Genomic DNA, 56,437 nt, shown 5'->3' on the forward strand with positions numbered 1-56,437 from the left:
GCAAAGACGCGTAAGGAGGTCTGCGGTGGGGGCGGTCGTCGTCGGGGGGCTCAACCCTTTCCTTCCGGGGGCATCGACGCGGGGGTCCGCCCCCCCCCACACCACCGGGGCACAGACCTTCGGCGTAGTGGTTTTACCAGGAGCTCTTGGTGAGCCCGGGCAGCTCGCCGCGGTGCGCCATCTCACGGACGCAGATGCGGCAGAGGCCGAACTTGCGGTACACGCTGTGCGGACGTCCGCACCGCTGGCACCGGGTGTAGCCGCGCACCTTGAACTTCGGGGTCCCGGCGGCCTTGTTGACCAGGGCGGTCTTCGCCATGTCAGTCCTCCTTGAAGGGGAAGCCGAGACGCTTCAGCAGCGAGCGGCCCTCGTCGTCGGTCGAGGCGGTCGTCACGATCGTGATGTCCATGCCGCGCACGCGGTCGATCTTGTCCTGGTCGATCTCGTGGAACATGGACTGCTCCGTGAGACCGAACGTGTAGTTGCCGTGCCCGTCGAACTGCTTCGGCGACAGCCCGCGGAAGTCGCGGATGCGCGGAAGAGCGGTCGAGAGCAGGCGGTCGAGGAACTCCCAGGCCCGGTCGCCCCGCAGCGTGACGTGCGCGCCGATCGGCATGCCCTCACGCAGCTTGAACTGGGCGATGGACTTGCGAGCCTTCGTGACCTGCGGCTTCTGACCCGTGATGAGGGTCAGGTCGCGGATCGCGCCCTCGATGAGCTTGGAGTCCTTGGCGGCGTCACCGACACCCATGTTCACGACGACCTTGACGATCCGCGCGACCTGGTTGACGTTGGCGTGGCTGAACTCCTCGCGCAGCGCCGGGACGATGTCCTCGGCGTAGCGGAGCTTGAGACGCGGCTTGAGCGGCGCGTCCGGCGTGGTGGTGTCGTCGATCGCGGTCATCAGATGTCCTTACCGGAGCGCTTGGCGACGCGGACCCGGACGTTACGGGTGCGGCCGTCGCGCTCGACCTGCTCGGTGCGGTAGCCGACCCGGGTGCCCTTCTTGGTCTCCGGGTCCACCAGCATCACGTTGCTGATGTGGATGGGGGCCTCGATGGTCTCGATGCCACCCGTGCGGGTGCCGCGCGCCGACTGGCCGGCCTTCGTGTGCTTGGTCACGCGCTGCACGCCCTCGACGACGACGCGCTGCGTCTCCGTCAGGACCTCGAGCACGCGGCCCTGCTGGCCCTTGTCGCGGCCCGAGATGACGACGACGAGGTCGCCCTTCTTGATCTTCGCCATGGTCAGAGCACCTCCGGAGCCAGCGAGATGATCTTCATGAACTTCTTGTCACGCAGCTCCCGGCCCACCGGGCCGAAGATGCGCGTGCCACGAGGCTCACCGTCGTTCTTGAGGATCACGGCCGCGTTCTCGTCGAACTTGATGTACGAGCCGTCGGGACGCCGACGCTCCTTGCGGGTGCGGACGATGACCGCCTTGACGACGTCGCCCTTCTTGACGTTGCCGCCCGGGATCGCGTCCTTGACCGTCGCGACGATCACGTCACCGATGCCGGCGTAGCGACGCCCGGAGCCACCGAGGACGCGGATGCACAGAATCTCCTTGGCACCCGTGTTGTCGGCGACCCGAAGTCGGGACTCCTGCTGAATCATCTACTGAACTCCTGTCGTCTGCCGGTTCTCGCGGGGCGAGCCTGGCCGAACGTGTCGTTGCCGTCGTGCACACGTCGCTCCGGCCGAGGTGACTCGGCCGGAGCCCGTGGGCAACCTTGAGTACTGCGGGACCTACTTGGCTTTCTCGAGGATCTCCACCAGGCGGAACCGCTTGGTGGCCGAGAGGGGACGCGTCTCCATGATCAGGACGAGGTCGCCGACACCGGCGGTGCCGGCCTCGTCGTGCGCCTTGACCTTGCTCGTGCGCCGGATGACCTTGCCGTAGAGCGGGTGCTTGACCCGGTCCTCGACCTCCACCACGACGGTCTTCTCCATCTTGTCGCTCACCACGTACCCGCGGCGGACCTTGCGGTCCGCACGGGCGGCAGCGGCGACGGTGGTCTCCTCGGCAGCCGAGGAGGCCGTTGCCTTGTCGTCAGTCTTCGCGCTCATCGTGACCTCACTCGCTCGCGCTCGGGGCGGTACGGATTCCGAGCTCGCGCTCGCGCAGGATCGTGTAGATCCGGGCGATGTCGCGGCGCACGGCCTTGAGCCGCCCGTGGCTCTCGAGCTGGCCCGTCGCCGACTGGAAGCGGAGGTTGAACAGCTCCTCCTTGGCCTTCTTCAGCTCGGCGACCAGGCGCTCGTCGTCGAAGGCGTCCAGCTCGCTGGGAGCCAGGTCCTTGGTTCCGATAGCCATCAGTTACCACCCTCGCGAACCACGAAACGGGTCTTCATCGGGAGCTTGTGCTGCGCGCGGCGCATGGCCTCGCGAGCCAGCGGCTCCGGGACGCCGGCGAGCTCGAAGAGAACTCGACCCGGCTTGACGTTGGCGATCCACCACTCGGGCGAGCCCTTGCCGGAACCCATGCGGGTCTCGGCGGGCTTCTTCGTGAGCGGACGGTCCGGGTAGATGTTGATCCAGACCTTGCCGCCACGCTTGATGTGGCGGGTCATCGCGATACGAGCAGCCTCGATCTGCCGGTTCGTGACGTAGGCCGGCTCGAGAGCCTGGATGCCGTACTCACCGAACGAGATCGACGTGCCACCGGTCGCGGCGCCGGAGCGCCCCGGGTGATGCTGCTTGCGGTGCTTCAGCCTGCGCGGGATCAGCACGGCTCAGGCCTCCGTTCCGGACTCAGGAGCAGGAGCGGCCGACTCGGTCGCTGCTGCCGGGGCCTCGGCCGCGGCCTCGGCCGGAGCCTCGGTGCGGTCGTTGCGACGCGGCGCGCCGCCACGGGCCGGACGCTCGCCGCCACGGTCCTGACGCGGACCGCGGGCCGGCCGCGGAGCCTGAGTCGCCTGCTCGCGGGCGAACTCCTTCTCCGTCATGTCGCCCTTGTAGACCCAGACCTTGACGCCGATGCGCCCGAAGGTCGTGCGGGCCTCGAAGAAGCCGTAGTCGATGTTCGCGCGCAGCGTGTGCAGCGGCACACGACCCTCGCGGTAGAACTCCGTACGGCTCATCTCCGCGCCACCGAGGCGGCCGGAGACCTGCACCCGGATGCCCTTGGCACCCGCGCGCTGGGCGCTCTGGATGCCCTTGCGCATGGCACGGCGGAACGAGACACGGCTCGCGAGCTGCTCGGCGATGCCCTGGGCGACCAGCTGGGCCTCGATCTCGGCGTTCTTGACCTCGAGGATGTTCAGCTGGACCTGCTTGCCCGTGAGCTTCTCGAGCTCGCCGCGGATGCGGTCGGCCTCCGCGCCGCGACGCCCGATGACGATGCCCGGGCGGGCGGTGTGGATGTCGACGCGGACGCGGTCGCGCGTGCGCTCGATCTCGACCTTGGCGATGCCCGCGCGCTCCAGACCCGTGCTCATGAGCTTGCGGATCTGCACGTCCTCACGGACGTAGTCGCGGTAGCGCTGCCCCGGCTTGGTGGAGTCGGCGAACCAGCGCGAACGGTGGTCTGTCGTGATGCCCAGGCGATACCCGAGCGGGTTGACCTTCTGTCCCACTATCGGGTCCTTCCCTTCGTGCTCTCGCGCTCCGCGACCACGACCGTGATGTGGCTCGTGCGCTTGAGGATCTGGCTGGCACGGCCCTGCGCCCGGGGGCGGAACCGCTTGAGGGTCGGACCCTCGTCGACGTACACCTCGGAGATGTAGAGGTCCTGCTCGTCCAGACGCTCGTTCGCGCGCTTCGCACCCTCACGGGCGTTCGCGATCGCGCTCTCGACCACCTTGAGGACGGTCTCCCCCGCGGCCTGCGGTGCGAACTTCAGCACCGCCACGGCCTCGCCGGCCTGCTTGCCACGGATGAGGTCCACGACGCGCCGGGCCTTCTGGGGCGTGACGCGGACGAACCGCGCCTTCGCCTTGGCTTCCATTGCTGTCCTGCCTTCTGTCTCTGCCGTCAAGGACGTCACCTGTCTGACCCGGGGGTCAGCGGCGACGGCCCTTCCGGTCGTCCTTCTCGTGGCCGCGGAACGTACGCGTGGGGGCGAACTCGCCGAGCTTGTGCCCGACCATCGACTCCGTGACGAACACCGGCGTGTGCTTGCGGCCGTCGTGCACCGCGAACGTGTGACCGAGGAAGTCCGGCGTGATCATCGAACGGCGGGACCAGGTCTTGATGACGGCCTTGGTCCCCTTCTCGTTCTGGACGTCGACCTTCTTCTGCAGGTGGCCGTCGACGAACGGGCCCTTCTTCAGGCTGCGTGGCATCTCAGGCTCCTATCAGCGCTTCTTGCCGGTGCGCCGGCGGCGCACGATGAGCTTGTCGCTCGGCTTGTTCGGACGGCGGGTACGACCCTCGGCCTGCCCCCAGGGGCTGACCGGGTGACGACCACCGGAGGTCTTGCCCTCACCACCACCGTGCGGGTGGTCGATCGGGTTCATCGCGACACCGCGGACGGAGGGGCGCTTGCCCTTCCAGCGCATGCGGCCGGCCTTGCCCCAGTTGATGTTCGACTGCTCGGCGTTGCCCACCTCGCCGACCGTGGCGCGGCAGCGCAGGTCGACGTTGCGGATCTCGCCGGAGGGCATGCGCAGCTGCGCGTACGGACCGTCCTTGGCGACGAGCTGCACGGACGCACCAGCCGAACGGGCGATCTTCGCGCCGCCACCGGGCTTGAGCTCGATGGCGTGGATGACCGTACCGGTCGGGATGTTGCGCAGCGGCAGGTTGTTGCCGGGCTTGATGTCCGCCGTGGCGCCGTTCTCGACGACGTCACCCTGCGACAGCTTGTTCGGCGCGATGATGTAGCGCTTCTCGCCGTCCGCGTAGTGCAGGAGCGCGATGCGCGCGGTGCGGTTGGGGTCGTACTCGATGTGCGCGACCTTGGCCGGGACGCCGTCCTTGTCGTGGCGACGGAAGTCGATGACGCGGTACGCACGCTTGTGACCGCCACCCTGGTGGCGCATGGTCACGCGACCGGTCGAGTTACGACCGCCGGTCTTGTGCAGCGGGCGAACCAGCGACTTCTCCGGCGTGGAGCGCGTGATCTCGACGAAGTCGGCGACGCTGGAGCCACGGCGGCCCGGCGTCGTCGGCTTGTACTTGCGGATTCCCATGGGGATCTGTCCTCAATCTGCTCTCAGGACGGCGTCAGCCGACCGGTCCGCCGAAGATGTCGATGGTGCCCTCGCGGAGGGTCACGATCGCCCGCTTGGTGTCCTTGCGGCGCCCGATGCCGAACTTCGTCCGGCGCGCCTTGCCCTTGCGGTTGATCGTGTTCACCGAGGCGACCTTGACCGAGAAGATCTGCTCGATCGCGATCTTGATCTCGGTCTTGTTCGCGCGCGGGTCCACGATGAACGTGTACTTGCCCTCGTCGAGCAGCCCGTAGCTCTTCTCCGAGACGACCGGAGCGAGCAGGATGTCGCGGGGGTCCTTGGCGACGGCGGTCACTTCGTCTCCTCCTCAGCAGCCTCGGACTCCGTGGCCACCGCAGTTGCGCCCCGACCCTTGGCCGGGCCGGCGAGGAACGCGTCGAGCGCGCCCTGCGTGAAGACGACGTCGTCCGAGATCAGCACGTCGTAGGTGTTGAGCTGGTCGGCGACCAGCAGGTGCACCCGCTCGACGTTGCGCAGCGACTTCCAGGTGATCTCGTCCTGGCGCTCGACCACGACGAGGACGTTCTTGCGGCCCGAGAGGTTCGCGAGAACCTGCAGGGCGGACTTGGTCGACGGCGCGGCGCCCGGCGCGAAGCCGGAGACGACGTGCACGCGACCGGCACGGGCGCGGTCCGAGAGAGCACCGCGGAGCGCCGCGGCCTTCATCTTCTTCGGGGTCCGCTGGGAGTAGTCACGCGGCTGCGGGCCGTGGACGACGCCACCACCGGCGAACTGCGGGGCGCGGGTCGAGCCCTGACGGGCGCGGCCGGTGCCCTTCTGCTTGTAGGGCTTCTTGCCGCCACCACGGACCTCTCCACGAGTCTTCGTGGAGTGCGTGCCCTGGCGCGCCGCAGCGAGCTGCGCGACGACGACCTGGTGGATCAGCGGGACGTTCGTCTGGACGTCGAAGACCTCGGCGGGCAGGTCGGCGGTGCCGGCCTTCTTGCCGTCGGCGTTCAGGACGTCCACGGTGAGGGTCTCAGACATGAGCTCATGCCCCCTTCGCGGCGGAGCGCACGACGACGACGCCACCCTTGGGGCCGGGAACGGCGCCCTTGACGAGCACCAGGCCCCTCTCGGCGTCGATCGCGTGCACGGTGAGGTTCTGGGTCGTCTGACGGTCGACGCCCATGCGGCCGGCCATGCGCATGCCCTTGAAGACGCGCGACGGCGTCGAGGCGCCACCGATCGAGCCGGGCTTGCGGTGGTTCCGGTGCGAGCCGTGGGAGGCCGAGACGCCGTGGAAGCCGTGACGCTTCATGACGCCCGCGGTGCCCTTGCCCTTGGTGGTGCCGATGACGTCGACCTTGGCGCCGGCCTCGAAGGCCGCCGCGGTGATCTCCTGGCCGAGCGTGTACTCGGCGGCGTCCGACGTGCGGATCTCGGCCACGTGCCGGCGCGGGGTGACCCCGGCCTTCTCGAAGTGGCCCTTCAGCGGCTGGCTCACCTTGCGCGGGTCGATCTGGCCGTAGGCCAGCTGGACCGCGGCGTAGCCGTCCGTGTCAGCGGAGCGGACCTGGGTCACGACGTTGGTGCCGACCTGGAGCACGGTGACGGGGACGAGACGCCCGTTGGCGTCCCAGACCTGCGTCATGCCGAGCTTCGTGCCGAGCAGCGCCGTGACGGGGCGCGCGTTCTGCTGGGTAGTCATAGAGATCAGTTCCTTCCCAGCGTCAGAGCTTGATCTCGATGTTCACGTCCGCGGGCAGGTCGAGACGCATGAGCGAGTCGACCGCCTTCGGCGTGGGATCGATGATGTCGATGAGCCGCTTGTGCGTGCGCATCTCGAAGTGCTCGCGGCTGTCCTTGTACTTGTGAGGCGACCGGATGACGCAGAAGACGTTCTTCTCCGTCGGCAGCGGCACCGGACCCACGACCGTCGCACCAGCGCGCGTCACCGTGTCGACGATCTTGCGCGCCGAGCTGTCGATGACCTCGTGGTCGTAGGACTTGAGCCGGATGCGGATCTTCTGTCCCGCCATGGCGTCGTCTACTTCTCTCTCTCGAACCGCTTCTGTCCGACCCCCGCACTCGGGCGTGTCGCTCTGCACGACATACCTTTGCGCTGCGCACCGGCCACTCAGGACCCGTGCGAGGTCGTTGGTTGCTGACTGAGCCCCGCCACCGGGTGACCCCGGGGCCTGCAGGACTCTCAACGTGTCTGCGCCCGGGCGGGTCATGCGCACCCACAGCTGGACCTCCGACGGGGCTGAACCCCGCGCAGATCCGCACACTCTCGTGTGCACAGTGGCGCGCACCCTCACCGGGCAACCTCGCTAGTGTGCCAGATCCCCTGCAGGAACTCCAATCCCTGCCGGCAGTGACGCTGCACACCCGAACGCCCTCTCCCCCGGCGGACCGCCCGGGGGCATGCGAAGGGCCCGGGTGCGAGCACCCGGGCCCTTCGTCAGATCACTTGATGATCTTGATGACGCGACCCGAACCGACGGTCCGGCCACCCTCACGGATGGCGAAGCCGAGGCCCTCCTCCATCGCGATCGGCTGGATCAGCTGGACCGAGATCTCGGTGTTGTCGCCGGGCATGACCATCTCGGTGCCCTCGGGCAGCGTGATGACGCCGGTGACGTCCGTCGTGCGGAAGTAGAACTGGGGGCGGTAGTTCCCGTAGAACGGGTTGTGACGGCCACCCTCGTCCTTCGCCAGGATGTAGACCTGGCCCTCGAACTCGGTGTGCGGCGTGATCGAGCCGGGCTTGACGACGACCTGGCCGCGCTCGACCTCCTCGCGCTTCGTGCCGCGGAGGAGCAGACCGACGTTCTCGCCGGCCTCGGCGTAGTCGAGCAGCTTGCGGAACATCTCGACGCCGGTGACCGTGGTCTTGATCGCCTTCTCCTTGATGCCGACGATCTCCACCTCCTCGTTCACCTTGAGCGAGCCACGCTCGACACGACCGGTGACGACCGTGCCACGGCCCGTGATCGTGAAGACGTCCTCGATCGGCATGAGGAACGGCTTGTCGATGTCGCGGACCGGGTCCGGGACGTTCTCGTCGACCGCGTCCAGCAGGTCCTCGACGGACTTGACCCACTGCGGGTCGCCCTCGAGCGCCTTCAGGCCGGAGACGCGCACGACCGGCACGTCGTCGCCGGCGAAGCCCTGCGCCGTGAGGAGCTCGCGCACCTCCATCTCGACGAGGTCCAGGATCTCCTCGTCGTCGACCATGTCCGTCTTGTTGAGCGCAACGAGCAGGTACGGGACGCCGACCTGACGGGCGAGCAGGACGTGCTCACGCGTCTGGGCCATCGGGCCGTCGGTCGCCGCGACCACGAGGATCGCGCCGTCCATCTGCGCCGCACCCGTGATCATGTTCTTGATGTAGTCGGCGTGACCAGGAGCGTCGACGTGCGCGTAGTGGCGCTTCTCCGTCTGGTACTCGACGTGCGCGATGTTGATCGTGATACCGCGCTGCTTCTCCTCCGGCGCCTTGTCGATCTCGTCGAACGGCGTGAAGGGGTTGAGGTCGGGGTACTTGTCGTGCAGCACCTTCGAGATCGCGGCCGTCAGCGTGGTCTTGCCGTGGTCGACGTGACCGATCGTGCCGATGTTGACGTGCGGCTTGGTGCGCTCGAACTTCGCCTTGCCCACTGTGGGTCCTCCTCAGGACTCTGGTAGAGATTTCCGGATCGCTCCCGACCATGCTGGCACGGTCGGGAGCGTTCGGTCCTACGGGTCGGGTGGTTGGTACTTCAGGTGTCGACCTGTGGGACCTACTCGCCCCGGGTCTTCTTGATGATCTCCTCGGCAACGTTACGAGGAACCTCGGCGTAGCTGTCGAACTGCATCGAGTACACGGCACGACCCTGGGTCTTGGACCGCAGGTCGCCGACGTAGCCGAACATCTCGGAGAGCGGGACCTGGGCCCGGATCACCTTGACGCCGGTCGCGTCCTCCATGGACTGGATCATGCCTCGGCGGGAGTTGATGTCGCCGATGACCTCACCCATGTAGTCCTCGGGCGTGCGCACCTCGACGGCCATGACCGGCTCCAGCAGGACCGGGTCGGCCTTGCGGACGGCTTCCTTGAGGATCATCGAGCCCGCGATCTTGAACGCCATCTCCGAGGAGTCGACGTCGTGCGCAGCGCCGTCGAGCAGGGTGGCCTTGACGCCCACGAGCGGGAAGCCCGCCAGGACGCCGAGCTCCATCGCGCTCTGGATGCCGGCGTCGACCGACGGGATGTACTCCCGCGGGATGCGACCACCGGTGACCTTGTTCTCGAACTCGTACAGCTCGCCCTCGGCAGGGTCCAGGGGCGCGAAGGACATCTGCACCTTGGCGTACTGGCCCGACCCACCGGTCTGCTTCTTGTGGACGTAGTCGATCTTCTCGACGGCCCGACGGATCGTCTCGCGGTACGCGACCTGCGGCTTGCCGACGTTGGCCTCGACCTTGAACTCGCGCCGCATGCGGTCGACGAGGATGTCGAGGTGGAGCTCACCCATGCCGCCGATGACGGTCTGGCCGGTCTCGTCGTCGTGGCGGACCCGGAACGTCGGGTCCTCCTCGGCGAGCTTCTGGATCGCGACGCCCAGCTTCTCCTGGTCGCCCTTCGTCTTCGGCTCGATCGCCACGTCGATGACGGGCTCCGGGAACGTCATCGACTCGAGGACCACCGGTGCGGCGAGGTCGCACAGGGTGTCGCCGGTCGTGACGTCCTTGAGCCCGATGAACGCGTAGATGTGGCCGGCCGTGGCGTCCTCGACCGGGTTCTCCTTGTTGGAGTGCATCTGGAAGAGCTTCCCGATGCGCTCCTTCTTGCCCTTGGTCGCGTTGAGCACCTGGGCGCCCTGCGAGACCTTGCCCGAGTAGACCCGGACGTAGGTCAGCTTCCCGAAGAACGGGTGCGAGGCGACCTTGAACGCGAGGGCCGAGAACGGCTCCGTCGAGTCGGGGTGGCGCTCGACGACGATCTCCTCGTCGCGCACGTCGTGGCCCTGCACGGCAGGCACGTCGAGCGGCGTGGGGAGGTAGTCGATGACGGCGTCGAGCATGGGCTGGACGCCCTTGTTCTTGAACGCCGAGCCGCACAGGACCGGGTAGGCCTCGCTCGCCACGGTGAGCTTGCGGATGCCCGCCTTGATCTCCGCGACCGTGAGCTCCTCGCCGCCGAGGTACTTCTCGAGCAGCGCCTCGTCGGTCTCGGCGACGGCCTCGATGAGCTCGGCGCGGTACTGCTCCGCCTTCTCCACGAGGTCGGCCGGGATCTCCTCGGTCGAGTACTCCTCGCCCAGCGCGGTCTCGCCGCGCCAGACGAGGGCCTTCTGCTCGACCAGGTCGACGACGCCGATGAAGTCGTTCTCGGAGCCGATCGGGAGCTGGATGACGAGCGGCTTGGCCTTCAGGCGGTCGACGATGGTCTTGACCGTGAAGTAGAAGTCGGCGCCGAGCTTGTCCATCTTGTTGACGAAGCAGATGCGCGGGACCTCGTACTTGTCCGCCTGCCGCCACACCGTCTCGGACTGGGGCTCGACCCCCTCCTTGCCGTCGAACACCGCGACCGCACCGTCGAGGACGCGCAGCGAGCGCTCGACCTCGACCGTGAAGTCCACGTGGCCCGGGGTGTCGATGATGTTGATCTGGTTGTTCTTCCAGTAGCAGGTCGTCGCGGCCGACGTGATCGTGATGCCGCGCTCCTGCTCCTGCTCCATCCAGTCCATCGTCGACGCGCCGTCGTGCGTCTCACCGATCTTGTAGTTGACCCCGGTGTAGAACAGGATCCGCTCGGTGGTCGTCGTCTTGCCGGCATCGATGTGCGCCATGATGCCGATGTTGCGGACCTTGTTCAGGTCCGTCAGCACGTCCAGTGCCACGTGTTCAGCCCCTTGTCGGTTGGCTCGGGTTCGCGGAAGCCGGGATTACCAGCGGTAGTGCGCGAACGCCTTGTTGGACTCGGCCATCTTGTGCATGTCCTCGCGACGCTTGACCGCGGCACCGAGGCCGTTGCTGGCGTCGAGGATCTCGTTCATGAGGCGCTCGGTCATCGTCTTCTCGCGGCGAGCGCGCGAGTAGTCGGTGAGCCAGCGCAGGGCCAGCGTCGTCGAGCGCACGGGGCGGACCTCGACGGGGACCTGGTAGGTCGCGCCACCGACGCGGCGCGAGCGGACCTCGAGCGCGGGGCGGACGTTCTCGAGCGCACGCTTGAGCACAACGACCGGGTCGCCCTGCGTCTTCTCGCGGACGCCCTCGAGCGCGCCGTAGACGATGTGCTCGGCGACGGACTTCTTGCCGTCGAGCAGCACCTTGTTGATGAGCTGCGTGACGACCGGCGACCCGTAGACGGGGTCGATGACGAGCGGCCGCTTCGGGGCCGGACCCTTGCGAGGCATGGTCAGCCCACCTTCTTCGCGCCGTAGCGGCTGCGCGCCTGCTTGCGGTTCTTCACGCCCTGCGTGTCGAGGGCGCCACGGACGATCTTGTAGCGGACGCCGGGCAGGTCCTTCACACGACCGCCGCGCACGAGCACGATCGAGTGCTCCTGCAGGTTGTGGCCGACACCCGGGATGTACGCCGTGACCTCGATCTGGCTCGAGAGCTTGACGCGCGCGACCTTGCGGAGAGCCGAGTTCGGCTTCTTCGGGGTGGTCGTGTAGACGCGGGTGCACACACCGCGGCGCTGCGGGCTGCCCTGGAGCGCGGGGGTCTTCGACTTGTTCACTTTCGCCTGCCGGCCCTTGCGGACCAGCTGCTGGATCGTAGGCACTACGTCTCCGAGTCTGTTGGTGGAACTCTGGTCGACCGGGTCCCTGCCCGGTCCGGATGGACCGCCGGCCCGCGACCGGCACCGTGCTGCGCACGGCCCTCGACCTCGTCCCGCCGGCCCGAAGGCCTTTCCTCCTGCACCGACGAACACCGACCCCCGCACCCGGGCGTGTCGCCCTGTCTGCCCGCGGCGGTCCTCGTCGAAGCTGTCATCGACGGGGGTTCGCACGCGGAGAAGAGGTCTCCACCCGGTGCACCCGTCCCCGTCCGGGGATCGAACCCCGGGGACGTCAGGCGGTGTGCACGCACGAGGGCCCGACGGCGCGGGCACGGTGTCCTACGTTACCGGCGAGTGCACAGGACGTCAAAGGGCAGGAGGGCGCACCGAGCGTGACGTCGACGACCCCGGACGGGTCACTCCGGCAGGATCCACACGGTCGTCCCGTCGCCACCGGCCTCGCCGGCCGGCTGCTCCGAGCCGTCGACGTCGACCTCGAGGAGCTCGAACGTCAGGCCGCCCACCGTCGCGCCGTCACCGACGGCGACCTCGGCGCTGTCCGGCGTGCCGCCCGGCTCGCTCACGTCGATGCGCGCGCCCTCGGCGCTCGCCTGGTAGGCGATCACGCGCAGCCCCTCCACGGGCGTCGGCACGTTCACCTGCAGGGCCACGGCCCCCTCGGGTCGCTCCACGGCAGGCTCCTCGTCCGCCCCGCAGGCCGTCACCGTCCCGACGAGCAGCGTCACCCCCGCCAGCGCGGCGAGCAGTGTCCGTCCGGTCGGGCGCATCAGGAGACCTCGTTGACGTAGATGTGGCTGAAGGTCGTGCGGAAGTCACTGTAGGACAGGGTGATCGGCGGGTACGACGACCCCCACGGGTTCACGATCGTCACCGTCCCGGCCTCCGGGTCGACCGACCGGACGTAGTACGCGTGGTTCGAGGGCACCCCGCCCTCCGCCGCCGACCTGTCGTAGATCGGCGGGTTCTCGTCGCGGTCCTCCGGGAACGAGGCGAGCGTGATCGCCCCGCCGTCCCCGAGCACGCTCGCCAGGTCGCCGAGGGAGCGGTCGTCGTCCTCGAGCGACGACGCGGAGCTCTCGCGACCCGTGACCACCTCGAGCCCCAGGCCCGGCGAGTCCCCCTCGATCGTCGCGTAGTCGCCCCAGTGCAGCGCGAGCGCCTTCTCCATCACGAGCGGCCACAGCTCGTAGCCCTTCGTCCTGCCGTCCGCGAGGGTCTGCTTCGGGGCGAAGGTGAAGGCCGGGTCGCCCGCGGCGCTCAGCACCATCTCGGGAGTCACCGTCACGTCGACGGGCCGGCCGTCGTCGTACAGCCGCACGGTGAACGTGCCGTTCGGGTTCTGGGTGATAGCCCGCTCGATCATCCCCGGGTCGGCCTGCGCGACCGCCATGAGCGACGCCATGTACCAGCAGTCGCCGATCTGGCCCTGGGCGATGTCCTCGGGGTCGACCCCGCCCACGACGAGCTGCCCGTCGATCTCGCCGTAGCGCCCCGAGTTCGCGACGCTCTCCGGCTTGTCGCGCGCGCCGTCGCCACCGACCTCGTCGAAGCGCGGCTGCAGCTCGTCGGTGAAGCCCGCGAGCCGGTCCAGCGTCGCCCTGCTCCCCCGTGTCGCCAGCAGCTCCCACAGCTCGCGCCGCTGCTCGCGGTCCCAGCCGCCCTGGAACCAGCCGTCGTCGAGCTCGTCGACCCACTGCTCGAGCTCCTCGTCCGACATGCCCGCGACGAGAGAATCGAGCTCGGCGCCGTTGAGGCCCGCCACCGCGTCACGCGCCTGGTCGAGGTCGCCGCCCCGCACCCCGAGGAAGCCGCCGTCGAGCGCGTCGCGGATCGAGTCCCGCGCGTCGGACACCTTCCCGTCGTCGACCGCCTCCGGGCCGCCGGTCGCGTTCGCGAAGCGGCCGTCGTCGCCCGACACCGGTGCCGCTCCCCCGCCGGAGCCGTCGGGCCGCAGCGCCGACACGCCGTCGTCGCCGTAGCGGGTCGGGACGTCGGTGCCGCCGCACGTCCCCGCCTGCGTGCCCAGCGACCGCAGCTCGCACGCGAGCGCCTGCCCGTACCCCGAACCGAGCACCGCCGCGACGGCCGCCGTCACCAGCAGCGCCGCGATCACCACGTGCCCAGGTACTCGAGGGTGCTCGCGCCCCGGTCCGCCTCGACGCGCCGCCGAAGTTCCGCGCCTGCCCTGCGCTCCGTCTTCACGCGGCGGAGCCTGGCAGGGCGCACGCTCCCGGCGGTGGGCCCACGAGCCCATGTCCGGACCCGGACGCACCGGGCATCCCGCCCTCTCGCGGGTGACCGGCGACGGCCCTCCGGGGGTGGCCGGCCCCGGGAACGCCCGAGGGGGCCCACCTCGCGGTGGACCCCCTCGGGTCGTCGGTCACACGGACCGGGTGGCTCGGCTCAGCGGAACTCGCCGAAGTCGATGTCCTCGAGCGGGATCGCCTCGCCCGAGCCGAGGCCCAGGGCGGGGAAGTCGATCTCGTCGTAGCCGAAGGACGGGTACAGCTCGGCCTTCGCCTCCTCGGTGGGCTCGACCGCCACGTTGCGGTAGCGGGCCAGGCCCGTACCGGCGGGGATGAGCTTGCCGAGGATGACGTTCTCCTTGAGGCCGAGCAGCGGGTCGCTGCGGCCCGACATCGCGGCCTCGGTGAGGACACGCGTCGTCTCCTGGAAGGAGGCCGCGGACAGCCACGAGTCCGTCGCGAGCGACGCCTTCGTGATGCCCATCAGCTCCGGACGACCCGAGGCCGGCTGACCACCCTCGGAGACCGCACGGCGGTTCGCGTCCTCGAAGCGGCCGCGCTCGGCGAGCTCGCCCGGCAGCAGGTCCGTGTCGCCCGAGTCGAGGACCGTGATCCGGCGGAGCATCTGCCGGACGATGACCTCGATGTGCTTGTCGTGGATGTCCACACCCTGCGAGCTGTAGACGACCTGCACCTCGTCGACCAGGTGCTTCTGCGTCGCACGCGGGCCGAGGATGCGCAGGACCTTCTTCGGGTCCACCGCACCCTGGACGAGCTGGGTGCCGACCTCGACGTGGTCGCCGTCCGAGACCAGGAGGCGCGAGCGCTTCGTGATCGGGTAGGCGAGCTCCTCGGAGCCGTCGTCGGGCGTGAGCAGGATGCGACGCACCCGGTCCGACTCGTCGATCGTGATCCGGCCCGAGAACTCCGCGATCGGACCCTCACCCTTGGGGGTGCGAGCCTCGAAGAGCTCCTGGATACGGGGCAGACCCTGCGTGATGTCGTCGGCCGACGCCACACCACCGGTGTGGAACGTACGCATCGTGAGCTGCGTGCCGGGCTCACCGATCGACTGGGCCGCGATGATGCCGACGGCCTCGCCGATGTCGACGAGCTTGCCGGTCGCGAGCGAACGGCCGTAGCACTTGGCGCACGTGCCCACGCGCGACTCGCACGTGAGGACCGAGCGGACCTTGAGGTCCGTCACGCCCGCCGCGAGCAGCGCGTCGATGAGCACGTCGCCGACGTCCTCGCCCGCCTCGCCGATCACGGTGCCGTCGATCTCGACCTCGGTCGCCAGCGTGCGCGAGTACACGCTCGTCTCGACCTTGTCGTGACGGCGCAGCGTGCCGTCGCCCGCCGGGACGCCGACCGTCATGGTCAGGCCACGCTCGGTGCCGCAGTCCTCCTCGCGGACGATGACGTCCTGCGAGACGTCCACCAGACGACGCGTGAGGTAGCCCGAGTCGGCGGTCCGCAGAGCGGTGTCCGCCAGACCCTTGCGGGCACCGTGCGTCGCGATGAAGTACTCGAGGACGGACAGGCCCTCGCGGTAGTTCGCCTTGATCGGGCGCGGGATGATCTCGCCCTTCGGGTTGGCGACCAGACCACGCATGCCGGCGATCTGCCGGACCTGCATCCAATTACCACGCGCCCCGGAGCCCACCATCTTGAAGACGGTGTTCTCCTTCGGGAAGTTCGCGCGCATCGCGTCGGCGACCTTGTCGGTGGCCTGCGTCCAGATCTCGATGAGCTCCTGGCGACGCTCGTCGTCGGTGATGAGGCCCTTCTCGTACTGGCCCTGCACCTTCGCCGCACGCGCCTCGTGCTCCTCGAGGATCTGGGCCTTCGCGGCCGGGGTCGCGACGTCCGAGATGGAGATCGTGACACCGGAGCGGGTGGCCCAGCGGAAGCCGGCCTCCTTGAGCGCGTCGAGGGACGCCGCGACGGCGACCTTCGGGTAGCGCTCGGCGAGGTCGTTGACGATGACCGAGAGGCGCTTCTTGTCGACGACGCCGTTCTCGTACGGGTAGTCGACCGGGAGCAGCTCGTTGAACAGCGCGCGACCCAGGGTCGTGTCGAAGACGAGCGCGTCGCCCTCCGTCCAGCCCTCCGGCCCCTCGCCCTCGGCGAGGACGAGCTCCTCGAGACGGATCTTGATCTTCGCGTTCAGGTCGAGCGAGCCCTGGTCGAACGCCATGATCGCCTCGGAGACCGAGGAGAACTGTCGACCCTCGCCCAGCGCGCCGTCCTTGTCGCTCGTCAGGTGGAACAGGCCGATGATCATGTCCTGCGAGGGCATGGTCACCGGACGGCCGTCCGACGGCTTGAGGATGTTGTTGCTCGAGAGCATGAGGATGCGGGCCTCGGCCTGCGCCTCCGCGCTCAGGGGCAGGTGCACGGCCATCTGGTCACCGTCGAAGTCGGCGTTGAACGCCGCGCAGACGAGCGGGTGCAGGTGGATCGCCTTGCCCTCGACGAGCTGCGGCTCGAACGCCTGGATGCCCAGACGGTGCAGCGTGGGCGCACGGTTCAGCAGCACCGGGTGCTCGGTGATGACCTCCTCGAGCACGTCCCACACGACCGGGCGCGCGCGCTCGACCATGCGCTTCGCCGACTTGATGTTCTGCGCGTGGTTGAGGTCCACGAGGCGCTTCATCACGAACGGCTTGAACAGCTCGAGCGCCATCTGCTTGGGCAGACCGCACTGGTGCAGCTTGAGCTGCGGGCCGACGACGATGACCGAGCGGCCCGAGTAGTCGACGCGCTTGCCGAGCAGGTTCTGGCGGAACCGCCCCTGCTTGCCCTTGAGCATGTCCGAGATCGACTTGAGCGGGCGGTTTCCCGGACCCGTCACCGGACGGCCGCGGCGGCCGTTGTCGAACAGCGAGTCCACGGCCTCCTGGAGCATCCGCTTCTCGTTGTTGACGATGATCTCGGGTGCGCCGAGGTCCAGCAGCCGCTTGAGGCGGTTGTTGCGGTTGATGACGCGGCGGTACAGGTCGTTCAGGTCCGACGTGGCGAAGCGGCCACCGTCGAGCTGGACCATCGGGCGCAGGTCCGGCGGGATGACCGGGACCGCGTCGAGGACCATGCCCGTCGGCGAGTTGCTCGTCGTGAGGAACGCGTTGACGACCTTGAGGCGCTTGAGGGCACGCGTCTTGCGCTGGCCCTTGCCGTTCTTGATGATGTCGCGCAGCGACTCGGACTCGGCGTCGAGGTCGAACGCCTCGAGGCGCTTCTGGATCGCCGCGGCGCCCATCGAGCCCTCGAAGTAGTTGCCGTACCGGTCCTGGAGCTGGCGGTAGAGCATCTCGTCGCCCTCGAGGTCCGCGACCTTGAGGTTCTTGAATCGGTCCCAGACCGTGTCGAGGCGCTCGAGCTCGGCGTCCGCACGCTTGCGGATCTGCGCCATCTCGCGCTCGGCGGAGTCGCGGACCTTGCGGCGCGCGTCGGCCTTGGCACCCTCGGCCTCGAGCTCGGCCAGGTCGGCCTCGAGCTTGCCCGCGCGGGTGTTGATGTCGTTGTCGCGGCGGTCCGCGATCTCCTTCTTCTCCAGGTCGATCTCGTTCTGGAGGTTCGGGAGGTCCTCGTGCCGGCCGTCGACGTCGACGTGCGTGATCATGTACGCCGCGAAGTAGATGACCTTCTCGAGGTCCTTCGGGGCGAGGTCCAGCAGGTAGCCGAGGCGCGACGGCACACCCTTGAAGAACCAGATGTGCGTGACGGGCGCGGCGAGCTCGATGTGGCCCATGCGCTCACGGCGGACCTTCGAGCGCGTGACCTCGACGCCGCAGCGCTCGCAGATGATGCCCTTGAAGCGCACGCGCTTGTACTTGCCGCAGTAGCACTCCCAGTCCCGGGTCGGACCGAAGATCTTCTCGCAGAAGAGTCCGTCCTTCTCGGGCTTGAGGGTGCGGTAGTTGATGGTCTCGGGCTTCTTCACCTCGCCGTGCGACCAGGTGCGGATGTCCTCGGCCGTGGCCAGGCCGATGCGCAGCTCATCGAAGACGTTGACGTCGAGCAAGGGGGTCCTACTTCCTTCGCTTGCCGGGACTCAGGCGAGTCCTCCGGCGGATGGAGGGTGTGGCGGTGGTGTCGGCCGGGCCGGGCGCGCGTCGTGCACGCCCGGCCGGCTCGGCGTCAGATCTCTTCGATGCTGCTGGCGTTCGGGCGGCGCGACAGGTCGATGCCGAGCTCTTCCGCGGCGCGGTAGACCTCGTCGTCGTTCTCCTTCATGTCGATCGAGACGCCGTCCGAGGACAGCACCTCGACGTTCAGGCAGAGCGACTGCATCTCCTTGAGGAGCACCTTGAACGACTCCGGGATGCCCGAGTCGGGGATGTTCTCACCCTTGACGATGGCCTCGTACACCTTGACGCGCCCGGGGACGTCGTCCGACTTGATGGTCAGGAGCTCCTGCAGCGTGTAGGCAGCGCCGTACGCCTCGAGGGCCCAGACCTCCATCTCGCCGAACCGCTGACCGCCGAACTGCGCCTTACCACCCAGCGGCTGCTGCGTGATCATCGAGTACGGGCCGGTCGAGCGGGCGTGGATCTTGTCGTCGACCAGGTGGTGCAGCTTGAGGATGTACATGTAGCCGACCGCGACCGGCTCCGGGAACGGCTCGCCCGAGCGGCCGTCGAACAGCCGGGCCTTGCCGGTGCCGTCGACCATGCGCTCGCCGTCACGGTTCGGCAGCGTCGAGGACAGCAGGCCCGTCAGGGTCTGCTCCGGGACACCGTCGAACACCGGGGTGGCGACCGGGTTGCCGGCCGGGGAGCTCGCGGCGATCGCCGGGACGCCCTCGCGCCACGACAGGTCGTCGCCCGCGGCGATCTCGATGTCCCAGCCCTGCTTCGCGACCCACCCGAGGTGCGTCTCGAGGACCTGGCCGACGTTCATGCGGCCCGGGACACCCAGCGGGTTGAGGACCACGTCGACCGCGGTGCCGTCCGGGAGGAACGGCATGTCCTCGACGGGAAGGATCTTCGAGATGACGCCCTTGTTGCCGTGGCGGCCGGCGAGCTTGTCGCCGTCCGTGATCTTGCGGCGCTGGGCGATGTAGACGCGGACCAGCTCGTTGACGCCGGCGGGCAGCTCGTCGCCGTCCTCACGGTTGAACGTGCGGACCTCGATGACCGTGCCGGACTCGCCGTGCGGGACCTTGAGCGACGTGTCGCGGACCTCGCGGGCCTTCTCGCCGAAGATCGCGCGCAGCAGGCGCTCCTCCGGCGTCAGCTCCGTCTCGCCCTTGGGCGTGACCTTGCCGACGAGGATGTCGCCCGCGCCGACCTCGGCGCCGATGCGGATGATCCCGCGCTCGTCGAGGTCCGCGAGGACCTCCTCCGAGACGTTCGGGATGTCGCGCGTGATCTCCTCGGGGCCCAGCTTCGTGTCGCGCGCGTCGACCTCGTGCTCCTCGATGTGGATCGAGGAGAGCACGTCGTCCTGCACGAGACGCTGGCTGAGGATGATCGCGTCCTCGTAGTTGTGGCCCTCCCACGACATGAACGCGACGAGCAGGTTCCGGCCGAGCGCGAGCTCGCCCTCGTCCGTCGCCGGGCCGTCCGCGAGCACCGAGCCGGGCTCGACGCGCGCACCGTGGTCGACGAGCACGCGCTGGTTGTAGCTCGTGCCCTGGTTCGAGCGGCGGAACTTCGCGACCCGGTAGGTCGACGTCGTCGCGTCGTCGTTGGCGACCGTGATCAGGTCGGCCGACACCTCGGTGACGACACCGGCCTTCGTCGCGACGATGACGTCACCTGCGTCGACCGCGGCACGACGCTCCATGCCGGTCCCGACGAGCGGGGCCTCGGAGCGCACGAGCGGCACGGCCTGGCGCTGCATGTTCGCGCCCATGAGGGCACGGTTGGCGTCGTCGTGCTCGAGGAACGGGATCAGGGCCGTCGCGACCGACACCATCTGGCGCGGCGAGATGTCCATGTAGTCGACCTGCGCGCCGGGGACGATCTCGACCTCGCCGCCCTTGGTGCGGACCAGGACACGGTCCTCCGCGAACGCACCGCTCGCCTTGAGCGGCGCGTTGGCCTGCGCGATGACGTAGCGGTCCTCGTCGTCGGCCGTGAGGTAGTGCACCTCGTCGGTGACCTTGCCGTTGATGACCTCGCGGTAGGGCGTCTCGACGAAGCCGAACGGGTTGATCCGCCCGTACGTCGCGAGCGAGCCGATCAGGCCGATGTTCGGGCCCTCAGGGGTCTCGATCGGGCACATGCGGCCGTAGTGCGACGGGTGGACGTCACGGACCTCCATGCCGGCGCGGTCACGGGACAGACCACCCGGGCCGAGGGCCGACAGACGCCGCTTGTGCGTCAGGCCCGCGAGCGGGTTGTTCTGGTCCATGAACTGCGAGAGCTGCGACGTGCCGAAGAACTCCTTGATCGACGCCACGACCGGGCGGATGTTGATCAGGGTCTGCGGCGTGATCGCCTCGACGTCCTGCGTCGTCATGCGCTCGCGCACGACGCGCTCCATCCGCGACAGGCCCGTGCGGACCTGGTTCTGGATGAGCTCGCCGACCGCGCGGATGCGACGGTTGCCGAAGTGGTCGATGTCATCGGTCTCGACGCGGACGTCGACGGGCTCGCCGGCGCGCTGGCCGTTGATCGTCGCGACGTCGGCGTGCAGCGCGGCGAGGTACTTGATCGTCGCGACGATGTCCGCCGTGGACAGCACCGAGTCGCCCAGGGGCACGTCGATGCCGAGCTTCTTGTTGACCTTGTAGCGGCCGACCTTCGCGAGGTCGTAGCGCTTCGGGTTGAAGTAGAAGTTCTCGATGAGCGCGCGGCCGGCCTCGACCGTGGGCGGCTCGCCCGGGCGGATCTTGCGGTACAGGTCGAGCAGGGCCTCGTCCTCGGTCGAGACGTGGTCCTTCTCGAGGGTGTCGATGACGGCGGGGAACTGCGCGAACTCCTCGCGGATCTCCGACTCCGTCATGCCGAGCGCCTTGAGCAGCACCGTGGCGTTCTGCTTGCGCTTGCGGTCGACGCGGACGCCGACGTTGTCGCGCTTGTCGATCTCGAACTCGAGCCACGCGCCACGGCTCGGGATGATCTTGGCGGTGAAGACGTCCTTGTCGGACGTCTTGTCGGCCGTGCGCTCGAAGTAGACGCCCGGGGAGCGGACGAGCTGGGAGACGACGACGCGCTCGGTGCCGTTGATGATGAACGTGCCGCGCTCGGTCATGAGCGGGAAGTCGCCCATGAACACGGTCTGGCTCTTGATCTCACCGGTGGTGTAGTTGACGAACTCGGCCGTGACGAACAGCGGGGCCGCGTAGGTGAAGTCCTTCTCCTTGCACTCCTCGGCCGTGTACTTTGCCGGCTCGAAGCGGTGCTCGCGGAAGGACAGCGACATCGAGCCGCCGAAGTCCTCGATCGGGGAGATCTCCTCGAAGATCTCCTCGAGGCCTGCGGTCTCCGGGACGTCCTGACGGCCGGCCTCGAGCGCGGCGGCCACGCGGGCCTGCCACTTCTCGTTGCCGAGGAGCCAGTCGAAGTTCTCGGTCTGGAGGCCCAGGAGGTCGGGGACCTCGAGCGGCTCGTGGATCTTCGCAAAGCTGATGCGACGGGATGCGGTGCGGTTCGCGATGGCGTCGGCGGACGGTGCAGAAGGGGTGCGCGAGGCAGCCAAGAGGGGTCCTTCCCTGCGGATCGAGTTCACGCTGCGCAGGGCCCGGCGGGTCGCGGTCCCCCGGCCGCGAGCCCGGTCGACGTCGCGCACGACGAAGTCGACAGGCTCGGGTTATACGGGATCGCGGGCACAGGCCAGCGCAAAGCGCTAGCGTAGCCGACGGGCGCACGCCTGTCCAGACGGCCACGCCCGACCGCTCTCGACCCGGGCGAAGGACCCCGGCCCGGGGAGGTGCGGCGAACGCCGTCGGCGCCCATGGTGGCACACCACGGACGCGCGCGCACCACTCGTCCGGTGGACGCCGCTCGACTCCTCCGCCGGACGCGCACCCGGCGCCGTCGACCCCGGTCACCCGGGCCCGGACGGACCGAGGCCCGCACCCCTCGGGGTGCGGGCCTCGGCCTGCGGTGCAGAGCTCTCCTCGTGCGCAGGAGACGCCCGGGCTGGGCTCAGCGCGCAGCGCTCAGCACCCGGGCGGGCGGGTCACTTGACGGTGACGGTCGCGCCCGCGCCCTCGAGCGCGGCGACAGCCTTGTCGGCCGCCTCCTTGCTGACACCCTCGAGCACGGCCTTGGGGGCGGCGTCGACGAGGTCCTTGGCCTCCTTGAGGCCCAGGCTCGTGAGGGCGCGCACCTCCTTGATGACCTGGATCTTCTTGTCGCCGGCAGCCTCGAGGACGACGTCGAACTCCGACTTCTCCTCGACCTCCTCGACCTCGGCGGCCGCGCCGCCGCCGGCAGCGGCAACCGCGACGGGCGCGGCGGCGGTGACCTCGAAGACCTCCTCGAAGGCCTTCACGAACTCGGAGAGCTCGATGAGCGTGAGCTCCTTGAACGCGTCGATGAGCTCGTCGGTGGTGAGCTTCGCCATGATGGCGTGTCCTTCCGTACGGTGCCCGCAGGTCCGGTCAGACCGTCGCGGGGCAGGGGTGGGGAGCGCGTGAGCCGGGTGGCTCAGGCGGCAGCGTCAGCCGACTCCTCGCGCTTGACGCGCAGGGCCTCGACGGTGCGCACGGCCTGGGCCGAGGGCGCGGTGAACAGGTACGCCGCCTTGAACAGCGACGCCTTGAGCACGCCGGCCGTCTTGGCCAGCAGGACCTCACGGGACTCGAGGTCCGCGAGCTTGGTGACCTCCGCAGCGGTCAGGGCGCGTCCGTCGAGGACACCGCCCTTGATGACCAGTGCAGGGTTCGCCTTGGCGAAGTCACGCAGACCCTTGGCAGCCTCGACCGGGTCACCGGTCACGAAGGCGATGGCCGAGGGCCCGGCGAGGCTGGCGTCAGGAACCTCGACGCCTGCCTGCTTGGCCGCGATGGCGGTCAGCGTGTTCTTCACCACGGCGTAGGTTGCGTTGCCGCTGAGCGCGCGCCGCAGCTGCTTGAGCTGGGCGACGGTGAGCCCGCGGTACTCGGTCAGCACGGCAGCGTTCGAGTCGCGGAACTGGTCCGTGAGCTCGGCGACTGCGGCTGCCTTGTCCGGCCTCGCCATGGCAATCCTTCCGATGGTGGTGCCGCCGGTCTGGGACCCCGGGCCCCGGACAGCAAAAGAGCCCCGCGCAGGCGCGGGGCTCTCATCGGGACACGCGCCACGGGGCACCGTCCGTACGGGAACTCTCACCTGCGCTGGCCTCCGCTGCTGCGGAACTTCGGGCGGCCTCCGGGCGCCGAGCAGTGCTCGGGTGAAACCGGGAGCCGACGACCTGCGGTCTTGGGCGGGACCACGATACGTCACGCGCGGCGTGGGACCAAACCGGGTCCGCGGGCCCCGCGGACCACGACCGACCGCGGCGCGTCTCGGGGACCGCGGCACGAGGCAAACGCGCGCGGGCGTCAGACCGGGGCGCCGAGGCAGACCAGCGGGACCAGCGTGCCGTCCGCGGCACTGCCCTCGCTCGTGGCGACCGCGAGCGCGTCCGCCACGGGCACCCCCGCCCGCAGGAGCCCGTGCAGCCGGGTCATCACGCGCAGCGCCGTCTCGTCCGGCAGCGGCGCGATCGCGGCGACGACGCACCCGACACCCGCGCGCAGCAGCACGCTCGCGAGGCCCAGCGCCTCACCGCCGGGGCGCACGCTCGACCGGCCCACCTCGCAGCACGAGAGCACCACGAGCTGTGGGGCCGAGCCGCCCGCGTCGAGCTCGTGCGCGAACAGCGGCCCGTCCGCGAGCCGGACCGACGAGAAGAGCGGGTTGTCGGGCTCGTGGCGCCCGTGGGCCGCGAGGTGCACCACCCCGGGGCTCGCGAGCAGCCGGATCGTCTCGGCGCACGTCGCGTCCTCCCCCGTCAGGACCGTCGACCCGGACCACAGCCGCGCCACCTCCTCGGCCTCGGTCGCCGAGTGCCGCAGCCCGGGCCCCGCCACGGCGCTGACCGCGAGCGGTGCGACCGACGCGGAGCCCGCGTACGTGAGCCAGTGGTGCACCGAGGGGGCCACGACCGTCGCCAGGCCGCGCCGCGCGCCGAGCAGCGACCAGGGCAGCAGGCCGAGCCAGCCGCTCGCGACGACGACGAGTCGCTCCGGGGTGCGCGTCGCCGGGTCGAGCATCACGCCGAGGTCGTCCAGGCCCCGCCCGAGCGAGCGGCCCGCCGCCGCGCGCAGCTCCTGCGGCACCAGCGGGTTCGACACGACCTCGAGGTCGGCGTGCACCCGACGGGTCTGCTCGCGCGCCCGCCCGGCGTCACCCAGGAGCTGCAGCCCGACGTGCTCGCCCTGGACCCGCACGGCGAGCAGCTCGCCGCGGTGCTCGAGCACGTCCAGCACCGTCGTGCCCGGCCGGGCGCGGAGCGCCGCGCGGACCTGGCGCACCGTGCCGACCCGGTCCTCCCCCACGTCGCCGGACCGGTGCCACGAGCGGGCCAGGATCGCCTGCTTGAGGCGCAGCCCCTCGCGGCGCACGCGCGTGCGCTCCCGGTCCGTCGCGGGCCGCGTCATGACCTCCCGGGCACCGTCGATGAGCTGGCGGAGCTCCGCGAGCAGCGCCGCGGAGTCCGGGTCGCTCGGCGGGTTGACCCGCTGCGTCCCGCCGACGACGGCGCGCGTGCGCTCCGCCGCGTCGAGGAGCGCGCCGGGCTGGCCGGACGCCAGCGCGAGGTCGAGGTCCATCCGTGCGAGCTGGGTGCCGTGCACGGCGCCGGCCGTGCGCAGGTCGAGCGACCCGAACCGGGACCGGTGCACGCCCAGGTCACGCTGGCCCTCGCGGACGTGCCGGCCGGCGCGCGCCGGGTCCTGGGCCGCGAGCGCGAGCAGCGCCCGGACGCGGCGGCCGTGCAGCCGCACCGAGATCGGGTCGCCGGCCGCGACCGGGCCCAGCGCCGTGAGGCAGGCCGCCGGGTCCGCGAGCACACCCCGGGCGAGGTCCGCCTCGAGCGCGACGAGCGACGCGGCGTACGCCCACACCGGCCGACCCGAGCGCCGGCACTGCTCCGCGAGGCGCGACGCACGCCCCGACACCGACGCCCACGCGCGCCGGGCCGCCGCGTCGACGACCGGGAGCTCGTCGGGCCGCGCCTCGAGCGCCGCCGTCTCCACCTGCAGCCCCAGCAGGGTCGCGCGCAGGACCCACGCCTCGTCACCGCGCCGCGCGAACCGGCGGCGCGCCGACGCCGCGAACGCCCGGGCCTGCTCGACGTCTCCGCGCAGCATCGCGCACTCGGCGCGCGCGAGCTCGACCTCGGCGAGGTCGTGCGGCAGCCGGTCGGCCGCGAAGATCTCGGCGGCCTCGGCGAGCGTCGAGTCCGCGACCGCGACCAGGCCCGCCTCGAGGAGCACCCGGGCCCGGTCCAGCAGCGCGATCGCCCGCGCCGGGCCCGGCAGCATGCGCGCCGCGGCCTCCATGCGCTCCAGCGCGAGCGGCAGCCGCCCCGCGAGGAACTCCAGGTACCCGAGGTTGTGCTGCGCCTTGAACACGAGCCGCGGGAACCCCGCGTCCGCGGCCCGCCGTGCGCACTCGGCGAGGTCGGTGCGCGCGAGCTCGAGGTCCCCGCGGTCCATGTGCAGCACGCCGCGGTTGAGCAGCGCCCGGCACGCGTCGATCGGGTCGGCAGCCTCGATGGTCCTGACCGCCGCGTCGAGCTCGCGCAACGAGTCCTCGATGCGCCCCGCGCGCAGGTACAGCAGCCCCCGCAGGCCCGCGAGCGCCGGTCCACGCCCCGGCCATGCCGCGCGCACGCCGTCGGTGTCCGCCGCGAGCTGCCCGAGCCGTGCGAGCTGCGCGCCGACGTCCCCGCGCAGCTCGAAGTCGCTCTTGACGAGCTCGATCGCCGCGCGCGACCGCAGGCGCTCGACGTCCGTCCCTCCCGGGAGGTCGTCGAGCGCCCGCAGGACCGGGCGCAGCCGCCGGGCCGCGCGGGCCGGCTGACCGTCGGCGTTCTCCGCGACCGCGCGGTCGACGGCGTCGGCCAGGCTGCTCAGCGCGACCGGCGCGGTGCGCGGGCCGTCGGGCGGGGGCATCGTCCGCTAGAGCTCGATCTGCGGCGTGACGACGGGGACGTCCGGCTGCTCCGGCCGGCGCAGCACGAGCCGGGCCGGGCCGCGACCGAGGTCCGAGAAGGAGAACCGCCCGTCCGCGTCCGACGTGACCCGCTCGATCCGGCCGCCCTGGTGCAGCTCGACGGCGAGCTCCCCTGCGGGCGCCGCCCAGCCGTCGACGCGCACGCGGTCCGCCTCGGCGTGGACCGTGATCATCACCGTGAGCACGTCCGTGGTGAACGTGATCGTCACGGCCTCGATGCTCGCCTCGTCGGACCGGAGGGCGAGCTCGGGGGTGCCGATCATGCGCAGCTCCGCCATCTCGGTGTGCAGCGCGTCGATCGTGAGGGCGAGCCCGATGCGGTCGACCAGCCCGGCGGGCACCGGGTCGACCCGGTCGACGATCACGGCGAGGCGACGCAGGACCTGGAGGTCACCGCCGTCCATGGCCTCCGTCGCGTACCGGGCGACGGCCCGGTCGTCCGCGGTCACCGGGCACCCCACGCGGGGTCCGCGACGAGCGCGAGCCGGAGCTTCGCGAGGCAGCGGCCCCGCGTCGGGCCGATGCTGCCGACCGGCATCCCGAGCGAGCGGGACACCACCGCGTAGTCGGGCCGGTCGACCAGCGCGACCAGCCCCAGCAGCGACCGGCAGCGGTCGGGCAGGGCACGCACGTGGTCCCACAGGATGCGGTCCTGCTCGTCGCGGACCGCGACGACGTCGGGTCGGTCCTCCGTGGGGGCCGCGAGCCAGTCGGTCGCGTGCTCGTCGAGCTCGGCGTGGGCGAGGTCGTCGCGCGACTTGCGCACCGCACGCCACGCCGCCCGCTTCGCCGTCACCAGCATCCACTGCAGCGTAGCCCGGGGGTCCCGGATCGAGTCGATGTCGCGGATCAGCGCGAGCCAGACGCCCTGGACCACGTCCTGGGCCTGCTCGTGCTCGGCGCCCTGGGCACGCACGGTGTGCCACAGCAGGGGGGTCAGCACCTCGACGAGCTGCGCGAGCGGCGCTCGGTCCCCCGCGCGGTAGGAGACGACCGCGTGGGCCGCCTTGTCGACCAGGCTCTCGCCCTGGTGCCGGAGCTCGGAAGCGACCGGCTCGACCAGGTCGTCACTCATCATGGACCCCTCGCACGGGAATCGTCGGGCGGCCGCCCACCGTCACAGTAGGGCGACCAGGACAACCCCGACAAGACGCCCAGGCGCCGTCGGAGTCGAGGGAGAGGGGCGCCGCCGGCCACCCCAGATACACGTCCCGGGAACGTCGTCGGGACGGACGTATCAGGCGGACGGGACCGGTCTCCTCACGGGCGCACCCGCCGCGGGCACGCCACCGACGCGCCCGCTCGACCCCCCGAGGAGACCCCACCCCATGGCTGCAGACGAGAACCGGCCCGCCGGCGACGAGCTCCCGGAGCCGGCGGCCCCGCTGAGCCGCGAGCAGATCCGCCCGGTCAAGCGGCTCGCCGAGGACGACCTCATCTCCCGACCCGGCGTGGTCGCCGTCGACATCGGCGAGAAGTACTCGGGTGGTCTGCCCACGGGGACGCAGTCGATCGTCGTGCACGTGCAGGCCAAGCGGAACGCCGACGAGGTGCCCGCCGACGAGCTGATCCCGCCCACGATCGACGGGGTCCCGACCGACGTCGTCCCGCACCGGATCCGCCTGCAGCACGAGGTGCCCTACGCGCCCGAGCACGCCGCGTCCGGCGAGGACGCGACCCGCTACGCCGCCCTGGTCGGCGGGGCGAGCATCGGCCCGGTGCGTCTCGTGCGCCGCCGCGCCACCCCCACCGGCACGCCCGCACCGCACCTCGTCGCCGGGACGCTCGGTGCGCTCGTCACCGACCGCCGCACCGGGCGCGCGCTCGCGCTGACCAACTTCCACGTCGCCGCCGTCGACACCGGCTGGCGCGCGGGCGACCCGCAGGTCCAGCCGTCGCGCATCGACGGGGCGGTGCCGTCCGACCGGTTCGGCACGCTCCAGCGCGCGGTCGTCGACGAGCACGTCGACGCCGCCGCCGTGCTGCTCGCACGCGGCACCCGGTGGTACCCCGCGGTCCTCGGGATCGGGGAGATCACCGGCCGCGCGAAGGCGAAGGTCGGGCAGTCGGTGCGCAAGCGGGGCCGCACGACCGGGCTGCGTCACGGGACGGTCACATCGGTCGACTTCACCGTGCAGATCGACTTCGGCGGGGAGACCGGGCTCGTGACGCTGCGCGACCAGGTCCGGGTCGACCGCAGCCCCGACGAGGAGCGGTTCTCCGCGGGCGGCGACTCCGGCTCGGTCGTGGTCGACGAGCGCGGGCGCGTCGTCGGGCTCCTGTTCGCCGGCGAGGACGACGGCAGCTTCAGCCTGGCCAACCCCATCGCCGCGGTGCTCGACGCCCTCGACGTCGACATCGCCACGCGGCGGTCGGTCACGAAGCGTGCGCGCCGGGCGCGGTCGGGGGCCGCGCGGGGACGGGTGCCCTCGGGGACGACGGGGGCGCGGGGACCGGTCGCGGCGCCGGTACCGGCTGCGGCGACGAGGGGCGCCGTCGGCCCCGGGGCCGACGGCGCGACGGCTCGGGTCCCGCACGCTGTGCCGGCCGGGCGCGTGGCGGGCTCGGGGGCGGGGGCGCAGCCGTTCACCGAACCGTTCACCGAGCCCTTCACGGAACCGTTCACCGAGGCGTACGCGCGGCAGCCGTTCACCGAGCCGTTCACGGAACCGTTCACCGAGGCGTACGCGGGGCAGCCCTTCACCGAACCGTTCACCGAGGCCTACGCCCGGCAGCCCTTCACGGAACCGTTCACGGAGCCGTTCACGGAGGCGTACGGGCGACAGCCGTTCACGGAGCCCTTCACCGAGGCATACGCCCGGCAGCCCTTCACGGAACCGTTCACGGAACCGTTCACGGAGCCGTTCACCGAGGCATACGCCCGGCAGCCCTTCACGGAACCGTTCACGGAGGCAGCCGGCGCGGGCACACTCGGGCGCCCGACGGCGACGGGCCGGCCGCGCGCCGGGCGTCGCGCGCTCGCCGAGGCGTTCTGGGCCGGCTACCTGACCGCCCGGTACCACCGCGCGCAGGGTCGCTGAGCGGGATGACGGTCACGACCGGGCGGTCCGGAGGCGGGCGCGCGCGTGGCACCGCCTCCCGACGGGGCCTGCACCTGGTGCGCCCGGTCGACGACGCGACCTCGTGCGGACCGGGCGGCGCACGAGTCACCACGCTCGACCCGCGCTCCCCCGGCCACTGCGCCGACGCTGTCGCAGCCGTCGTCGAGGTCACGGGTGGAGGCCGTGGCACGGGTGGGGGGTGGACCACGCTCCCGGGCGTCCCGCACGCGGCGAGGGTCGACCTGGTCCAGGAGCTCGAGGAGCACGTGCTCGGGCTGCGCGCCGACGGTCCGACGGTCGCGCACCGGGCGGCGCTCGCCGACGTGCTCGCCGCCTGGGCCGAGAGCCTCGTCGCGCTGCACCGCACCCCGGTGACGAGCACGGCACCCGCCGTCCCGCTGCCGTGGGTGCTCGTTCCGGACCTGCTGGCGCGCCGTCGCGACGGCTCGCACGCGGTCGCCGGGCGCGCGTGGGCGGTGCGGCAGCACCCGCGGGTCCGGCGCGCGCTCACCGCGGCGAGCGCGGGCTGGGCGGCGGACCGGTGGGTGCACGACGCGGGTCCCGACGCCGTGGTCGTCCTGCGCGGTCACCAGGCGGGCGGCGGTTCGCCGACCACGGGCGGCACCTCGACGACCGTGGCAGACCAGGCTGGCGGCGGGCTCGCGGCGACCGACGAGCGCACGCCCCGCGGCGCGTCGGGGTCCGGGCACCTGCCGACGGACCGCGCGCCCACCTCGTCGCGGCCGGGCGCGGCGACGCCCGGTGGGATGTCGCGACCGCGCTCGACTGGCTCGCGGTGCACCTGGCCCCGACGCTCGACCCGGCATGGGACCTCGACCCCGTCGCAGGTTTCATGCGCGCGTACCGGGTGCACGGCGGTGACGCCGAGCCCGACCGTTCGCTCGCGGTGGCCCGGACCGTGGCGACGGCTGCCGCGTGGAGCGACGCGCTCGACGCGCGGGGCCAGGAGCCCGACGACGACGAGCTCGCCTGGGTCGCCGGGCTCTGGGCGCGCCCGCTCGCGCTCCTCGCACCGAGGTGACCTGAGCCGTCCGGCTCCACGAGACGCGCGCGGGGACGGACCCTGCTGCGCACCCGGTCCGCAGGGGGGACCAGGTGCGCAGCAGGGTCTGCCACCCGCGCGTGCGGGATCGGCGGGTCACGACCTCCACCCGTGCATCCGCGTCCGGCTGGGCGGGACCGCCACGCGCGCCGACGTCTGCCTGGGCAGGACCGTCACCCGCACGGCCACGTCCGGCTAGACAGGACCGTCTGCGAGCAGGTCAGCCCGCCGCGGCCCGGACGCACGAGAGCCCGGTCCGCTGGGGACCGGGCTCTCGGGCGTGCAGTGCGGGGACGGAGGTCAGGCGGCCTCGGTGTCCTCCTCGGTCAGGTTCCGCGTGCGGTTCTGGTCCACGAGGATCCCGGGGCCGTTCGTCGTCGAGAACGTCGCCTTCGCGATGTAGCGGCCCTTCGACGAGGCGGGCTTGAGACGGTTGACCTCCTCGAGCGCAGCCGCGTAGTTCTCGACGAGCTGCACGTCGGAGAACGAGACCTTGCCGATGATGAAGTGCAGGTTCGCGTGCTTGTCGACACGGAACTCGATCTTGCCGCCCTTGATGTCGGTGACAGCCTTCGCCACGTCCATCGTGACCGTGCCGGTCTTCGGGTTCGGCATGAGACCACGCGGGCCCAGGACCTTGCCCAGTCGACCGACCTTGCCCATGAGGTCCGGCGTCGCGACCGCGGAGTCGAAGTCGGTGTACCCGGCCGCGACCTTCTCGATCAGCTCGTCGCCACCGACCTCGTCGGCACCCGCGGCGCGGGCCTGCTCGGCGCGCTCGCCCGTCGCGAACACGATGACGCGGGCCGTCTTGCCCGTGCCGTGCGGCAGGTTGACGGTGCCGCGGACCATCTGGTCCGCCTTGCGGGGGTCGACACCGAGACGGAACGCGACCTCGACGGTCGAGTCGTACTTGGTGGACGCGGTCGCCTGCGCGAGGCGCACGGCCTCGAGCGGGGCGTAGAGGCGGCCGGCCTCGATCTTCTCGGCTGCGGCGCGGTACGCCTTGCTGTGCTTGCTCATCTGCTCTCCTTGACTGGCAGTCGTGGTCGTCGGGCCGCACAGGGCCCTGCCACTGGCACTTCTCGGGTGGTGCTTCGGGGTGGTGCTGCTCCGGCCCGGGGGCCGGGGTGGGTCGAGGTCAGCCCTCGACCTTGATGCCCATGGAGCGGGCGGTGCCGGCGATGATCTTCTCGGCGGCGGCCACGTCGTTCGCGTTGAGGTCGACGAGCTTCGTCTGGGCGATCTCGGTGACCTGCGCGGCCGTCAGGGTCGCGACCTTGACGGTGTGCGGGGTCGGCGAGCCCTTGGCGACGCCGGCGGCCTTCTTGATGAGCTCCGCGGCCGGCGGGGTCTTCGTGATGAAGGTGAAGGAGCGGTCCTCGTAGACGGTGATCTCGACGGGGACCACGTCACCACGCTGCGACTCGGTCGCCGCGTTGTACGCCTTGCAGAACTCCATGATGTTGACGCCGTGCTGACCGAGCGCCGGACCGATCGGCGGCGCAGGGGTGGCCGCGCCGGCCTTGATCTGGAGCTTGATCAGGCCGGTGACCTTCTTCTTGGGGGGCATGATGCCTTCCGTTCGTGTCGTGGGCCGACGCCGTGGGCGATGACCCGGTTGCAGTGCGGCCCGGCGGTGCCGGACCCGCGCGTGTGCCGCTCGGTCAGATCTTGGCGACCTGGCCGAACGACAGCTCGACCGGGGTCTCCCGGCCGAAGATGGAGACGAGCACCTTGAGCTTCTGGCTCTCGGGGTTGATCTCGGAGATCGTCGCGGGCAGCGTGTCGAACGGGCCGTCGGTGACGGTCACGGACTCTCCGACCGTGAAGTCGACCTTGATCTCCGCGGCGGCGGCCTTCGTGCCGGCCTTCGGGGCCGCCGGCGTGAGCGACGGCGCGAGCATCGAGAAGACCTCGTCGAGCGTCAGCGGGACGGGCTGGTGCGTGTGCCCGACGAACCCGGTGACACCGGGCGTGTGCCGCACGGCACCCCACGACTCGTCGGTCAGGTCCATGCGCACGAGGACGTAGCCGGGGATCCGCACGCGGCGCACGACCTTGCGCTGCGCGTTCTTGATCTCCGTCACCTCCTCCATGGGGACCTCCACCTGGTGGATGTAGTCCTCCATGTTGAGGCTCTGCGTGCGGTTCTCGAGGTTTGCCTTCACGCGGTTCTCGTAGCCCGCGTAGGAGTGGATGACGTACCAGTCACCGGGCTGCGTGCGCAGCTGGGCCTTGAAGGCGGCGACGGGGTCCTCGTCGACGTCGGGCTCCTCGTCCTCGACCTCGACGGCGGGCTCGTCGTCCGCCTCGTCGGCAGGCTCGGCGTCGTCCTCGTCGGCGGGCTCGGCGTCGTCCTCGTCGTCAGCGCGCTCGGCGCCGTCCTCGTCGTCAGCGCGCTCGGCGCCGTCCTCGTCGTCAGCGCGCTCGGCGCCGTCGGCGGCACCGGTGGTGGCGGTGTCCTCGTCGGACGCGGGGTCGGCAGTGCCCGCTGCGGGCGCCTCGACCGCCGAGATCGACGCCAGGGCGTCCTCGAGCTCGGTCTCGGCAGCACCCTGCTCGGACTCGTGCGACTCGTACGTCACGTGGAAACCTGCTTTCTCGACTGTCTGTGGTGCGGACCGGCGTGCGCTGCGCGCGGGAGCCGGCGTGCTCCGGCGCGGGGCCGGAGGTGCGGTTGCCTGCGGTCAGGCGCCGAAGACCCAGAAGGTCAGGCGGCCGACCCCGAGGTCGACCAGGGTCACGAACGCCATGACGACGGCGACGAACGCGAGCACGACACCCGTGTAGGTCACGAGCTCCGAGCGTGTCGGGCGCACGACCTTCTTGAGCTCGGCGACGACCTGGCGGAAGAACAGCGCGACGCGGGCGACGAAGCCCCGACGGGCGGTCTCGGTGCTCGCGGGCTTCGGGCGCTCGGTGCGCGGCGCCGAGCCCTCGGCGCCGGACGCCGCTGCCGGTGCGGATTCGCTCACAGCTGTCCCCTACGTGTGTCGTGTGGCACCGACGCCCGTGAGGTGCAGCGCCGGACCGTCGCTTCGCCGGACCCAGCTGGGCGCCGGACCGTGACCATGCGCAGGGCAGGCGAGACTCGAACTCGCAACCGCCGGTTTTGGAGACCGGTGCGCTACCAATTGCGCCACTGCCCTACGGCGTTCTCCGTCGCCACGACGAGCACCTGCGCGCAGCGGACCTGACGGACCACTCGTGGGCACGGCTCATCATGGCGGACGTCAACCGCCGGGGAACCACTGTACGCGACGCACGCCGCAGGGTCGAACCCGGCGGGATCGACGCGTCTGCGCGAGGCCTGCGCGACGGGGGCGCAACGTCTGCGCGACCGGGGCGCGGCGGGGGCGCGACGTGGGCGCGACGTGGGCGCGACGTCGGCGCGGAGCCGACCCGGCGCCCACCGGCGTCGGCCCGGAGTCGCCCCGGCGTCGACGGCCCGCGGCGCACCGGTCGCCAGGACCGCCACGGGCGGCGCGCCCCACCCCCAGCCCGGCCCCCCAGGGGCCCGGACCGGTGGTCGGGACACCCGGCGACCCGGTTGCCGGCGTCTGCCAAGATGGCGCTGTGAGCCAGCACACACCCGCCCAGCCCGCGTCCGCCCGCTCGCGCGTCTCCGCGCGCATCGCCGCCATCGCCCCGTCCGCGACGCTCGCGGTCGACGCGAAGGCGAAGGCGCTCAAGGCCGCCGGGCGCCCGGTCATCGGGTTCGGCGCGGGCGAGCCGGACTTCCCGACGCCCGACTACATCGTCGAGGCCGCCGTCGCCGCCGCGCACGACCCGGTCAACCACCGCTACACGCCCGCCGCCGGCCTGCCCGCGCTGCGTGAGGCGATCGCCGCGAAGACGCTGCGGGACTCGGGCTACGAGGTCGACGCGTCCGCTGTGCTCGTGACCAACGGCGGCAAGCAGGCCGTCTACCAGGCGTTCGCGACCGTCGTCGACCCGGGCGACGAGGTCCTGCTGCCCGCGCCGTACTGGACGACGTACCCCGAGGCCGTCCGGCTCGCGGGCGGGGTGCCGGTCGAGGTGTTCGCGGGCGCCGACCAGGAGTACCTCGTGACGGTCGAGCAGCTCGAGGCCGCGCGCACCGAGCGCACCAAGGTCCTGCTGTTCTGCTCGCCCTCGAACCCGACCGGCGCGGTGTACTCCCCCGAGCAGACCGCGGAGATCGGGCGCTGGGCGCTCGAGCACGGCATCTGGGTCCTGACCGACGAGATCTACGAGCACCTCGTGTACGACGACGCGCAGTTCACGCCGATCGTGCGCGCGGTCCCCGAGCTCGCCGACACGACGATCGTGCTCAACGGTGTCGCCAAGACCTACGCGATGACGGGCTGGCGGGTCGGTTGGATGATCGGGCCGGCCGACGTCATCAAGGCCGCGACCAACCTGCAGTCGCACCTCACGTCGAACGTCGCGAACGTGTCGCAGCGCGCAGCCGTCGCGGCGCTCACGGGCGACCTGTCCGCGGCGCACGCGATGCGCGAGGCGTTCGACCGCCGTCGCCGGACCATGGTCGAGATGCTCGGGCAGATCGACGGCGTGCGGATCCCCGTCCCGAAGGGGGCGTTCTACGCCTACCCCTCGGTCGAGGGCGTGCTCGGCCGCACGATCCGCGGCGTCACCCCGACCACGTCCGCCGAGCTCGCGGCCCTGATCCTCGAGCAGGCCGAGGTCGCGGTCGTGCCCGGTGAGGCGTTCGGGCCCAGCGGGTTCCTGCGCCTGTCGTACGCGCTCGGCGACGACGACCTCGCCGAGGGCGTCGGGCGCATCCAGGCGCTCCTGGCCGACGCGGACTGACCCGCTCGCACCGGTCGGCTGCGGTCGGCGCTGGTCGGCTGCGGTCGGCGCCGCTCGGGGGCACGGTGCCCCTGTCTGCCCGCAGCGGTCCGCGCCTGCCCAGGTCTGGCCGCAGCTGCCCGTGCCTGCGCACGTGTGCCCGCAGCTCCCCGTGCCTGCCCGTGCCTGCCCGTGCCTGCCCGTGCCTGCCCGTGCCTGCCCGTGTCCACCGAGCGGTGGACACGGGCACCGTCGTGCGGTGGCTACCGCCGCCCGCGCCGCCACGCCACGCTGGAGCCATGAACCCCACCGAGCTGGCCCTCGAGGCCCACGGGCTGCGCAAGCGCTACGGCGACAAGCAGGCCGTCGACGGCCTCGACCTCGCCGTGCACCGCGGCGAGATCTTCTCCGTCCTCGGCCCGAACGGCGCCGGCAAGACGACGACCGTCGAGATCCTCGAGGGCTACCGCGACCGTGACGGCGGCGAGGTGCGCGTCCTCGGGGAGGACCCGCAGACCGCCGGACGCGCCTGGCGCTCACGCATCGGGGTCGTGCTGCAGGACACCCGCGACCTCGCCGAGGCCAACGTCGGCGAGCTCGTGCGGCACTTCGCGGCGTACTACCCCCACCCGCAGGACCCCGAGCACGTGATCGACCTCGTGGGGCTCCGCGACAAGGTGCGGACGCGCGTGCGGCAGCTGTCCGGCGGGCAGCGGCGGCGGCTCGACGTCGCCCTCGGCATCGTCGGGCGGCCCGAGCTGCTGTTCCTCGACGAGCCGACCACCGGCTTCGACCCCGAGGCCAGGCGCTCGTTCTGGGACCTCGTCCGCGACCTCCGCGACCAGGGCACGACGATCCTGCTGACGACGCACTACCTCGACGAGGCCGAGCAGCTCGCCGACCGGGTCGCCGTCGTCCAGGACGGGCGCGTCGTGGCGCTCGACCGGCCGTCCGACCTGGGCGGACCCGCGGCGCGGCAGGCCGTCGTCCGGTGGGTCGAGGACGGGGTCACGCGCGAGGTCCGGACGGACGAGCCGACCCGGACGGTCGTCGAGCTCGCCGGCCGCTGGGCCGACGCGCGAGGCTCGGCCGCACCGCTCGAGGTGCCGGGGCTGCAGGTCCTGCACCCGAGCCTCGAGGACGTCTACCTCGCACTGATCGGTGTCGGGTCCCCCGCTGCCGCACCCGTCGTCCCGACCCTGCAGGGGAGCACCCGATGACCGCCGCGACCGCCCCGGCGCCCCGTTCCGCGCTCGCGCGTCCGGCCGCGCTCCCCGGCACGCTGCGCCTCGGCCTGGTGCGCACGCGCCTCGAGCTGCGGCAGTACTTCCGCGAGCGCGACGCGGTCGTGTTCATCTTCCTGTACCCGGTGATCATGCTCGCGATCTTCGCGACGGTGTTCGGCCAGGACGGCGCGCAGGTCGGGCCCGAGGGGGGCACGGTGCCGTTCGCGCAGTACTTCCTGCCCGGGATGGTCGCGACCGGCGTGATGCTCTCGAGCTTCCAGTCGCTCGCGATCACGATCGCCGTGGAGCGCGACGAGGGCGGGCTCAAGCGGCTGCGCGGCACCCCGCTGCCCGCCGCGGCGTACTTCCTCGGCAAGGTCGGGCAGGTGCTCGTCTCCTCGACGGTCCAGCTCGCCCTGCTCCTCGCGGTCGCCGCGCTCGTGTTCGACGTCCCGCTGCCCACGGACCCCGACCGCTGGTTCACGTTCGCGTGGGTGTTCCTGCTCGGGACAGCCGCGGGCTCCGTCTGCGGGGTCGCGTTCTCCTCCGTCCCCCGCACCGGGCGCAGCGCAAGCGCAGTCGTCACGCCCGTCGTGCTCGTGCTGCAGTTCATCTCCGGCGTGTTCTTCATGTACGACGCGCTGCCGACCTGGATGCAGCAGGTCGCGTCCGTGTTCCCGCTCAAGTGGATGGCGCAGGGCATGCGCTCGGTGTTCCTGCCCGACACCTTCCTCCCGATGGAGGTCTCCGGGTCCTGGCAGCACCCCATGACCGCGCTCGTGCTCGCGGTGTGGGCCGTCGTCGGGCTCGTGCTGGGTGTCCGCACGTTCCGCTGGACGCGACGCGATGCCGGCTGACGAGCCGCGCGCCGACCGGCCGGCCGCTGCCCTCTCGGGCGACGACCGGCCCATCGGCGCGCACGGGGCGCTGCACCGGATGGGTCTGGCACGGGCCGACGCCACCGACCCGGCCGACCGGCCCGCGCGGCGTCCCGCGGTCGACCGCGCGGAGTTCTGGACCCGCACGCTGCGCGGGTGGGACGTCGCGTTCTACGTCATGGTCGCGATCGCGTGCGCGTCGTTCCTGACCGGCGGCCACGCCCCGGGTGCGACGGCTGTCTCGTTCGCCGCGATGGCGGTGCTCGCGGCCGCGTACACCGTGATCGGGCGGCGGGCCGCGCTGCGCGGCGACGCCCGGCTCGCGCACATCTATCTCGCGGTGCTGGTCGTGGTCGTGGTGCTCGTCGTGCGCCTCGAGCCGATGGGGACGCTCCTGCTGTTCATCGCCTACTCCCAGATCTGGTTCTTCAGCCACCGCCGCACCACCGCCGCGGCGATCGCGCTCGTGCTCGCCGTCGGCGCCTCGGTCGCGATGGGTCTGCGCGGCTGGGCCGACCGTGAGGCGTGGGTCGAGATCGCCGGGCAGATGGGCATCGGGCTCGTGTTCAGCGTGCTGCTCGGGCTGTGGATCACGCAGATCGCCGAGCAGAGCGAGGAGCGCGCGGGTCTCATCGAGCGGCTCGAGACGGCGCAGGCCGAGCTCGCCGCGACCAACCACGCCGCCGGCGTCCTCGCGGAGCGCGAGCGCCTCGCGCAGGAGATCCACGACACGCTCGCGCAGGGGTTCACGAGCGTCGTGATGCTCGCGCAGGCCGCGGGCGCGGAGCTCGACCGTGCGGCGACCGACGCAGCGCGCGGACGCATGGAGCAGATCGAGGACGTCGCGCGCGAGAACCTCGCCGAGGCCCGCGCGCTCGTCGCCGCGTTCGGGCCCGCCGGGCTGCAGCAGCAGGGTCTGCGCGACGCGCTCACGCGGCTGGCCGAGCGGTTCACCGCGGAGACCGGCGTCGAGGTCGACGTCGACCTCGGGCAGGACGGACCGCTCACGCGCGACACGGAGGTGGTGCTGCTGCGCGGCGCGCAGGAGGCGCTGGCGAACGTGCGCAAGCACGCCGACGCCCGCCGCGTCCGCCTGCGGCTCGGCACCGACGACGGGACGGTCGAGCTCGAGGTGCACGACGACGGCCGCGGGATGCCGCCCGAGGTGGGTCGCGGCGTCGGGCTGCGGGGGATGCACGAGCGCGTGCGCGCGGGCGGCGGGACGCTCGACGTCGGGACCGCGCCGGGAGGCGGCACGCGGGTGCTCGTCCGGATGCCCGCGGCGACGGCCGACGGCGTCGGCCGGGGTGGAGGCGTGGGTGGCAGCGGTGGAGGCGTTGGTGAAGGCGGCGACGCCGGTAGAGGCGTCGGAGGCGGAGGCGATACTGGCGCCGGGTCCGCGAGCGCCGCGATCCCGACCAGCCGACCCGGAGGAGCACCGTGAACCCCGTCCGCGTCCTGGTCGTCGACGACCACCCCGTCGTGCGCTCGGGGCTCACGGGGCTGCTCGCCGCGGAGCCGGACATCGAGGTGGTCGGCGAGGCCGCGGACGGGCAGGCGGCGGTCGACGCCGCGCGCACGCTCGCACCGGACCTCGTGCTGATGGACCTGCGGATGCCGGTGCTCGACGGCGCGGCGGCGACCGCCCGCATCCGCGCCGAGACGCCGTCGGTGCACGTGCTGGTCCTGACGACGTACGAGACCGACACGGACATCCTGCGGGCCGTCGAGGCCGGTGCGACCGGCTACCTGCTCAAGGACACCCCGCGTGAGCAGCTCGTCGCCGGTGTCCGGGCAGCCGCGCGGGGCGAGTCCGCCCTCTCGCCGACGGTCGCCCGCCGGCTCGTCGAGCAGCTCCGGTCCGACCGCGACCGGCTCAGCGCACGCGAGCTCGAGGTGCTCGCGGGCGTCGCGCGCGGGCTGTCGAACGCCGCCATCGGGCGCGAGCTCTTCATCGCCGAGGCGACCGTGAAGACGCACCTGCTCCGGACGTTCACCAAGCTCGGCGTGGACGACCGCACGCGCGCGGTCACGATCGCGATCGAGCGCGGGATCCTGCCCGCACCCTGACCGGCGAGCACGCAGGACCCGCCGGCGCGGGACGACCGATGACCGACGGATGGTGCGCGACACCGAGGCTCCCGGCCGGCGCCTGCGCCCCGGGTGTTCCGTGGACCGGGCCCACGCGGGTTCGGGCGCGGGTTCGGGTTCCGGGTTCGAGTTCGGGTTCCGGGTCCGGGCTCCGGGTTCGGGTTCGGGTTCGGGTTCGGGTTCGGGTTCGGGTTCGGGTTCGGGTTCGGGTTCGGGTTCGGGTTCGGAAGATGCTCGTCGGCGGTTCGGCAGCCGCCGTCGGAGCTGGCGGCCGTCACCCGGACGGGGTCCGGACCCGGCGGCCACCCGTGGTCGGCGTCTCCTGCAGATGTCGCCAGTGCCCCGATACTGTGCGGTATGCCCGAAAGCCTGAGCATCGTCGCCGGCGGCACCGCTGCCGTCGTGCTGCTCGGCGTGGGCGTCTCCGCGATCTTCGCCGAGCCGAACGAGTCCCGCGGTGCGCTCGCCGACCCGATGGTGGTGACCGTCCCGCCCGTGATCGACCCCGCACCGGCGTCCCCGCCCGGCTCCGTCGGCGCACCCGCCGGGACCGGAGAGGCCGGCGGGCTCGACCCGGCCGGGGTTGCGGAGCGAGGCTCTGGTGCGCCGTCGACCACGCTCTCGCCGTCCACCTCGCTCTCGCCATCCATCTCGCGGTCGCCGTCCGTCGCCTTCCCGCCGTCGGCCGCCTCAGCGCCCGGGACGTCGGCGGCGGCACGTCCGGACGACGGGCCACACGCCCGGCTCGCGACGACCGACCCGGCGCGTGTCGGGAGCGCCAGGACCACGTGGTGGACGGGCGGCGTGACGTCCGCACTGCGGTCGAACGGCTCGACAGACCGGGCCGAGCGGTCGGGCGACCTCGTCGACCCCGCCGAGCGATCGGGCGGATCCACCAGCCGGGCGGAGCGGTCGGGCGGCCCCACCGGCCGGGCCGAGCACGGGGTGCCGAACCCGCACCCGGGAGCGGACGACGCACCGAGCGCACGGCACGGGGTCTCCCGCGTCGCGCCGAGCGGCCACCGGGCCCGGGTCGAGGACGAGGGACGGGCCGGACACGCCTCGGTCGGCCACGCCTCGGTCGGCCACACCTCGGTCCGCCACACCTCGGTCCGCCGCGACCTGAGGGTGCGCGACCCCCGGGCTGCGGCCGGTCGGCAGGTTCCGCCGCCCGCAGCGGCCGTGCCCGCACCGGCAGAGCGCCCGTCACCCGCGGCGGCAGCTCCCCCGTCACCCGCAGCGCCCGCCGCGCCCGCGTCCCCCGCCGCGCCCGCACCGCCCCCTTCGCCCGCAGGGCCCCGTGCCCCGGCAGCGCACTCCTCTCCCCCGGCAGCACCGCCGGCCGCCGCGTCTCCCCCGGCAGCACCGCCGGCCCCCGCGCCCGCCGCCTCGCCACCCACCGAGCGCCCCCAGATCCGCCCACCCACCGGCCGCGCGGTCGGACGGGCCGCCGACCCCCGCCCGGCGCGGGAGCACCCGCACGTCACGGCACCGACCCGACTGCAGCCCGTGACGTCGGACCGGCGAGACCAGGGCCCCGGCCCGCACGGCCCGGCCTCCGGGCCTCGCGACTACCGCGGACGCGCCGTGCCCGGCGGGACGTGGTGATGCGCTCGGCCCGACGGCGTCGGGGTCGCGCCCCGCACGACCGGGTGGCGCACCTGACCGTCCGCGCGCGGGTCCTCTCGGCGGTGCTGCTGCTCGCAGCGCTCGCGGTCGTCATCGCGGGCGCGACGGCGTACCTGCTGCAGGCGCAGCGCACCGACAAGCGCATCGACGACTCACTGGTCCGGGCGATCGACGTGCTGCGCTTCGTGACCGCGGAGGGCCCCGACGCCGAGCGCAACCCCGAGCTCGAGTTCACGACCGTGACCGACCTGCTCTACGCGGCCGTGCAGCGCCGCGGCTTCACCGAGCACGAGGGGGTGCTCGCGCTGGTCGACGGCGAACCCCGCTGGCTGGCCTCGACGTCCGTGCCGCTGCGCCTCGAGGCAGACCCGGAGCTGCTGCGCCGGCTCGCGGCGGTGTCCCCCGAGGACCCGGTCGAGCTGCAGACCGTCCGCACGTCCGTGACCGAGTACCGCCTCGTCGCGATGCCCGTCTCGGTCACGGGCGACCCGCACCAGGGGCTGTTCGTCGTCGCGATCGACCGGCGGGCCGAGATCGCGACGATGTCGCGCGTGTACCGCTCGTACGCCTCGGTCGCGCTGGGCTCGCTCGTGGTCATCGCGCTCGTCGCGTGGTTCGTCGTCGGGCGCCTGCTCCGGCCCGTGCGGCTGCTCCGCGACACCGCGCGGCACATCACCGAGTCGGACCTCTCGGAGCGCATCTCGGTCAGCGGCTCCGACGACCTGTCCGACCTCGCCCGCACCGTCAACGCGATGCTCGACCGGCTGCAGAACGCGTTCGGGTCGCAGCGCGAGCTCCTCGACGACGTGGGCCACGAGCTGCGGACGCCGCTGACGATCGTGCGCGGTCACCTCGAGCTGCTGGACCCCGACGACCCCGACGACGTGCGGGCGACCCAGGCGCTCGCGCTCGACGAGCTCGACCGGATGCACCGCCTCGTCAACGACCTCATGACGCTCGCGACCGCCGAGCGGCCCGACTTCGTGCGGGTCGCCCCCACCGACATCGGGCGCCTCACCGACGACGTGCTGGACAAGGCTCGCGGGCTCGGCGACCGGCGCTGGCAGGTCGCCGCCCGGGCCGACGCGACGGTGCTCGTCGACTCCCAGCGCGTCACGCAGGCGTGGCTCCAGCTCATCGCGAACGCCGTGTCGGTCTCCGCGCCGGGGACGTGGATCCGCATCGGAAGCGAGATCCGCTCGCGCCGCGTGCTGTTGTGGGTGCGCGACGAGGGTCCCGGCGTCGCCCCCGAGGAGGAGGCACGGATCTTCGAGCGCTTCCACCGCGGGCGGGCCGACCGCATCGGTCGCCGCGGTGACGGCGCCGGGCTGGGCCTGCCCATCGTCGCCGCGATCGCCGCGGCGCACCACGGCCGCGTGACGCTCGAACGGCCCCCGCGCGGTGCGGGCAGCGGGGCCGTGTTCGTGCTCGACCTCCCCGCGCTGGACCTCGTCGAAGAACCGCGTCTCACCCCCGCCGAGCTGTTGGAGCAGACATGACACAGATCCTCATCGCCGAGGACGAGGAACGCATCGCCGCGTTCATCGCCAAGGGCCTGCGTTCCGAGGGCTTCGCGACCGCCACGGTCGCGACGGGCGCGGAGGCGCTCGCGCTGGCCCGCTCCGGCGAGTACTCCCTCCTGGTGCTCGACCTCGGGCTCGCCGACATGGACGGGTTCGACGTGCTGCGCCAGATCCGCGAGTCCGGGGCGCACCTGCCGGTCATCATCCTGACGGCGCGCAGCTCGGTGACCGACACCGTCACGGGGCTGGAGTCGGGCGCCGACGACTACATGGCCAAGCCGTTCCGGTTCGAGGAGCTGTTGGCGCGCGTCCGGCTCCGGCTGCGCACCCCGCAGGTCGTCGGCGAGGTCGCGACGCTGACCCACGGGCCGCTCCAGCTCGACCTGCGCACGCGACGCATGCGGGTCGGCACGCAGGAGGTCGACCTGTCCGCGCGAGAGTTCGCACTCGCCGAGACGTTCCTGCGCCACCCCGGGCACGTGCTGAGCCGTGAGCAGCTGCTCTCGCAGGTCTGGGGGTACGACTTCGACCCCGGCTCGAACGTCGTCGACGTGTACGTCCGCTACCTGCGCAAGAAGCTCGGCGCGGAGCACTTCGACACCGTGCGCGGGGTGGGCTACCGGCTGGTGGACGCGACCGCCGGCGTCTGACGGCCGCTCGCACGGGCGGTCCGGGCGGTGGGCCGGGCGGTGGGCCGGGCGGCCGACCCTCGCGCGCCCTGGCACACTGTCGGCGTGCGAGACGTGGCCCTGCTCCCCAAGGCCCACCTCCACCTGCACTTCACCGGCTCGATGCGGACCGCGACGCTGGGTGACCTCGCGGAGCGCTCCGGCGTCCGGCTGCCCGCGGCGCTGCTCGACGGCGACCCGTTGCGTGTCCCCGCGGACGAGCGCGGCTGGTTCCGGTTCCAGCGTCTCTACGACGCGGCCCGGGCCTGCGTGCGCACCGAGGCGGCGCTGCGCCGGATCGTCGACGAGGCGGCCGCGGACGACGCCGCCGAGGGCTCCGGCCGGCTCGAGCTGCAGGTGGACCCGACGTCGTACGCGCCCTACGTCGGCGGGCTGTCCGCGGCGCTCGAGATCATCCTCGACGAGGCCCGCGGGGCCAGCGCCCGCCACGGCGTCGAGGTCGCGCTGGTCGTCGCCGCGTCGCGCATGCGCCACCCGCTCGAGGCGCGGACGCTGGCCCGGCTCGCGGCCCGGCACGCCGGCGAGGGGCCGGGCGAGGTCGTCGGGTTCGGGCTGAGCAACGACGAGCGGCGCGGGGACACCGAGGAGTTCGCGCCGGCGTTCGCGATCGCGCGCCGGGCGGGTCTCGCCTCCGTCCCGCACGGCGGCGAGCTCCTGGGACCCGAGCACGTCGCGGACGTCCTCGACCACCTCGCCCCCGACCGGCTCGGCCACGGCGTGCGCACCGCCGAGGACCCGGCGCTGCTCTCGCGCGTCGTCGACCAGGGCGTCGCGCTCGAGCTGTGCCCCGCGTCGAACGTGTCGCTCGGCGTGTACCGGCAGGCGTCGGACGTCCCGCTGCGGGCCCTCGTCGACGCGGGGGCGACCGTGGCGCTCGGCGCCGACGACCCGCTGCTGTTCGGTTCGCGGCTCGCCGAGCAGTACCGGACCGCGCGTGACGTGCACGGCTTCGACGACGCCGACCTCGCCGACCTCGCGCGCGGCTCGATCCGGGCGAGCCGCGCCGGCACGGCGACGCGGGAGCGCCTGCTCGCGGGCGTCGACGCCTGGCTCGCGTCCTCGGCGGAGACCGCTCCGGACGGGACCGCGCCGGACCCGACGACCCGGGACGGCGGCGTCCCGGCGTGAGCGACGCTCAGCCGCTCTCGTCGACCCACGCCCGGGTGAGGTACGCGTCGAAGCCCACGACGGCGGGCGCCGGGACGCCGTAGCCCGCGGACTCGTCGACGAGCACCCGTTCGACGCCGACCAGAGCCCCGTCCGCCGGGTCCACGAGCAGGATCGGCCGCACCGGCGCACCGACCTGCGGCCCGACGGTGATCGCGACCGTGCGCCGCCCCGCCCGGTCGAGGACGGCGCCGAGGGTCACGAGCCGCTCCTCGCCCGCGAGCGCCGACCAGATCGCGCCGTCGACCGCGCCGCTCACGACCGCACGCTCCTGGACCCGCGCCGTCCCCTCGAGGAGGCAGACCGCGGTCTCGTCGGGCGTCGACTCGCGTGCGGCGCACACCGTGCCGTCGAGCAGCCGCTCCCGCAGCACGTCGGGCGCGAGACCGGCGAGGGCGTCGAGCGTGGGGGCGTCGCTCGCACCGGGGCCGAACGTCTGCTCCTCGGGCGGCCCGGGCGCGGCCCCGCCCTGCGGCAGGCGCCCGCCGACCTCGAGCGGCTCCCCCGACCGCTCGACGCTGCGCAGGGACCCGTCGGGCCGGACCCAGGTGTCGACGGTCCCGGGCACGACGGCGGACCACGTCCCGCCGGCGTCGGTCGTGCCCTCGAAGGTCCAGCGGGCGACGTGCACGTACTGGACGTCCCCCGTGCGCGGCGGCTCGACCCGGGCGCGTGCCGCGTCCGCGAACGCCGCCAGCACGGGCGCCGCCTCGTCCCCCGTCGCCTCCGCCAGCTCGGTGTCGACGACGAGCCCGTAGCTGAGCAGCGGTGGGGTGTCGGCGACCGCGCGGGGCGTGCCGAGCGGGTCCGCGAGCACCCCGACGGCCAGTGCGGTGACCGCGGCGACCCCGACGGCCACCCGGAGGGGCAGCCCGCCGCGCGCCCCGCCGGCGCGCGCCCGCACCTCCCGCGGCAGCGGCCGGCGCGCCGGGTCGGGCCGGGTGCGGACGATCCGGTCGAACGCGTCGCGCGCGGCGGGGCGCTCGTGGGCGCGGTCGAGCACGCGCTCCGGCACCGGGTTCGTGCGCCCGAGCAGGACCCGGACCTTCTGGACCTCGTGCTCGTTCATCGGCGCCGTGGCGTGAGCCCCCGGCGCCCCGGGTGCCGGTCGTGGTCCTCGTCCTCCGGCGGGGCGGCGGGCAGCGCGGACGGGCGGGCCGGCACGTCGTCCTCGACGGCGTGCCCGGCCTGGACGAGCCGCTCGAGCCGGTGCCGCGCCCGGTGCAGGCGCATCGCGGCGGTGCCGGGCGAGCAGCCGAGCACGCGCCCGAGGGCGACGAGGTCCAGGCCGTCCCACGCGACGAGCTGGAGGATCTCCTGGTCGCGCGGCGCGAGCTTGCGCATGACGGTCGAGGCGAGCATCCGGTCGGTCACGATCTCGGCGGGGTCGATCTCGACGATCGGCACGCCCGCGGCGAGACCGGCGCGGATCCGGACGTCGAGCCGCGCGGCCCGCAGCCGGGACCGCTGGGAGTTCGCGAGGATGTTGCGCGCGACCACGATCAGCCACGCGGTCCGGGCGTCGGGGTCCGCGGGCAGGACGTCGGCGCGGTGCCAGGCGACGGTGAGCGCCTGGGCGGCGACGTCCTCGGCGACGTGCCAGTCGGTGCGCCGGGCCGCGTACCCGAGCACGACGGGGTACAGCTCGGCGAACATCGCCGCGAACTGGTCCTCGTCCACGTGCAACCCCTTCACGACCTCAGGGGCGAGTGTAGGCACACGACGACGCCCCGAGAACGCCGGGCGCGCGTCAGCAGCTCGTCGCGGTCGCGTTCTGGATCAGGGACCGGGCGCCGGCGAGCCAGCCGCCGACGGACTGGTTGCGGGTCCAGGGCCCCGCACACACGCTGCGGCCCCCGCCGCCGGCCGTCTCGTAGAACGTGGACCGCTTGGACCGCTTGTTGGCGTAGCTGCCGATGGTCACGGCCGGCAGCCCGATCACCGCGCCCGGCTGGTTGAGCTGGAACATCGTCCCGCCGTAGAACGGGCCGGTCCAGATGCACGTGGTGCCGGACGCGCAGTCGCCGTACGAGAGGGTCCCGACCTCGGCGTGCACGACCAGCACGGCGCCGCCCTGCAGGGTCGCCGTCTCGAGGACCCGGTGACCGGGGTCGGCAGCGGGCTCGTCCTCGGGGAGCACCGGCGTCGCGCCCAGCAGGAGCGAGGCGACGCCGAGGAGGGCGGTCAGCACGGTGCGCCGCTCGCGTGCGCTCCCGAGGGAACGGTGCAGCGCGCTCGAGGCGGAGCGTGCCCAGTCCAGGAAGATTCCCATACTTACACCATGTCCGGGATCGCCCGGACTTCACCAGGGGAGTCCGCAGCGACCGCAGCCGTCGTCGCGCTCGTGGCGTCGAGGCTCGCGTTCACGAGCACCGGCTCGGGCTCGAGCTCGATCCCGAACCGGTCGTGCACCCCCTCGCGCACCGAGCGGGCCAGCGCCAGGACGTCCTCGGCGCGCGCCCCGCCGCGGTTCGTCAGCGCCAGCGTGTGCTTCGTGGAGACCGCGGCCGGCCCCGGCAGCCCGTGCCCGCGTCCGAACCCCGCCTGCTCGATGAGCCACGCCGCGCTCGTCTTGGTGCGGCCGTCGCCCGTCGGGTAGCGCGGCGCGCCCTCGGGCAGCAGCGCCGCGACCTCCGCGTCGAGCACGGGGTTGGTGAAGAACGACCCGGCGCTCGCGGTGTCCGGGTCCGCCGGGTCGAGCACCATGCCCTTGCCCGCGCGCAGCGCGAGCACCGCCGCCCGGACGTCGGCGAGCGGGGCCCGCTCCCCCACCTGCACGCCCAGCGTGCGCGCGAGCTCGGCGTACGCGACCGGCTCGGACAGCGGGCCGATGCGGAGCTGGAACGTCACGTCGAGCACCACGTACCGCGGTGTCGGCCCCCACGGCGACCTCGGGTCGCCCTCGACGGGGCGCATCGAGCGCTTGAGCAGCGACGTGCGGTACCCGAAGGCGAGGTCCACGAGCGGCAGCGTCCGCACCCGGGCGCGCCCGCGGTCCCACACGCGCACCGCGGAGACCGTCTGCGCGACCTCCTGGCCGTACGCGCCGACGTTCTGCACGGGAGTCGCACCGGTCGAGCCGGGGATGCCGGAGAGCGCCTCGATCCCGACGAGCCGGTTCGCGACCGCGTGCGCGACCACGTCGTCCCACGGGGTCCCGGCCGGGACCGTGACGGTGACACCCGCGCACGCCGAGGCGTCGGGCGTCTCGACACCGGTCCGCACGTCACGGACGACGACGCCGTCGAACCCGGCGTCGCCGACCAGCAGGTTCGAGCCGCCACCGAGCACGAGCAGCGGCTCGCCGGCGTCGTCCGCGGCGCGCACCGCGGCGACCAGCTCGGCCTCGGTGCTCGTCTCGACGTAGCGGCCGACCGGCCCGCCGACGCCGAGCGTCGTGAGCGCGGCGAGCGTGGGGACCGGAGCCGGGTTCGTCACCGCGCCAGGTTATCGGTCGGCGGTACGTCCGCCGGGGCCGCGTCCGCGGGCTCGTCCTGCCCGGTGACCCGGTGCACGACGGGCTCCACGGGCGCCGCCGCCCGCACCACGAGCAGACCGACGAGCACCGGGACCGCGATCGCCAGCAGCGCCTGCCGGTACCCGATCTCGTCCGCGAGCAGGCCGAGCAGCGGCGGGCCGGCGAGGAACGCCGAGTACCCGACCGTCGAGACGACGCTCACGCGAGCCGCGGCGCGCGCCGGGTCGTCGCTCGCGGCGGACATGCCCACGGGGAACCCGAGCGCGGCGCCCATCCCCCACAGCACCACGCCGACGAGCGCGAGCCACAGCATCGTCTCGGGCACGAGCCCGAAGATCAGGAGCCCGACGAGCGAGAGCGCCGCACACAGGCGGAGCACCGTCACGCGCCCGTACCGGTCGAGCAGGTTCGTGCCGAGGAAGCGCATCACGGTCATCGCCGTGACGAAGACGCCGAAGACCAGGGCGCCGACGGTGTCGTCGGTGCCGAAGCCGTCGACGACCGCGAGCGCGACCCAGTCGTTCGCGGAGCCCTCGGTGAGCGCGGCCGCGAGGACCACGAGCCCGATGAGCAGGGTGCGCGGCTCGAGCCACGCGCCGAACGCCCGGCGCGCGACCGCACCGGTGCTCGCGTCCGCGTGCTCGACGTGGCCGGCGGCGGGGAGGAACCGGCGCACGCACCACGCGACCGCGAGGCACGAGACGACGAGCACCGCGGGCAGGTGCACGTGCACGGGCACGTCGAGCCGGGCGGCGAGGGCCGCGAGGCCGGCTGCGACGACCGTCCCGAGCGAGAAGCCCGCGTGGTACCGGGGCATGACGGTGCGCCCGAGCTTCTGCTCGACGATCGCGCCCTCGAGGTTCATCGCGGCGTCCCAGACGCCGGTGCCGACGCCGAAGACGACGAGCCCGGCGCCGACGACGACGGCGTTGCCCAGTGCGACCCCCGCCGAGGCGATGACGAGGCCGGTCGCGTTGACGATCGCGAACCCGAGCACGGTGCGGGCAGCGCCGAGGCGCGTGACGATGATCCCCGAGAGCGGCAGCGACACGAGCGACCCGACCGAGCCGACGAGCAGCAGCACACCCATCTGCGCGGGCGTCAGGCCCAGCCCGTCGCGCACGGCCGGCAGGCGCGAGGCCCAGCTCGAGAAGTGCGCGCCGTTGAGGACGAACACGAGGAACACCGCGAACGACGCGGCCCGGACGCGGGCCTGGTCGACGGCGGGTGCGCCGGTGGCGTGGGGGGTGCTCGACATGGGTCGGTCGGCTCTCTCGTGGAGGGTGGGGTCGGTGGTCATCGGGCGGCGGGGGCGGCGCACACGGCGTCGAGCCGGGCCGCGGTCTCCCGGTCATCTTCGCCCACGGGTCCGACGATGCGAGAGACGAGTGCCGTGAGCGCCGGGTCGTCGGGCGGGGTCGCGCGCCCGACGGCGGGCTCCGGCGTGACGGGTTGTGGGGTGGCGGGCTGCGGCGTGACGGGCTGTGGGGTGGCGGGCTGCGGCATGGTCGACTCCGGCGTGGTGGGCTGCGCCGCGGGTGTGGCACACGCCGGTGCGGCGACCAGGGGCGGGTCGACGCGTGCGACCCGGCTCGAGAGGCTCACGCTCACGACCATCGCACCCGCGATGAGCACGAGCGCGTGGCGCGCGCCCATGGACTCCGCGGCGAGCCCCAGCAGCGGCGGGGCGGCCAGCGACGCGACCGAGGAGAACGCGGAGACCACGGCGACCCGCCCGGCCGCCAGCATCGGGTCGTCGGACGCCGCGGCGATGCCGAGCGGCACGGCGAGCGCGGCGCCGAGCCCCCACGCGACGACGCCCGCGCCGGCGAGCGGCAGGGTCGGCGCGAAGCCGAAGACGAGCAGGCCGGTGAGCGAGACGACACCGGACGTGCGGAGCACCGCGACGCGGCCGTAGCGGTCGATGAGCCGGGTCCCGAGCAGGCGGACGACCGTCATGGCGGCGACGAACGTCCCGAACACCGTGGCACCGACGGCCTCGGGCTGGTCGAACCCGTCGACGACGGCGAGCGCGAGCCAGTCGTTCGCGGAGCCCTCGGAGAGCGCCGCCGCCATGATGACGACACCGATGAGCACGGTGCGCGGCTCGCGCCACGCGTCGAGCGCCGTGCCGAGGCCGCGGCGGCGCGGGGTGCGCGGGGCCGGCGCGCCGGGCGTCGCGGGTCCGACGTCGACGAGCACGCGCTCCCGCACGGGCCGCGACGCGACCACCACGTGCCGGATCGACGCCAGACGCCACACGGTCCCGACCACGGCGGTGACGAGGAACTGGCCGAGCAGCGGTACGTCGAGGTGCGCGGCGAGCGCGCCGATGCCGGAGCCGGCGACGGCGCCGATCGAGAACGCCGCGTGGAACTGCGGCAGCACGGTGCGGCCCATGCGGCGCTCGACGGAGGCGCTCTCGACGTTGAGCGGGACGTTGCCGACCGCGAAGGAGACGCCGGTGAGGAAGATGCCGACGGCGAGCAGCGGCACGGAGCCGACCGTGGGGCCGGCGCCGATGAGCACGTACGCGAGCGCGAAGCCGACGGTCGAGAGCAGCAGCGCGAGGCGGCCCCCGCGCCGGGTGACGAGCACGCCGGCGACCGTGGCCGTCGCGAGGGCGCCGAGCGAGCCCGCGAGCAGCACCGACCCGAGCTGCCCCGTCGTCAGCTCGAGCGCGTCGCGGACCGCGGGGATCCGGGCGAGCCAGCTCGAGAACGTCAGCCCGTTGAGCGCGAACAGGCCCATGAGGACCCAGCGCGCCCGCGCGAGCGGGAGGGCGGCCGAGGTGCGGGGGGCCGGGCCGGTGGGGGCAGGGCCCCCGAGCGCGGCCGAGGAGCGGGGGGCCGGGCCGGTGGGGGCAGGGCCCCCGAGCGCGGCCGAGGAGCGGGGGGCAGGGCCGGTGGGGGCCGGGCCTTCGAGGGCGGCGCCGGCGGGGGCGGGGGCGGGGGCAGCGACGCGGTCGACGCGGTCGCGCGGGTGAGTCACGGACAGCTCCAGAGCGGGGGTGGGGAGCCCGGCGGTCGGTGGTGGCCGGGTGCATCGAAGACGGGGATCGAATCGATTCGATATCGTCGTGTGGTGAACGGTCGAAACGATCCGAGGATGCCGACCAGTCTGCGGGTACGCTGGCCGCGGCGTCAACCGACGTCGCCCGACGTCACCCCGGATCACCCGGCGACCGCCCCGGCGGCGCTCCTGCAGGAGGCGGTGCACCCTGTCGAACCAGCGACCCACGCTCGCGGACGTGGCCGCCACGGCCGGGGTCTCGGTCTCGACCGCGTCGCTCGCCTTCTCCGGGGCCGGGCCCATCGCCGCGACCACCCGCGACCGCGTGCTCGCCGCCGCGTCCGAGCTCGGCTACAGCGGCCCCAACCCGCTCGGCCGCCAGCTGCGCAGCGGACGCTCGGGCATCGTCGGCGTCGTGATCGGCGACGCCCTGCGGCGCTCGTTCCGCGACCCCGTGTCGATCCAGGTGCTCGACGGCCTGGTCGACACGCTCGGCGTCCTCGGGCTCGGCGTGCTGCTCATCCCCGGCTCGACCGGGCCCGGCGCCCCGCTGGTCGACCCGCTCGTCGAGTCCGCCGCGATGGACGTCGCCGTCATCATGTGGGGCTCGACGCCGCACGACCCCGTGCTCACGACGCTCCGCCGCCGCGGCATCCCGGTCGTGCTCCTCGAGGGGCAGGCGACCGAGGGCGTCGCCGCCGTCGGCATCGACGACCGTGCCGGGATCGCGGTCCTCGCGCAGCACCTGCTCGAGCTCGGCCACCGCCGCATCGCGACCGTCACGCTCCCGTTCGACCAGGCCCGGCGCTCGGGGCCCGTCGACGACGCCCGCCTCGCCGCGATCGAGTGGCAGGTCACCCGCCGGCGTCTCGCGGGCGTCCGGGACGCGGGCGTCGAGCCCGTCGAGACCTGGGAGACGCCGGCGTCCCTCGTCGAGCACGGCGCCGACGCCGGCCGCGCGCTGCTCTCCCGCCCCGACCGCCCGACGGCGGTGATCGCGCAGTCCGACCTGCTCGCGTCGGGCGTGGTGCTCGCCGCCCGCGAGCTCGGGCTCCGCGTGCCGCAGGACGTGTCGGTCGCCGGCTTCGACGGCCTCGACCTGCCCTGGCTCGCGCCCGACGCGCTCACCACCGTCGTGCAGCCCCTCCAGGCGAAGGGCGTCGCGGTCGGCAACGCCGTCGAGGCGCTGCTCGCGGGGTCGCAGCCGGAGTCGGTCGTCCTGCCCGTCGAGCTCCGCGCCGGCACGACGACGGGCCCCGTCCCCGCCTGAGGCGCAACGCGCCACGGCCCGCTGCGACGGGCCACGCCCGCGCTGGTTCCGGGCCGCACGCCGCAGGGTCGTCCCGCGCCCGTTGGTGGACGCGGGACGATCCCGGCGCTCGTGCTCAGTGCCCGTGCAGCCCGTTCTTCTGGAACGGGTTCGCGCCCTCCACGGCCATCAGGTACCAGGACGTCGCGCCGACGTGCTGGACCTGGAAGTAGCCGAAGCCGAAGCCGGTGTCGATCAGGCTCGATGCGGCGACGACCCCGCCCCCGGGCGCGAGCTCGACGCCGCCGAGGTGCTGGCCCGCGCCCAGCTCCGACTGCGCGACGCGCACCTGGTCGAGCAGCGCCTCCGCACGGTCACGGTCCCGACGGCCGCCGCGGTCCGCGTACGACGCCGCGAGCTGCGCGGTGCCCTCGAGCCAGACGCCCTGGGGGTGCACCGTGATGCCGTTGTACTGCGCCGTCGAGGTCAGGCTCGCGGTGCTGAACGTGACTCCCGAGACCGTGACGCCGTCCGGGAGCTGCGACGTCGGGGCGTCGGGCTCGTCCGTGACGGCGAGGGCCGAGCCGGCCCAGTCGAGCGTGCTGGCGTAGCGCCGGTCGCGCAGCGCGATCCAGCTCCACGTCGCCGGGTCGAGCGGCAGCGGGTCGCGGTTGATCTCCACGCCGTCGTTCGTCCCGGTGTAGAACGTGCCGACGGAGGGCTCCCACATGCGGTCGACGAACGCGCGGGCGTGCGCCGCCGCGTCACGCCACCGGCGCTGGCCGGTCGCGCGCGAGAGCAGCGTGAAGAACGCGACGCAGTCGATGTTGTGCTCCGTGGACCCGTTGGGCACGGGCTCGTTCGCGCCGTTCACCCCGAACGAGAACCCGCCGAGCGGCGCCTGCGACCACGTGTTCGTCGTGATCCACTCGCCGATGCGGATCGCGGCGTCGAGGTACCGCCGCTCACGGGAGCGGAAGTACAGCTGGACGAGCGCGACGCCCGGCCACGCCATGTCGCCCACCGCGGTGCCGAGGAAGCCGAACTGCCAGCCGATGTTCGCCGTGCCGTCGGGCAGCACGAAGCCGTAGGGCTGCGGGGTGCCGTCGTAGAACGTGTAGGGGCCGACGTTGTAGCCCTGGCGCAGGCGACCGTCGGAGTAGACCGGGTCGTGCTCCATCGCGTAGACGAGGCCGTCGGCGAGCACACGGGCGTGGTCGGGCACGCCCCGCTCGGACGCGAGGAGCGCGTTGATCGCGAGCGCGTTGTCGTAGACGAACGCGGTGCTGAACAGCCCGAGCTCGTCGGCGTAGCTCTGCGCGAGCCGCGGGCCCGGGTTGACGTCGGGGTAGGCGTCGGTCGCGACACGGATGAACTCGAGCGCCGCGCGCTTCGACTGGCGGACCCCGCCGTACCCGTGCCCGTGCCCGCCGCCGGTCGCGACGGGCCCCTGGGCGGTCGCGCCGCCCGCGGTGCCGAGCACGGCCCAGCCGGCTGCGCCGACCCCGGCGGCGGCGAGGAAGCCACGTCGGGTCAGCGCGGCGCGGTCGAGGACGTGGCGCGAGCTCGGGTCCGAGGGTCCGGCCACGAGCGTCGAGGGCTGCGCGGCGGATGATGCGGTCTCGTGCATGTGGTTTCCCCATCCCGGGGGCCGCGCCGGTGCGACCCCCCGGAGGACACCGTAGTGACACGATTCACGAACCGGAAGAACCGGGCATCCACTCCCCCCGATCGGGTAGTGGTCCGGGCTACCGACCCGACCAGAACGGCTCAGTCGAGCCGGACGACCGCCTGGGCCTTGCCGAGCACGCGCGTGCCGCCGAACGTCACCGTCAGGTCGACGCGGGCCGTGCCCTCGCCGGTGTCGAGCGCCCCGATCGTGGCGACGACCTCGACGACCGCGTGGCCCGGGTCCGGGACCGGGACCGGCCGCGTGAAGCGCACCTGGTAGTCCACGACGGCACCCGGGTCCTGCACCCAGTCGGCGACGACGGTGGCCGCAGCGCCCATGGTCCACATGCCGTGCGCGATGACACCGGGCAGCCCGACCTCCGTCGCCAGGCGCTCGTTCCAGTGGATGGGATTGAAGTCGCCGCTCGCTCCGGCGTACCGGACGAGGCGGGCGCGGTCGACAGTGAGCTCGGCGCGGCCGACCTCCTGGCCGACGGCGAGGTCCGCGAGCACGGGACGGGCGCTCATCAGGAGCCCTCCCCGCGCACCGCGAGGGTCGAGACGACGGTCGCGACCGGCGCACCGTCGGCGTCCGCGATCTCGGCGCGCGTCGTGATCATGGCGAGGCCGGCGCGCTCGGTGATCGAGTCGACGTGCAGGACCGTCACCAGGCGGTCGCCCGCGTGGATCGGCCGGTGGTGCGTGAAGCGCTCGTCGGCGTGCACCACCCGGCTGAAGTCGATCCCGGCGGCCGGGTCGGTGAACAGCTGGGCCTCCGCACGCTGCGCGACGACGACCGCGAAGGTCGGCGGCGCGATGACGTCCGGGTGGCCGAGTGCGCGCGCGGCGTCCACGTCGCTGTGGGCGGGGTGCGTGGCGCACACGGCGTCCGCGAACTCACGGAGCTTCTCGCGTGCGACCTCGTAGGGCGCGTTCGCGGGGTACGTGCGTCCCGCGTACTCGGTGTTGACCGGCACGGCTGGCGTGGGCGCCAGGCGTCAGCGGGTCTCGCGGTGCGCCGTGTGACGACCGTCGCGCGGGCAGAACTTCTTCAGCTCCAGGCGGTCGGGGTCGTTCCGGCGGTTCTTCTTGGTGATGTAGTTCCGCTCCTTGCACTCGGTGCACGCGAGCGTGATCTTGGGGCGGACGTCGGAGCTCTTGCTGGCCATGGTCTTGCCACCTCTCGCGCCCCGGGGCGCAACGTACTGGTCGCACGCGTCGCCGGCCGACGCGCGGTTGTGTTCTTGGCGGTAGCGGGAGCGGGACTCGAACCCGCGACACCACGATTATGAGCCGTGTGCTCTAACCACCTGAGCTACCCCGCCTTCATCGGTGCGCGGGGGCCGCTCCGCCCTTGCGAGCGTCACAGCCCCCGACACACCAACAGAGCCCCGAAAGGGAATCGAACCCTTGACCTTCTCCTTACCATGGAGACGCTCTGCCGACTGAGCTATCGGGGCAGCGCGTGCAAGGCTACACGGGCCGGGCCGTCGCTGCGAAATCGGATCGCACAGCGGCCTCTCGCGGGAGCCGGCGGCGGCCCGGCGAGGCACCGCGGCGCTCCCGTCCGGGGCGTCGGCGCGACGGCGTGGCCCCCGACCTTCCCGCCCGACCGGTGTCGCCCCGACCTTCCCGCCCGACCGGTGTCGCGCACGGCTTCCCCGCCCGACCGGTGTCGCCCCCGACCTTCCCCGCCCGACTCGCCCCGGCCCGTCGTGCACCGCTCGCCGCGGACCCCGTCCGCGCCGCCGCATCGTGAGACCCGGATGACGCCAGGCGGGTGATCTGGGGCCCTCCAGGGGCGGCAAACTCGGGTGAACCCACGGTGAACGGCTGCGGGGCACCTCCGCGTCCGTCAGAGTACGTCCGTGCCCATCGACGATGCCCTCCGTGTGGAGATCACCGACGCCGACGTACGCGCCGCCAAGCGGGACTGGCTCGCGGCGCGCGACGACGGCGAGCCTGCCGTGACCGTCGAGACCGCGTTCTGGCTCTACCGCACGCTCGTGTCGACGCAGGCCCAGCAGCTCGCGGACGACCTGCGCCGCGCACGCCGCGCCGACCACCCCTGACCCACCGCAAGCTCTGCGCCGGCTTCTGGACCCACCGCGCGCTCCGTGACCGCTCCCCTGCCCCACGGCCGTGCGCGCCGCTCGTTCTCGGCACCGAGCCACCTGCACCCACTCGCGCGACCTCGGCCCGTTCCCGCGCCGGACGGCCGCTCCCGGGCGGGTGGCGAATCGTTTAGGGAAGTCGCGGGCGACATATCGGGCGTGCCAGCATCCCGGCCATGTCCACCCGACGGCGCACGTCGCCCGCAGCAGCCCTCGTCCTCGCACTCGGCCTCGCCCTGACGGCCGGGTGCACCGCCTCGTCCGACGAGCCCGACGACGCCGCGGCGTCCGGTGGTGAGCTGACCTGGCCCGAGGCCATCGACGTCGACGAGGCCGAGGGCGACTTCTGGGTCGTGTGGACGGGCGTCGCGGAGTCGGGCGCCGACGTCGAGGCCGCGCTGCAGCCGTCGGTCGACGCGCTCGCCGAGGTCGGCTACGACACGCTGCCCTGGGACCCCAAGTGCCAG

The 56,437-nt window shown here is 72.8% G+C and carries 55 protein-coding genes and 3 tRNA genes (1 of these 58 running past the window's edge); 13 read left to right on the top strand and 45 right to left on the bottom strand.

The window, feature by feature from the left end:
* Positions 1-133: 133 nt before the first annotated feature.
* The 28 genes from ACWFNE_RS05290 to ACWFNE_RS05425 all read right to left on the bottom strand — a co-directional run bounded on the left by ACWFNE_RS05290 (position 134) and on the right by ACWFNE_RS05425 (position 27,399).
* Positions 134-319, bottom strand: coding sequence for a type Z 30S ribosomal protein S14 (locus ACWFNE_RS05290; protein ID WP_034625862.1), 186 nt, complete (start codon positions 317-319; stop codon positions 134-136).
* A gap of 1 nt (position 320) precedes the next feature.
* Positions 321-905, bottom strand: a complete 585-nt coding sequence (rplE, locus tag ACWFNE_RS05295) for a 50S ribosomal protein L5 (protein ID WP_452121406.1) — start codon at positions 903-905, stop codon at positions 321-323.
* A complete protein-coding gene (gene rplX, locus ACWFNE_RS05300) occupies positions 905-1,246 on the bottom strand; it encodes a 50S ribosomal protein L24 (protein WP_452121407.1) in 342 nt (113 codons plus the stop codon). The genes rplE and rplX overlap by 1 nt, the downstream gene beginning before the upstream one ends.
* A 2-nt stretch (positions 1,247-1,248) precedes the next feature.
* Positions 1,249-1,617, bottom strand: coding sequence for a 50S ribosomal protein L14 (gene rplN / locus ACWFNE_RS05305; protein ID WP_034625870.1), 369 nt, complete (start codon positions 1,615-1,617; stop codon positions 1,249-1,251).
* Between the two features lie 132 nt (positions 1,618-1,749).
* The gene (rpsQ, locus tag ACWFNE_RS05310) at positions 1,750-2,070 is read right to left on the bottom strand and encodes a 30S ribosomal protein S17 (RefSeq protein WP_258726087.1); all 321 of its coding nucleotides are present in this window, start codon (positions 2,068-2,070) and stop codon (positions 1,750-1,752) included.
* 7 nt (positions 2,071-2,077) lie between these two features.
* Positions 2,078-2,317, bottom strand: a complete 240-nt coding sequence (gene rpmC, locus ACWFNE_RS05315; protein WP_034625876.1) for a 50S ribosomal protein L29 — start codon at positions 2,315-2,317, stop codon at positions 2,078-2,080.
* On the bottom strand, positions 2,317-2,733 hold the full coding sequence (gene rplP / locus ACWFNE_RS05320) for a 50S ribosomal protein L16 (RefSeq protein WP_123370318.1): 417 nt from the start codon (positions 2,731-2,733) through the stop codon (positions 2,317-2,319). The genes rpmC and rplP overlap by 1 nt, the downstream gene beginning before the upstream one ends.
* A 3-nt stretch (positions 2,734-2,736) precedes the next feature.
* Entirely contained in the window at positions 2,737-3,579 is an 843-nt protein-coding gene (rpsC, locus tag ACWFNE_RS05325; RefSeq protein WP_034625881.1) for a 30S ribosomal protein S3, read from the bottom strand.
* Positions 3,579-3,950 carry a 50S ribosomal protein L22 gene (gene rplV, locus ACWFNE_RS05330; protein ID WP_034625884.1) on the bottom strand — a complete coding sequence of 124 codons (372 nt, stop codon included), beginning with the start codon at positions 3,948-3,950 and terminating at the stop codon, positions 3,579-3,581. The genes rpsC and rplV overlap by 1 nt, the downstream gene beginning before the upstream one ends.
* 55 nt (positions 3,951-4,005) lie before the next feature.
* Positions 4,006-4,287 (bottom strand): 30S ribosomal protein S19, encoded by a 282-nt coding sequence (gene rpsS, locus ACWFNE_RS05335; RefSeq protein WP_034625887.1) that lies wholly within the window; start codon positions 4,285-4,287, stop codon positions 4,006-4,008.
* A gap of 12 nt (positions 4,288-4,299) precedes the next feature.
* Positions 4,300-5,136: a 50S ribosomal protein L2 gene (gene rplB, locus ACWFNE_RS05340; protein WP_412867584.1), complete on the bottom strand. Its 837-nt coding sequence runs from the start codon at positions 5,134-5,136 to the stop codon at positions 4,300-4,302.
* A gap of 34 nt (positions 5,137-5,170) precedes the next feature.
* Positions 5,171-5,473: a 50S ribosomal protein L23 gene (gene rplW / locus ACWFNE_RS05345; protein ID WP_183295452.1), complete on the bottom strand. Its 303-nt coding sequence runs from the start codon at positions 5,471-5,473 to the stop codon at positions 5,171-5,173.
* A complete protein-coding gene (gene rplD / locus ACWFNE_RS05350) occupies positions 5,470-6,165 on the bottom strand; it encodes a 50S ribosomal protein L4 (RefSeq protein WP_258726086.1) in 696 nt (231 codons plus the stop codon). The genes rplW and rplD overlap by 4 nt, the downstream gene beginning before the upstream one ends.
* 4 nt (positions 6,166-6,169) lie before the next feature.
* On the bottom strand, positions 6,170-6,829 hold the full coding sequence (gene rplC, locus ACWFNE_RS05355; RefSeq protein WP_452121408.1) for a 50S ribosomal protein L3: 660 nt from the start codon (positions 6,827-6,829) through the stop codon (positions 6,170-6,172).
* Between the two features lie 22 nt (positions 6,830-6,851).
* A complete protein-coding gene (rpsJ, locus tag ACWFNE_RS05360; protein ID WP_012867945.1) occupies positions 6,852-7,160 on the bottom strand; it encodes a 30S ribosomal protein S10 in 309 nt (102 codons plus the stop codon).
* Positions 7,161-7,590: 430 nt separating this feature from the next.
* Complete coding sequence (gene tuf / locus ACWFNE_RS05365; protein ID WP_452121409.1) at positions 7,591-8,784, bottom strand: elongation factor Tu; 1,194 nt, start codon at positions 8,782-8,784, stop codon at positions 7,591-7,593.
* Between the two features lie 122 nt (positions 8,785-8,906).
* Positions 8,907-11,009 carry an elongation factor G gene (fusA, locus tag ACWFNE_RS05370; protein ID WP_452121410.1) on the bottom strand — a complete coding sequence of 701 codons (2,103 nt, stop codon included), beginning with the start codon at positions 11,007-11,009 and terminating at the stop codon, positions 8,907-8,909.
* A gap of 45 nt (positions 11,010-11,054) precedes the next feature.
* Positions 11,055-11,525 carry a 30S ribosomal protein S7 gene (gene rpsG / locus ACWFNE_RS05375; RefSeq protein WP_034625909.1) on the bottom strand — a complete coding sequence of 157 codons (471 nt, stop codon included), beginning with the start codon at positions 11,523-11,525 and terminating at the stop codon, positions 11,055-11,057.
* Positions 11,526-11,527: 2 nt separating this feature from the next.
* On the bottom strand, positions 11,528-11,899 hold the full coding sequence (gene rpsL / locus ACWFNE_RS05380) for a 30S ribosomal protein S12 (protein WP_452121411.1): 372 nt from the start codon (positions 11,897-11,899) through the stop codon (positions 11,528-11,530).
* A 413-nt stretch (positions 11,900-12,312) separates the two neighbouring features.
* The gene (locus ACWFNE_RS05385; protein ID WP_452121412.1) at positions 12,313-12,684 is read right to left on the bottom strand and encodes a hypothetical protein; all 372 of its coding nucleotides are present in this window, start codon (positions 12,682-12,684) and stop codon (positions 12,313-12,315) included.
* Positions 12,684-14,033 carry a C2 family cysteine protease gene (locus ACWFNE_RS05390; RefSeq protein ID WP_452121413.1) on the bottom strand — a complete coding sequence of 450 codons (1,350 nt, stop codon included), beginning with the start codon at positions 14,031-14,033 and terminating at the stop codon, positions 12,684-12,686. Before ACWFNE_RS05390 ends, ACWFNE_RS05385 begins: the two co-directional genes overlap by 1 nt.
* Positions 14,034-14,320: 287 nt before the next feature.
* Positions 14,321-18,190, bottom strand: coding sequence for a DNA-directed RNA polymerase subunit beta' (locus tag ACWFNE_RS05395; RefSeq protein WP_452121414.1), 3,870 nt, complete (start codon positions 18,188-18,190; stop codon positions 14,321-14,323).
* Positions 18,191-18,306: 116 nt separating this feature from the next.
* On the bottom strand, positions 18,307-21,816 hold the full coding sequence (gene rpoB, locus ACWFNE_RS05400) for a DNA-directed RNA polymerase subunit beta (RefSeq protein WP_452121415.1): 3,510 nt from the start codon (positions 21,814-21,816) through the stop codon (positions 18,307-18,309).
* 483 nt (positions 21,817-22,299) lie between these two features.
* On the bottom strand, positions 22,300-22,686 hold the full coding sequence (rplL, locus tag ACWFNE_RS05405) for a 50S ribosomal protein L7/L12 (RefSeq protein ID WP_141371860.1): 387 nt from the start codon (positions 22,684-22,686) through the stop codon (positions 22,300-22,302).
* Between the two features lie 83 nt (positions 22,687-22,769).
* Positions 22,770-23,303, bottom strand: coding sequence for a 50S ribosomal protein L10 (gene rplJ, locus ACWFNE_RS05410; RefSeq protein ID WP_452121416.1), 534 nt, complete (start codon positions 23,301-23,303; stop codon positions 22,770-22,772).
* Between the two features lie 341 nt (positions 23,304-23,644).
* Entirely contained in the window at positions 23,645-26,263 is a 2,619-nt protein-coding gene (locus tag ACWFNE_RS05415) for a CHAT domain-containing protein (RefSeq protein ID WP_452121417.1), read from the bottom strand.
* A gap of 6 nt (positions 26,264-26,269) precedes the next feature.
* The gene (locus ACWFNE_RS05420) at positions 26,270-26,773 is read right to left on the bottom strand and encodes a carboxypeptidase regulatory-like domain-containing protein (protein ID WP_452121418.1); all 504 of its coding nucleotides are present in this window, start codon (positions 26,771-26,773) and stop codon (positions 26,270-26,272) included.
* Positions 26,770-27,399 (bottom strand): RNA polymerase sigma factor, encoded by a 630-nt coding sequence (locus ACWFNE_RS05425; RefSeq protein WP_452121419.1) that lies wholly within the window; start codon positions 27,397-27,399, stop codon positions 26,770-26,772. The genes ACWFNE_RS05420 and ACWFNE_RS05425 overlap by 4 nt, the downstream gene beginning before the upstream one ends.
* A 253-nt stretch (positions 27,400-27,652) precedes the next feature.
* Between ACWFNE_RS05425 and ACWFNE_RS05430 the strand changes: the two genes are divergently transcribed.
* Together ACWFNE_RS05430 and ACWFNE_RS05435 are read left to right on the top strand one after the other, a co-directional pair.
* Positions 27,653-29,365 (top strand): peptidase S32, encoded by a 1,713-nt coding sequence (locus ACWFNE_RS05430; protein ID WP_452121420.1) that lies wholly within the window; start codon positions 27,653-27,655, stop codon positions 29,363-29,365.
* 817 nt (positions 29,366-30,182) lie between these two features.
* Positions 30,183-30,428, top strand: coding sequence for a hypothetical protein (locus tag ACWFNE_RS05435; protein WP_452121421.1), 246 nt, complete (start codon positions 30,183-30,185; stop codon positions 30,426-30,428).
* Positions 30,429-30,749: 321 nt separating this feature from the next.
* Here ACWFNE_RS05435 and rplA read toward each other — a convergent pair whose 3' ends face one another.
* The 5 genes from rplA to ACWFNE_RS05460 all read right to left on the bottom strand — a co-directional run bounded on the left by rplA (position 30,750) and on the right by ACWFNE_RS05460 (position 33,601).
* Entirely contained in the window at positions 30,750-31,472 is a 723-nt protein-coding gene (rplA, locus tag ACWFNE_RS05440; RefSeq protein WP_452121422.1) for a 50S ribosomal protein L1, read from the bottom strand.
* Between the two features lie 118 nt (positions 31,473-31,590).
* Positions 31,591-32,022, bottom strand: a complete 432-nt coding sequence (rplK, locus tag ACWFNE_RS05445; RefSeq protein WP_034634943.1) for a 50S ribosomal protein L11 — start codon at positions 32,020-32,022, stop codon at positions 31,591-31,593.
* A 94-nt stretch (positions 32,023-32,116) separates the two neighbouring features.
* Positions 32,117-33,037 (bottom strand): transcription termination/antitermination protein NusG, encoded by a 921-nt coding sequence (gene nusG / locus ACWFNE_RS05450; RefSeq protein WP_452121423.1) that lies wholly within the window; start codon positions 33,035-33,037, stop codon positions 32,117-32,119.
* Positions 33,038-33,139: 102 nt separating this feature from the next.
* Complete coding sequence (gene secE, locus ACWFNE_RS05455; RefSeq protein WP_034634949.1) at positions 33,140-33,427, bottom strand: preprotein translocase subunit SecE; 288 nt, start codon at positions 33,425-33,427, stop codon at positions 33,140-33,142.
* 101 nt (positions 33,428-33,528) lie between these two features.
* A tRNA-Trp gene (locus tag ACWFNE_RS05460) sits at positions 33,529-33,601 on the bottom strand.
* 427 nt (positions 33,602-34,028) lie between these two features.
* On the opposite strand from ACWFNE_RS05460, the gene ACWFNE_RS05465 reads away from it, so the two are divergent.
* From ACWFNE_RS05465 to ACWFNE_RS05500, 8 genes are all read left to right on the top strand, one after another.
* Complete coding sequence (locus ACWFNE_RS05465; protein WP_452121424.1) at positions 34,029-35,264, top strand: pyridoxal phosphate-dependent aminotransferase; 1,236 nt, start codon at positions 34,029-34,031, stop codon at positions 35,262-35,264.
* Positions 35,265-35,542: 278 nt separating this feature from the next.
* On the top strand, positions 35,543-36,463 hold the full coding sequence (locus tag ACWFNE_RS05470; RefSeq protein WP_452121425.1) for an ABC transporter ATP-binding protein: 921 nt from the start codon (positions 35,543-35,545) through the stop codon (positions 36,461-36,463).
* Positions 36,460-37,326 carry an ABC transporter permease gene (locus ACWFNE_RS05475; protein ID WP_452121426.1) on the top strand — a complete coding sequence of 289 codons (867 nt, stop codon included), beginning with the start codon at positions 36,460-36,462 and terminating at the stop codon, positions 37,324-37,326. The genes ACWFNE_RS05470 and ACWFNE_RS05475 overlap by 4 nt, the downstream gene beginning before the upstream one ends.
* Entirely contained in the window at positions 37,316-38,791 is a 1,476-nt protein-coding gene (locus tag ACWFNE_RS05480; protein WP_452121427.1) for a sensor histidine kinase, read from the top strand. The genes ACWFNE_RS05475 and ACWFNE_RS05480 overlap by 11 nt, the downstream gene beginning before the upstream one ends.
* Positions 38,788-39,417 (top strand): response regulator, encoded by a 630-nt coding sequence (locus ACWFNE_RS05485; RefSeq protein WP_452121428.1) that lies wholly within the window; start codon positions 38,788-38,790, stop codon positions 39,415-39,417. The genes ACWFNE_RS05480 and ACWFNE_RS05485 overlap by 4 nt, the downstream gene beginning before the upstream one ends.
* Before the next feature lie 1,673 nt (positions 39,418-41,090).
* A complete protein-coding gene (locus ACWFNE_RS05490; protein WP_452121429.1) occupies positions 41,091-42,566 on the top strand; it encodes a sensor histidine kinase in 1,476 nt (491 codons plus the stop codon).
* Positions 42,563-43,240 (top strand): response regulator transcription factor, encoded by a 678-nt coding sequence (locus tag ACWFNE_RS05495; protein WP_452121430.1) that lies wholly within the window; start codon positions 42,563-42,565, stop codon positions 43,238-43,240. The genes ACWFNE_RS05490 and ACWFNE_RS05495 overlap by 4 nt, the downstream gene beginning before the upstream one ends.
* Before the next feature lie 84 nt (positions 43,241-43,324).
* Positions 43,325-44,407: an adenosine deaminase gene (locus tag ACWFNE_RS05500; protein WP_452121431.1), complete on the top strand. Its 1,083-nt coding sequence runs from the start codon at positions 43,325-43,327 to the stop codon at positions 44,405-44,407.
* Between the two features lie 7 nt (positions 44,408-44,414).
* Here ACWFNE_RS05500 and ACWFNE_RS05505 read toward each other — a convergent pair whose 3' ends face one another.
* From ACWFNE_RS05505 to ACWFNE_RS05530, 6 genes are all read right to left on the bottom strand, one after another.
* On the bottom strand, positions 44,415-45,515 hold the full coding sequence (locus ACWFNE_RS05505; RefSeq protein ID WP_452121432.1) for a hypothetical protein: 1,101 nt from the start codon (positions 45,513-45,515) through the stop codon (positions 44,415-44,417).
* Positions 45,512-46,126: an RNA polymerase sigma factor gene (locus ACWFNE_RS05510; protein ID WP_452121433.1), complete on the bottom strand. Its 615-nt coding sequence runs from the start codon at positions 46,124-46,126 to the stop codon at positions 45,512-45,514. The genes ACWFNE_RS05505 and ACWFNE_RS05510 overlap by 4 nt, the downstream gene beginning before the upstream one ends.
* A gap of 70 nt (positions 46,127-46,196) precedes the next feature.
* On the bottom strand, positions 46,197-46,718 hold the full coding sequence (locus tag ACWFNE_RS05515; RefSeq protein ID WP_452121434.1) for a peptidase inhibitor family I36 protein: 522 nt from the start codon (positions 46,716-46,718) through the stop codon (positions 46,197-46,199).
* A gap of 2 nt (positions 46,719-46,720) precedes the next feature.
* Positions 46,721-47,884: a UDP-N-acetylmuramate dehydrogenase gene (locus ACWFNE_RS05520; RefSeq protein WP_452121435.1), complete on the bottom strand. Its 1,164-nt coding sequence runs from the start codon at positions 47,882-47,884 to the stop codon at positions 46,721-46,723.
* Positions 47,881-49,182 carry an MFS transporter gene (locus tag ACWFNE_RS05525; protein WP_452121436.1) on the bottom strand — a complete coding sequence of 434 codons (1,302 nt, stop codon included), beginning with the start codon at positions 49,180-49,182 and terminating at the stop codon, positions 47,881-47,883. Before ACWFNE_RS05525 ends, ACWFNE_RS05520 begins: the two co-directional genes overlap by 4 nt.
* A gap of 38 nt (positions 49,183-49,220) precedes the next feature.
* Positions 49,221-50,915 (bottom strand): MFS transporter, encoded by a 1,695-nt coding sequence (locus ACWFNE_RS05530; protein ID WP_452121437.1) that lies wholly within the window; start codon positions 50,913-50,915, stop codon positions 49,221-49,223.
* A 229-nt stretch (positions 50,916-51,144) separates the two neighbouring features.
* Between ACWFNE_RS05530 and ACWFNE_RS05535 the strand changes: the two genes are divergently transcribed.
* Positions 51,145-52,206 carry a LacI family DNA-binding transcriptional regulator gene (locus tag ACWFNE_RS05535; protein ID WP_452121569.1) on the top strand — a complete coding sequence of 354 codons (1,062 nt, stop codon included), beginning with the start codon at positions 51,145-51,147 and terminating at the stop codon, positions 52,204-52,206.
* Positions 52,207-52,321: 115 nt separating this feature from the next.
* Here ACWFNE_RS05535 and ACWFNE_RS05540 read toward each other — a convergent pair whose 3' ends face one another.
* The 6 genes from ACWFNE_RS05540 to ACWFNE_RS05565 all read right to left on the bottom strand — a co-directional run bounded on the left by ACWFNE_RS05540 (position 52,322) and on the right by ACWFNE_RS05565 (position 55,316).
* Positions 52,322-53,815, bottom strand: a complete 1,494-nt coding sequence (locus tag ACWFNE_RS05540; RefSeq protein WP_452121438.1) for a Tat pathway signal sequence domain protein — start codon at positions 53,813-53,815, stop codon at positions 52,322-52,324.
* 140 nt (positions 53,816-53,955) lie between these two features.
* A complete protein-coding gene (locus ACWFNE_RS05545) occupies positions 53,956-54,384 on the bottom strand; it encodes a MaoC family dehydratase (protein ID WP_452121439.1) in 429 nt (142 codons plus the stop codon).
* On the bottom strand, positions 54,384-54,833 hold the full coding sequence (locus ACWFNE_RS05550; protein ID WP_452121440.1) for an FAS1-like dehydratase domain-containing protein: 450 nt from the start codon (positions 54,831-54,833) through the stop codon (positions 54,384-54,386). The genes ACWFNE_RS05545 and ACWFNE_RS05550 overlap by 1 nt, the downstream gene beginning before the upstream one ends.
* Before the next feature lie 21 nt (positions 54,834-54,854).
* A complete protein-coding gene (gene rpmG / locus ACWFNE_RS05555; RefSeq protein ID WP_034628739.1) occupies positions 54,855-55,025 on the bottom strand; it encodes a 50S ribosomal protein L33 in 171 nt (56 codons plus the stop codon).
* A gap of 82 nt (positions 55,026-55,107) precedes the next feature.
* Positions 55,108-55,181, bottom strand: a tRNA-Met gene (locus ACWFNE_RS05560).
* A 62-nt stretch (positions 55,182-55,243) separates the two neighbouring features.
* A tRNA-Thr gene (locus ACWFNE_RS05565) sits at positions 55,244-55,316 on the bottom strand.
* A gap of 408 nt (positions 55,317-55,724) precedes the next feature.
* Here ACWFNE_RS05565 and ACWFNE_RS05570 point away from each other — a divergent pair.
* Both ACWFNE_RS05570 and ACWFNE_RS05575 read left to right on the top strand, forming a co-directional pair.
* A complete protein-coding gene (locus ACWFNE_RS05570; protein ID WP_452121441.1) occupies positions 55,725-55,928 on the top strand; it encodes a hypothetical protein in 204 nt (67 codons plus the stop codon).
* A 218-nt stretch (positions 55,929-56,146) separates the two neighbouring features.
* Positions 56,147-56,437 carry the 5' portion of a hypothetical protein gene (locus ACWFNE_RS05575; RefSeq protein WP_452121442.1) on the top strand. Its footprint extends 159 nt past the window's final position, so 291 of the gene's 450 nt are visible here — the first part of the coding sequence; it begins with the start codon at positions 56,147-56,149; its stop codon lies off the right edge, out of view.

It is taken from the genome of Cellulomonas sp. NPDC055163 (assembly GCF_053607065.1).

Excerpts from the sequence above, each read along its gene's own strand:
- ACWFNE_RS05425 (WP_452121419.1), bottom strand. The coding sequence starts at position 27,399 with ATGAGTGACGACCTGGTCGAGCCGGTCGCTTCCGAGCTCCGGCACCAG.
- ACWFNE_RS05495 (WP_452121430.1), top strand. The coding sequence starts at position 42,563 with ATGACACAGATCCTCATCGCCGAGGACGAGGAACGCATCGCCGCGTTC.
- rplV (WP_034625884.1), bottom strand. The coding sequence starts at position 3,950 with ATGGAAGCCAAGGCGAAGGCGCGGTTCGTCCGCGTCACGCCCCAGAAG.
- rpmG (WP_034628739.1), bottom strand. The coding sequence starts at position 55,025 with ATGGCCAGCAAGAGCTCCGACGTCCGCCCCAAGATCACGCTCGCGTGC.
- rplA (WP_452121422.1), bottom strand. The coding sequence starts at position 31,472 with ATGAGCAAGCACAGCAAGGCGTACCGCGCCGCAGCCGAGAAGATCGAG.
- ACWFNE_RS05470 (WP_452121425.1), top strand. The coding sequence starts at position 35,543 with ATGAACCCCACCGAGCTGGCCCTCGAGGCCCACGGGCTGCGCAAGCGC.
- ACWFNE_RS05480 (WP_452121427.1), top strand. The coding sequence starts at position 37,316 with ATGCCGGCTGACGAGCCGCGCGCCGACCGGCCGGCCGCTGCCCTCTCG.
- rpsJ (WP_012867945.1), bottom strand. The coding sequence starts at position 7,160 with ATGGCGGGACAGAAGATCCGCATCCGGCTCAAGTCCTACGACCACGAG.
- ACWFNE_RS05515 (WP_452121434.1), bottom strand. The coding sequence starts at position 46,718 with ATGGGAATCTTCCTGGACTGGGCACGCTCCGCCTCGAGCGCGCTGCAC.
- rpsQ (WP_258726087.1), bottom strand. The coding sequence starts at position 2,070 with ATGAGCGCGAAGACTGACGACAAGGCAACGGCCTCCTCGGCTGCCGAG.
- ACWFNE_RS05475 (WP_452121426.1), top strand. The coding sequence starts at position 36,460 with ATGACCGCCGCGACCGCCCCGGCGCCCCGTTCCGCGCTCGCGCGTCCG.
- ACWFNE_RS05415 (WP_452121417.1), bottom strand. The coding sequence starts at position 26,263 with ATGCCCCCGCCCGACGGCCCGCGCACCGCGCCGGTCGCGCTGAGCAGC.
- ACWFNE_RS05545 (WP_452121439.1), bottom strand. The coding sequence starts at position 54,384 with ATGAGCGCCCGTCCCGTGCTCGCGGACCTCGCCGTCGGCCAGGAGGTC.
- rplK (WP_034634943.1), bottom strand. The coding sequence starts at position 32,022 with ATGCCCCCCAAGAAGAAGGTCACCGGCCTGATCAAGCTCCAGATCAAG.
- ACWFNE_RS05525 (WP_452121436.1), bottom strand. The coding sequence starts at position 49,182 with ATGTCGAGCACCCCCCACGCCACCGGCGCACCCGCCGTCGACCAGGCC.
- ACWFNE_RS05385 (WP_452121412.1), bottom strand. The coding sequence starts at position 12,684 with ATGCGCCCGACCGGACGGACACTGCTCGCCGCGCTGGCGGGGGTGACG.
- ACWFNE_RS05540 (WP_452121438.1), bottom strand. The coding sequence starts at position 53,815 with ATGCACGAGACCGCATCATCCGCCGCGCAGCCCTCGACGCTCGTGGCC.
- rplC (WP_452121408.1), bottom strand. The coding sequence starts at position 6,829 with ATGACTACCCAGCAGAACGCGCGCCCCGTCACGGCGCTGCTCGGCACG.
- rplD (WP_258726086.1), bottom strand. The coding sequence starts at position 6,165 with ATGTCTGAGACCCTCACCGTGGACGTCCTGAACGCCGACGGCAAGAAG.
- rplE (WP_452121406.1), bottom strand. The coding sequence starts at position 905 with ATGACCGCGATCGACGACACCACCACGCCGGACGCGCCGCTCAAGCCG.
- rplJ (WP_452121416.1), bottom strand. The coding sequence starts at position 23,303 with ATGGCGAGGCCGGACAAGGCAGCCGCAGTCGCCGAGCTCACGGACCAG.
- ACWFNE_RS05505 (WP_452121432.1), bottom strand. The coding sequence starts at position 45,515 with ATGAACGAGCACGAGGTCCAGAAGGTCCGGGTCCTGCTCGGGCGCACG.
- rplB (WP_412867584.1), bottom strand. The coding sequence starts at position 5,136 with ATGGGAATCCGCAAGTACAAGCCGACGACGCCGGGCCGCCGTGGCTCC.
- rpsG (WP_034625909.1), bottom strand. The coding sequence starts at position 11,525 with ATGCCTCGCAAGGGTCCGGCCCCGAAGCGGCCGCTCGTCATCGACCCC.
- rpmC (WP_034625876.1), bottom strand. The coding sequence starts at position 2,317 with ATGGCTATCGGAACCAAGGACCTGGCTCCCAGCGAGCTGGACGCCTTC.
- rplL (WP_141371860.1), bottom strand. The coding sequence starts at position 22,686 with ATGGCGAAGCTCACCACCGACGAGCTCATCGACGCGTTCAAGGAGCTC.
- rplX (WP_452121407.1), bottom strand. The coding sequence starts at position 1,246 with ATGGCGAAGATCAAGAAGGGCGACCTCGTCGTCGTCATCTCGGGCCGC.
- ACWFNE_RS05430 (WP_452121420.1), top strand. The coding sequence starts at position 27,653 with ATGGCTGCAGACGAGAACCGGCCCGCCGGCGACGAGCTCCCGGAGCCG.
- ACWFNE_RS05290 (WP_034625862.1), bottom strand. The coding sequence starts at position 319 with ATGGCGAAGACCGCCCTGGTCAACAAGGCCGCCGGGACCCCGAAGTTC.
- rplN (WP_034625870.1), bottom strand. The coding sequence starts at position 1,617 with ATGATTCAGCAGGAGTCCCGACTTCGGGTCGCCGACAACACGGGTGCC.
- rpsS (WP_034625887.1), bottom strand. The coding sequence starts at position 4,287 with ATGCCACGCAGCCTGAAGAAGGGCCCGTTCGTCGACGGCCACCTGCAG.